The organism is Castellaniella sp. (assembly GCF_034674885.1).
Classification (GTDB): Bacteria; Pseudomonadota; Gammaproteobacteria; order Burkholderiales; family Burkholderiaceae_B; genus Castellaniella.
Genome location: NZ_JAUCDS010000018.1, coordinates 1 through 57671, shown reverse-complemented (window position 1 = coordinate 57671; position 57671 = coordinate 1). Strand labels below are relative to the sequence as shown.

General features: G+C 64.6%; 46 protein-coding genes (1 of these 46 running past the window's edge). 31 read left to right on the top strand and 15 right to left on the bottom strand.

What is annotated here, in order from left to right; genetic code table 11:
• From sdhA to VDP74_RS10860, 5 genes are all read left to right on the top strand, one after another.
• Nucleotides 1-1059: the 3' portion of a succinate dehydrogenase flavoprotein subunit gene (sdhA, locus tag VDP74_RS10880; RefSeq protein ID WP_322999654.1), read on the top strand. The gene continues 717 nt to the left of window position 1, outside the view; the window shows 1059 of its 1776 coding nt (coding positions 718-1776); its start codon lies beyond the left edge, outside the window; it ends in the stop codon at nucleotides 1057-1059.
• A 13-nt stretch (nucleotides 1060-1072) separates the two neighbouring features.
• Nucleotides 1073-1786: a succinate dehydrogenase iron-sulfur subunit gene (locus tag VDP74_RS10875; RefSeq protein WP_322999653.1), complete on the top strand. Its 714-nt coding sequence runs from the start codon at nucleotides 1073-1075 to the stop codon at nucleotides 1784-1786.
• Between the two features lie 8 nt (nucleotides 1787-1794).
• On the top strand, nucleotides 1795-2058 hold the full coding sequence (locus VDP74_RS10870) for a succinate dehydrogenase assembly factor 2 (RefSeq protein WP_322999652.1): 264 nt from the start codon (nucleotides 1795-1797) through the stop codon (nucleotides 2056-2058).
• Between the two features lie 16 nt (nucleotides 2059-2074).
• Complete coding sequence (gene gltA, locus VDP74_RS10865) at nucleotides 2075-3370, top strand: citrate synthase (RefSeq protein WP_322999651.1); 1296 nt, start codon at nucleotides 2075-2077, stop codon at nucleotides 3368-3370.
• A gap of 143 nt (nucleotides 3371-3513) precedes the next feature.
• Nucleotides 3514-4527, top strand: coding sequence for an Ldh family oxidoreductase (locus tag VDP74_RS10860; protein WP_322999650.1), 1014 nt, complete (start codon nucleotides 3514-3516; stop codon nucleotides 4525-4527).
• Between the two features lie 88 nt (nucleotides 4528-4615).
• Here VDP74_RS10860 and VDP74_RS10855 read toward each other — a convergent pair whose 3' ends face one another.
• A complete protein-coding gene (locus VDP74_RS10855; RefSeq protein ID WP_322999649.1) occupies nucleotides 4616-6910 on the bottom strand; it encodes an NADP-dependent malic enzyme in 2295 nt (764 codons plus the stop codon).
• A gap of 307 nt (nucleotides 6911-7217) precedes the next feature.
• Between VDP74_RS10855 and VDP74_RS10850 the strand changes: the two genes are divergently transcribed.
• The 5 genes from VDP74_RS10850 to VDP74_RS10830 are packed head-to-tail and all read left to right on the top strand — an operon-like array spanning nucleotide 7218 to nucleotide 15315.
• On the top strand, nucleotides 7218-10097 hold the full coding sequence (locus VDP74_RS10850; RefSeq protein ID WP_322999648.1) for a 2-oxoglutarate dehydrogenase E1 component: 2880 nt from the start codon (nucleotides 7218-7220) through the stop codon (nucleotides 10095-10097).
• A 39-nt stretch (nucleotides 10098-10136) separates the two neighbouring features.
• Nucleotides 10137-11342, top strand: coding sequence for a 2-oxoglutarate dehydrogenase complex dihydrolipoyllysine-residue succinyltransferase (gene odhB / locus VDP74_RS10845; protein WP_322999647.1), 1206 nt, complete (start codon nucleotides 10137-10139; stop codon nucleotides 11340-11342).
• A gap of 60 nt (nucleotides 11343-11402) precedes the next feature.
• Nucleotides 11403-12830 carry a dihydrolipoyl dehydrogenase gene (gene lpdA, locus VDP74_RS10840; RefSeq protein WP_322999646.1) on the top strand — a complete coding sequence of 476 codons (1428 nt, stop codon included), beginning with the start codon at nucleotides 11403-11405 and terminating at the stop codon, nucleotides 12828-12830.
• Between the two features lie 6 nt (nucleotides 12831-12836).
• Nucleotides 12837-13928: a cell division protein ZapE gene (zapE, locus tag VDP74_RS10835; protein ID WP_322999645.1), complete on the top strand. Its 1092-nt coding sequence runs from the start codon at nucleotides 12837-12839 to the stop codon at nucleotides 13926-13928.
• A gap of 37 nt (nucleotides 13929-13965) precedes the next feature.
• The gene (locus VDP74_RS10830; protein ID WP_322999644.1) at nucleotides 13966-15315 is read left to right on the top strand and encodes a tryptophan--tRNA ligase; all 1350 of its coding nucleotides are present in this window, start codon (nucleotides 13966-13968) and stop codon (nucleotides 15313-15315) included.
• A gap of 72 nt (nucleotides 15316-15387) precedes the next feature.
• On the opposite strand, the gene VDP74_RS10825 is transcribed toward VDP74_RS10830, so the two are convergent.
• The 5 genes from VDP74_RS10825 to gabT all read right to left on the bottom strand — a co-directional run bounded on the left by VDP74_RS10825 (nucleotide 15388) and on the right by gabT (nucleotide 21092).
• Nucleotides 15388-16242: an ABC transporter permease gene (locus VDP74_RS10825; RefSeq protein WP_322999643.1), complete on the bottom strand. Its 855-nt coding sequence runs from the start codon at nucleotides 16240-16242 to the stop codon at nucleotides 15388-15390.
• A 79-nt stretch (nucleotides 16243-16321) separates the two neighbouring features.
• Nucleotides 16322-17557, bottom strand: a complete 1236-nt coding sequence (locus VDP74_RS10820; RefSeq protein ID WP_322999642.1) for an ABC transporter permease — start codon at nucleotides 17555-17557, stop codon at nucleotides 16322-16324.
• Between the two features lie 58 nt (nucleotides 17558-17615).
• Nucleotides 17616-18659 (bottom strand): ABC transporter substrate-binding protein, encoded by a 1044-nt coding sequence (locus tag VDP74_RS10815; RefSeq protein WP_322999641.1) that lies wholly within the window; start codon nucleotides 18657-18659, stop codon nucleotides 17616-17618.
• Nucleotides 18660-18695: 36 nt separating this feature from the next.
• The gene (locus tag VDP74_RS10810; RefSeq protein ID WP_322999640.1) at nucleotides 18696-19787 is read right to left on the bottom strand and encodes an ABC transporter ATP-binding protein; all 1092 of its coding nucleotides are present in this window, start codon (nucleotides 19785-19787) and stop codon (nucleotides 18696-18698) included.
• Between the two features lie 36 nt (nucleotides 19788-19823).
• Nucleotides 19824-21092: a 4-aminobutyrate--2-oxoglutarate transaminase gene (gabT, locus tag VDP74_RS10805; RefSeq protein WP_322999639.1), complete on the bottom strand. Its 1269-nt coding sequence runs from the start codon at nucleotides 21090-21092 to the stop codon at nucleotides 19824-19826.
• A gap of 105 nt (nucleotides 21093-21197) precedes the next feature.
• On the opposite strand from gabT, the gene VDP74_RS10800 reads away from it, so the two are divergent.
• Both VDP74_RS10800 and VDP74_RS10795 read left to right on the top strand, forming a co-directional pair.
• Nucleotides 21198-22688 (top strand): PLP-dependent aminotransferase family protein, encoded by a 1491-nt coding sequence (locus VDP74_RS10800; protein WP_322999638.1) that lies wholly within the window; start codon nucleotides 21198-21200, stop codon nucleotides 22686-22688.
• Between the two features lie 23 nt (nucleotides 22689-22711).
• Complete coding sequence (locus VDP74_RS10795) at nucleotides 22712-24076, top strand: aspartate aminotransferase family protein (RefSeq protein WP_322999637.1); 1365 nt, start codon at nucleotides 22712-22714, stop codon at nucleotides 24074-24076.
• A gap of 23 nt (nucleotides 24077-24099) precedes the next feature.
• Here VDP74_RS10795 and VDP74_RS10790 read toward each other — a convergent pair whose 3' ends face one another.
• Nucleotides 24100-24990 carry a LysR family transcriptional regulator gene (locus VDP74_RS10790; protein WP_322999636.1) on the bottom strand — a complete coding sequence of 297 codons (891 nt, stop codon included), beginning with the start codon at nucleotides 24988-24990 and terminating at the stop codon, nucleotides 24100-24102.
• Between the two features lie 118 nt (nucleotides 24991-25108).
• On the opposite strand from VDP74_RS10790, the gene VDP74_RS10785 reads away from it, so the two are divergent.
• From VDP74_RS10785 to VDP74_RS10760, 6 genes are all read left to right on the top strand, one after another.
• A complete protein-coding gene (locus VDP74_RS10785; RefSeq protein WP_322999635.1) occupies nucleotides 25109-26296 on the top strand; it encodes an acyl-CoA dehydrogenase in 1188 nt (395 codons plus the stop codon).
• Between the two features lie 10 nt (nucleotides 26297-26306).
• Nucleotides 26307-27599, top strand: a complete 1293-nt coding sequence (locus VDP74_RS10780; protein WP_322999634.1) for a CaiB/BaiF CoA-transferase family protein — start codon at nucleotides 26307-26309, stop codon at nucleotides 27597-27599.
• A 219-nt stretch (nucleotides 27600-27818) separates the two neighbouring features.
• Nucleotides 27819-28160: a PepSY domain-containing protein gene (locus VDP74_RS10775; RefSeq protein ID WP_322999633.1), complete on the top strand. Its 342-nt coding sequence runs from the start codon at nucleotides 27819-27821 to the stop codon at nucleotides 28158-28160.
• 3 nt (nucleotides 28161-28163) lie between these two features.
• Entirely contained in the window at nucleotides 28164-28640 is a 477-nt protein-coding gene (locus tag VDP74_RS10770; protein WP_322999632.1) for a DUF2271 domain-containing protein, read from the top strand.
• 5 nt (nucleotides 28641-28645) lie between these two features.
• Entirely contained in the window at nucleotides 28646-30853 is a 2208-nt protein-coding gene (locus tag VDP74_RS10765; RefSeq protein WP_322999631.1) for a PepSY domain-containing protein, read from the top strand.
• Nucleotides 30834-31853, top strand: coding sequence for an FAD:protein FMN transferase (locus VDP74_RS10760; protein ID WP_416232978.1), 1020 nt, complete (start codon nucleotides 30834-30836; stop codon nucleotides 31851-31853). The genes VDP74_RS10765 and VDP74_RS10760 overlap by 20 nt, the downstream gene beginning before the upstream one ends.
• Here the strand turns inward: VDP74_RS10760 and VDP74_RS10755 are convergent.
• From VDP74_RS10755 to VDP74_RS10745, 3 genes are all read right to left on the bottom strand, one after another.
• Entirely contained in the window at nucleotides 31808-33244 is a 1437-nt protein-coding gene (locus tag VDP74_RS10755) for a catalase (protein ID WP_322999629.1), read from the bottom strand. The genes VDP74_RS10760 and VDP74_RS10755 overlap by 46 nt on opposite strands.
• A 238-nt stretch (nucleotides 33245-33482) precedes the next feature.
• Nucleotides 33483-33650: a hypothetical protein gene (locus VDP74_RS10750; protein WP_322999628.1), complete on the bottom strand. Its 168-nt coding sequence runs from the start codon at nucleotides 33648-33650 to the stop codon at nucleotides 33483-33485.
• Between the two features lie 170 nt (nucleotides 33651-33820).
• Nucleotides 33821-36193, bottom strand: coding sequence for a Tex family protein (locus VDP74_RS10745; RefSeq protein WP_322999627.1), 2373 nt, complete (start codon nucleotides 36191-36193; stop codon nucleotides 33821-33823).
• A 107-nt stretch (nucleotides 36194-36300) separates the two neighbouring features.
• Here VDP74_RS10745 and VDP74_RS10740 point away from each other — a divergent pair, with 107 nt between their 5' ends.
• Nucleotides 36301-38289 carry an ATP-dependent DNA helicase gene (locus VDP74_RS10740; RefSeq protein WP_322999626.1) on the top strand — a complete coding sequence of 663 codons (1989 nt, stop codon included), beginning with the start codon at nucleotides 36301-36303 and terminating at the stop codon, nucleotides 38287-38289.
• Here the strand turns inward: VDP74_RS10740 and VDP74_RS10735 are convergent.
• Nucleotides 38276-39082, bottom strand: a complete 807-nt coding sequence (locus tag VDP74_RS10735; RefSeq protein WP_322999664.1) for an outer membrane protein assembly factor BamD — start codon at nucleotides 39080-39082, stop codon at nucleotides 38276-38278. The two genes, VDP74_RS10740 and VDP74_RS10735, sit on opposite strands and share 14 nt — an antisense overlap.
• An 88-nt stretch (nucleotides 39083-39170) precedes the next feature.
• Between VDP74_RS10735 and VDP74_RS10730 the strand changes: the two genes are divergently transcribed.
• From VDP74_RS10730 to VDP74_RS10675, 12 genes are all read left to right on the top strand, one after another.
• Nucleotides 39171-40151 carry an RluA family pseudouridine synthase gene (locus VDP74_RS10730; protein WP_322999625.1) on the top strand — a complete coding sequence of 327 codons (981 nt, stop codon included), beginning with the start codon at nucleotides 39171-39173 and terminating at the stop codon, nucleotides 40149-40151.
• Nucleotides 40135-40914, top strand: a complete 780-nt coding sequence (gene pgeF / locus VDP74_RS10725) for a peptidoglycan editing factor PgeF (RefSeq protein ID WP_322999624.1) — start codon at nucleotides 40135-40137, stop codon at nucleotides 40912-40914. The genes VDP74_RS10730 and pgeF overlap by 17 nt, the downstream gene beginning before the upstream one ends.
• Nucleotides 40915-41095: 181 nt before the next feature.
• The gene (locus tag VDP74_RS10720; RefSeq protein ID WP_322999623.1) at nucleotides 41096-42685 is read left to right on the top strand and encodes a class I poly(R)-hydroxyalkanoic acid synthase; all 1590 of its coding nucleotides are present in this window, start codon (nucleotides 41096-41098) and stop codon (nucleotides 42683-42685) included.
• An 11-nt stretch (nucleotides 42686-42696) separates the two neighbouring features.
• A complete protein-coding gene (phbB, locus tag VDP74_RS10715) occupies nucleotides 42697-43434 on the top strand; it encodes an acetoacetyl-CoA reductase (RefSeq protein WP_322999622.1) in 738 nt (245 codons plus the stop codon).
• 5 nt (nucleotides 43435-43439) lie between these two features.
• Nucleotides 43440-44015, top strand: coding sequence for a polyhydroxyalkanoate synthesis repressor PhaR (gene phaR / locus VDP74_RS10710; RefSeq protein ID WP_322999621.1), 576 nt, complete (start codon nucleotides 43440-43442; stop codon nucleotides 44013-44015).
• Nucleotides 44016-44224: 209 nt separating this feature from the next.
• Nucleotides 44225-44761, top strand: a complete 537-nt coding sequence (locus VDP74_RS10705) for an iron transporter (protein ID WP_322999620.1) — start codon at nucleotides 44225-44227, stop codon at nucleotides 44759-44761.
• A gap of 1 nt (nucleotide 44762) precedes the next feature.
• Complete coding sequence (locus tag VDP74_RS10700) at nucleotides 44763-45107, top strand: cupredoxin domain-containing protein (protein WP_322999619.1); 345 nt, start codon at nucleotides 44763-44765, stop codon at nucleotides 45105-45107.
• 15 nt (nucleotides 45108-45122) lie between these two features.
• Nucleotides 45123-45974, top strand: coding sequence for an FTR1 family iron permease (locus VDP74_RS10695; protein ID WP_322999618.1), 852 nt, complete (start codon nucleotides 45123-45125; stop codon nucleotides 45972-45974).
• A gap of 78 nt (nucleotides 45975-46052) precedes the next feature.
• The gene (locus tag VDP74_RS10690) at nucleotides 46053-47480 is read left to right on the top strand and encodes a 4Fe-4S binding protein (RefSeq protein WP_322999663.1); all 1428 of its coding nucleotides are present in this window, start codon (nucleotides 46053-46055) and stop codon (nucleotides 47478-47480) included.
• 123 nt (nucleotides 47481-47603) lie between these two features.
• Entirely contained in the window at nucleotides 47604-50783 is a 3180-nt protein-coding gene (locus tag VDP74_RS10685; RefSeq protein ID WP_322999617.1) for an EAL domain-containing protein, read from the top strand.
• A 197-nt stretch (nucleotides 50784-50980) separates the two neighbouring features.
• Nucleotides 50981-53479 carry a ribonucleoside-diphosphate reductase subunit alpha gene (locus VDP74_RS10680; RefSeq protein ID WP_322999616.1) on the top strand — a complete coding sequence of 833 codons (2499 nt, stop codon included), beginning with the start codon at nucleotides 50981-50983 and terminating at the stop codon, nucleotides 53477-53479.
• A 75-nt stretch (nucleotides 53480-53554) separates the two neighbouring features.
• Nucleotides 53555-54652, top strand: coding sequence for a ribonucleotide-diphosphate reductase subunit beta (locus VDP74_RS10675; protein WP_322999615.1), 1098 nt, complete (start codon nucleotides 53555-53557; stop codon nucleotides 54650-54652).
• A gap of 34 nt (nucleotides 54653-54686) precedes the next feature.
• On the opposite strand, the gene VDP74_RS10670 is transcribed toward VDP74_RS10675, so the two are convergent.
• From VDP74_RS10670 to VDP74_RS10655, 4 genes are all read right to left on the bottom strand, one after another.
• Nucleotides 54687-55538 (bottom strand): ABC transporter permease, encoded by an 852-nt coding sequence (locus tag VDP74_RS10670; protein ID WP_322999614.1) that lies wholly within the window; start codon nucleotides 55536-55538, stop codon nucleotides 54687-54689.
• A gap of 18 nt (nucleotides 55539-55556) precedes the next feature.
• Entirely contained in the window at nucleotides 55557-56321 is a 765-nt protein-coding gene (locus VDP74_RS10665) for an ABC transporter ATP-binding protein (RefSeq protein ID WP_322999613.1), read from the bottom strand.
• Entirely contained in the window at nucleotides 56321-57394 is a 1074-nt protein-coding gene (locus tag VDP74_RS10660; protein WP_322999612.1) for an ABC transporter substrate-binding protein, read from the bottom strand. Before VDP74_RS10660 ends, VDP74_RS10665 begins: the two co-directional genes overlap by 1 nt.
• A 137-nt stretch (nucleotides 57395-57531) precedes the next feature.
• Nucleotides 57532-57660 carry an AraC family transcriptional regulator gene (locus VDP74_RS10655; protein ID WP_322999662.1) on the bottom strand — a complete coding sequence of 43 codons (129 nt, stop codon included), beginning with the start codon at nucleotides 57658-57660 and terminating at the stop codon, nucleotides 57532-57534.
• Between the last annotated feature and the right edge of the window lie 11 nt (nucleotides 57661-57671).

Below are 57671 nucleotides of genomic sequence, written 5' to 3'. Positions count from 1 at the left end.
GACATGGAATTCTGGCAGTTCCACCCCACCGGCGTGGCCGGCGCGGGCGTGCTGATCACCGAAGGGGTACGAGGCGAGGGCGGCTTCCTGCTGAACAAGGACGGCGAACGCTTCATGGAACGCTACGCGCCACAGCTGAAGGACCTGGCGCCGCGCGACTTCGTGTCCCGTTCCATGGACCAGGAAATCAAGGAAGGTCGCGGTTGCGGCGACGGCAGCCACGTGCTGCTGAAGCTCGACCACCTGGGCGCCGAAACCATCATGAAGCGCCTGCCGTCCATCCGCGAAATCGCCATCAAATTCGCCAACATCGACCCGATCAAGGACCCGATCCCCGTCGTGCCTACCATCCACTACCAGATGGGCGGCATTCCGGCGAACTACCATGGCCAGGTCATGACCCTGGTCAACGGCGAGGAAAAGGTCGTCAACGGCCTGTACGCCATCGGTGAATGCGCGGCCACGTCCGTGCACGGCGCCAACCGCCTGGGCACGAATTCGCTGCTGGATCTGGTCGTGTTCGGCCGTTCGGCGGGCAATTTCATCGTCGACCAGCATCCGGAACGCCAGCACAGCCACCAGGTCCTGCCCGATACCGACATCGAAGCCTCCATGGACCGCCTGGATCGCCTGGAAAGCCGCACCTCGGGCGAAAAGCCCCAGGACGTCGTCCACAAGATGCAGCAGGCCATGCAAAGCCATTACGGCGTGTTCCGCAAGCTCGACAAGCTGAAAGAAGGCGAACAGGTCATCAACGATCTGGTGCCCGAAGTCGAGAACATGTATTACTCCGACAAGTCCCAGGTGTTCAACACCGCGCGCCTGGAGGCCCTGGAAGTCACCAACATGATCGAGGTCGCCCGCGCGACGTCGAAATCTGCCGCCAACCGGCTGGAATCGCGCGGCGCCCATGCGCTCGAGGAATACCCGGACCGCGACGACGTCAACTGGCTCAAGCACACGCTGTGGTTCTCACCGGACAACCGTCTGGACTACAAGCCCGTGCGCATGAAGCCGCTGACCGTGGACACCATCCCGCCCAAGGCGCGTACCTTCTAATCTGGATATCGTCATGACTAAACGTATCGTGAAATTTGAGATCTACCGCTACGATCCGGACAAGGACGAGCGGCCCTACATGCAGAAACTGGAAGTCGAGCTGCAACCTTCCGACAAGATGCTGCTGGATGCCATTCTGCGCATCAAGAACGACGTCGACGACAGCCTGGCGCTGCGCCGTTCCTGCCGCGAGGGCGTGTGCGGGTCCGATGCCATGAACATCAACGGACACAACGGCCTGGCCTGCACGACCAACATGCTGGACCTGACCGAGCCCATCGTCCTGAAGCCGCTGCCCGGCCTGCCCGTGGTGCGCGACCTGATCGTGGATATGACTTTCTTCTACGATCAGTACCATTCGATCAAGCCGTACCTGATCAACGACGAACCGCCGCCTGAAAAGGAACGCCTGCAGTCCCCCGAAGAACGCGAGGAACTCAACGGCCTGTACGAATGCATCCTGTGCGGTTGCTGCTCGACGGCCTGTCCCTCTTTCTGGTGGAACCCCGATAAATTCGTCGGCCCGGCCGGCCTGCTGCAAGCCTATCGCTTCATCGCCGATTCGCGCGACCGCGCCACCGGCGAGCGCCTGGACAACCTGGAAGATCCATACCGGCTCTTCCGCTGCCACACGATCATGAATTGCACCGAAGTCTGTCCGAAGGGTCTGAATCCGTCGGCCGCCATCGGCAAGATCAAGGAAATGCTCGTCCGGCGTACGGTGTAGGCGTTCGCATGTCCAGCGATCTATCCGATCTGGACCGCGCGCGTCTGCGCTGGCGGGCCCGCCGCGGTCTGCTCGAAAACGATCTCATCATCACGCGCTTCCTGGATTCCTGCGAAGCGCAGTTGACCGAGACCGACGTCCGGGCGCTGACGCAGCTTTTTGAAATGGGCGACAACGAATTGCTCGACGTCCTGCTGGGACGCTCGGATCTGGATGGGGTGTACGACACCCCCGACATCCGGCGGCTCGTCGAGCAAATGAAAGCGCTGTAACTTAAAGGAAAATCACATGCAGCTATCCGATAAAAAAGCCACGCTATCGTTCTCCGACGGCAGCCCGTCGGTTGAATTTCCCGTGTATCAGGGCACTGTCGGCCCGAACGTCATCGACATCCGCAAGCTCTACGGCCAGACCGGGATGTTCACGTACGATCCGGGCTTCATGGCGACCGCTTCCTGCGAATCGGCCATCACCTATATCGATGGCGACAAGGGTCAACTGCTGTATCGCGGCTACCCGATCGATCAGCTGGCGCAGAAATGTGATTTCCTGACGATCTGCTATCTGATCATGAACGGCGAACTGCCCAACGATCAGCAGAAGCAGGAATTCGACAGCCTGGTCACGCACCACACCCTGGTGCACGAACAGATGCACACCTTCCTGCAGGGCTTCCGCCGCGACGCGCACCCGATGGCGGTGCTGACCGGTCTGGTGGGGGCGCTGTCGGCCTTCTATCACGACTCGACCGACATCACCAATCCGCATCATCGCGAAGTCTCCGCCATCCGCCTGATCGCCAAGATGCCGACCCTGGTCGCCATGGCGTACAAGCATTCCCTGGGCCAGCCCTTCATCTACCCGAAGAACGACCTGTCCTATACCGGCAACTTCCTGCGCATGATGTTCGCCACCCCGTGCGACGACTACCAGGTCAATGATGTGGTGGAACGCGCGCTGGACCGCATCTTCATCCTGCACGCCGATCACGAACAGAATGCGTCCACCTCTACGGTGCGGCTGTGCGGTTCGTCGGGCACCAACCCGTTTGCCGCCATTGCGGCCGGCGTGGCCTGCCTGTGGGGCCCGGCACACGGCGGCGCCAACGAAGCCTGCCTGAACATGCTGGAAAACATCCAGGCCAATGGCGGCATCGCCAAGGTCGGCGAGTTCATGGAAAAGGTCAAGGACAAGAATTCCGGTGTGCGCCTGATGGGTTTTGGCCACCGCGTCTACAAGAACTACGACCCGCGCGCCAAGATGATGCAGGAAACCTGCCGCGAAGTGCTGGACGCGCTGGGCCTGCACAACGACCCGCTGTTCAAGCTCGCCATGGAAGTCGAGCGCATCGCCCTGGAAGATCCGTACTTCGTGGAACGCAAGCTCTACCCGAACGTCGACTTCTATTCGGGTATCGTGCAACGCGCCATCGGCATCCCGACGTCGCTGTTCACGGCCATCTTCGCGCTGGCCCGCACGGTGGGCTGGATCGCCCAGTGGAATGAAATGCTGTCCGATCCCAACTACAAGATCGGCCGCCCGCGCCAGCTGTACACCGGCGCTGCGGCGCGCGACGTGAAGTAATCCTTCCACATCGCCGCAGCATGAAGACGGGCCTTCGGGCCCGTTTTTCATGCCTGGCATCCGGATATCGCCCGGGTCCCGACTTGCAACGCCAATGGCTTGTCGGTAAGGTCGGCGGGTTGACTTGCACGGAGAACGTCCCCATGACCGACATGCTGCACCTGAGCCCCGAGGCACTCGAGTCCCTGTCCATGCGCGTCTTGCGCCATCATGGGCTGGACGAGGCGCATGCCGGTGCGATCACCCGCGTGGTGATCGCCGGCCAGCGTGATGACTGCCAGTCCCATGGCGTGTACCGGATCCTGGATTGTGTTCGGACCATCCGGGCGGGCAAGGTCAACACCGCCGCGCAACCGCGCCTGGTTGACGGCGCGGGCTCCATCGTCCGGGTCGAGGCGGATTTCGGTTTTGCGCCGTTGGCGTTCGAGCGCGGGCTGGATCCGCTGACCCATCTGGCGCGCAGGCAGGGCATCGGGGCGCTGGTCATCCGGCATTGCGTGCATTTTTCGGCCTTGTGGCCGGAAATCGAGGCCCTGACCGAGCGCGGGCTGGTCGCGCTGGCCCTGACACCCAGCCATGCCTGGGTGGCGCCTGCGGGCGGCCGCCGGCCAGCGCTGGGGACCAACCCGATCGCTTTTGGCTGGCCGCGTTCGGGGCGAGACCCCTACGTCTTCGATTTCGCCACCAGCGCCATCGCCCGGGGGGATCTCGAACTGCACCGACGCAGCGGCCAACCCTTGCCGACCGGCTGCGGAGTGGACGCCGAGGGCCGGCCCTCCACCGATCCGCTGGCCGTGATGGCGGGCGCGATGCTGACCTTTGGCGGCCACAAGGGCTCGGCGCTGTCGACGATGGTGGAACTGATGGCCGGAGCCCTGATCGGGGACTGGCTCAGCAGCGAATCCCTGGACCACGACGCGGGGGCGAAGGCATCCCCATGCCATGGGGAACTGATCCTGGCATTTGATCCAGCGGTGTTCGGCGATTCCGCCGAGTCGCAGGCCCGGGCGGAAACCTTGTTCGAAGCCATTGAATCACAGGGCGCGCGCCTGCCGTCGCAGCGCCGCTATGCGGCCCGCGCGCGCAGCAGGGAACAAGGCATCGCCGTACCGCGCGCCTTGTATCAGGAAATCCAGGCGTTGGCGCCCGATGCGTGAGAGCCCGCAGGCCGGCAGGTGGATGGCGATGCCAGAATGAATATCGGCCACCCCAAGGGGTGGCCGATGCTTTGGAGAGCAGTGAGGCTCAGACCGCCTGGCCGGCCTCCTGTTGGGCGTCCACCACCGCCAGGGCCGTCATGTTGATGATACGCCGCACGGTGGAACTGGTGGTCAGGATATGCACCGGACGGGCTGCGCCCAGCAGCACCGGACCCATCGCCACGCCATGGCTGCCGGTCATCTTCAGCATGTTGTAGGTGATGTTGCCGGCGTCCAGGTTGGGCGTGATCAGCAGGTTGGCCGGCCCCTTCAGTGTCGTGTCGGGGTAGGCCTTTGTGCGGATCGATTCCGACAAGGCCGAGTCGGCGTGCATTTCGCCGTCTACTTCCAGGTGCGGGGCGCGTTCGGCGATCAGGCGGCGCGCCTCGGCCATCTTCAGCGAGGATGCCGTGGGCCGGCTGCCGAAGTTGGAATGCGAGAGCAGGGCGATTTTAGGCACGATACCGAAACGGCGGACTTCCTCGGCAGCCTGGATCGTCATGTCGGCGATCTGTTCCGCATCGGGATTTTCATTGACGTGCGTGTCGCAGATGAACAGCGTCTGCGTCGGCAGCATCAGCACGTTCATCGCCGCGTAGGTGCGTGCCGTCGGTTTCAGACCGATGACTTCCTGCACGTATTTCAGCTGGTTGTCGAAGCGGCTGGCCACCCCGCAGATCATGGCGTCGGCATCGCCGCGCTGCAGCAGCATCACGCCGATCAGGGAATTGTGCTTGCGCACCATCGCCTTGGCGATCTCGGGCGTGACGCCCTCGCGGCCGCGCAGCTTGTAGTAGGCCGTCCAGGTCTCGTTGAAGCGGTTGTCGTCTTCCGGATTGACGATCTCCACATTCTGGCCCGGCACCAGGCGCAAGCCGAATTTCTGGATGCGCATGTCGATCACCGAAGGCCGCCCCACCAGAATGGGGGTGGCGATCTGTTCGTCCAGCACCGTCTGGGCGGCGCGCAGCACGCGCTCGTCTTCGCCGTCGGCATAGATGACGCGCTTGGGCGCGGATTTTGCCTGGCGGAACAGCGGGCGCATCAGCTGGCCCGAGTGGTAGACGATGCTCATCAGGGACTGGCGGTAGGCGTCCATGTCCTCGATGGGGCGGCGGGCCACGCCGGAATCCGCGGCGGCCTGGGCGATGGCCGGGGCGATCTTGACGATCAGGCGCGGGTCGAAGGGCTTGGGAATGATGTATTCCGGGCCGAAGGACAGGTCCTGGTCGGCGTAGGCGCCGGCGACTTCGGCGCTGCTCTCGGCCTCGGCCAGTTCGGCGATGGCCTTGACGCAGGCCAGTTTCATCTCTTCATTGATGACGGTCGCGCCGCAGTCCATCGCACCCCGGAAAATGAAGGGGAAGCACAGGACGTTGTTGACCTGGTTGGGATAGTCGGAACGGCCAGTGGCGACGATGCAGTCCGGCCGTGCGGCCTTGGCGTCTTCCGGGCGGATTTCCGGGTCGGGGTTGGCCAGGGCCAGGATCAGCGGCCGGTCGGCCATGCTGCGCACCATGTCCTGGGTCAGCACGCCGGGGGCCGAGCAGCCCAGGAACACGTCGGCGCCCTTGCAGACGTCGGCCAGGGTGCGGGCGTCGGTTTGTTGCGCGTAGCGGGCCTTGTTGGGTTCCATCTTTTCGTCGCGGCCCTGCCAGATCACGCCGCGCGAGTCGACCACGTAGATGTTCTGTTGAGACACGCCGAGTTTCACCAGCAGGTCCAGGCAGGCGATGGCGGCGGCCCCGGCGCCCGAGCAGACCAGCTTGACCTGGCCGATGTCCTTGCCGACGACCTTCAGGCCGTTCAGGACGGCAGCCGAGGAAATGATGGCCGTGCCGTGCTGGTCGTCGTGGAAGACGGGGATCTTCATGCGCTCGCGCAGCTTCTTTTCAATGTAGAAGCATTCCGGCGCCTTGATGTCTTCCAGGTTGATGCCGCCCAGCGTGGGTTCCAGTGCGGCAATGATGTCCACCAGTTTGTCGGGGTCGTGTTCGTTCAGCTCGATGTCGAACACGTCGATGCCGGCGAATTTCTTGAACAGGCAGCCCTTGCCTTCCATGACGGGTTTGGCGGCCAGCGGCCCGATGTTGCCCAGACCCAGCACGGCGGTGCCGTTGGTCACGACGCCCACCAGGTTGGCGCGCGAAGTGTATTTCGCGGCGGCGGCTTCGCCTTCTGCGTGAATGGTCATGCTGGCGATGGCCACGCCCGGCGAATACGCCAGCGTCAGGTCATCCTGGTTGGCCAGGGGCTTGGTGGGGACGACGGAAATTTTTCCGGGGGTCGGGAAGGCGTGGTAATCAAGCGCCATTTTGGCGCGATCATCTTTCAAATTCATGATGACGAGTGCTCCTGCTGATTTATTGGTCTGATGTCGTCGCGATCGGCTCGGGCGAGGCCATATTCGCGCGAGTGTTTGTAAATACCAACGCCAATCTCGTGAAAAGGGGCATGGACCGGGCGTTTTGGGCTGGTCAGTTTATACCCGCGTGGCAACACGGGTATACTTTAGCCTTAATACGGCTTATGCAAGGCGTCGTACATCAGCCTTCTGCCCCTGCTATCCGCTCATCGGTCTGGCCGAGTCGCGGAAGGTTTTTCAATCTGCATCGTTCGGGTGAAACACCCGTCAGGTGAAGCGCACAATGCCCACGGAACAAGAACTCCAGTCCAATTCCTATCTTTTCGGTGCCAATGCACCCTACGTAGAAGAACTCTACGAAGACTACCTCGATAATCCGGGTTCCATTCCAGATCAGTGGCGTAGCTACTTCGATCAGTTGCAGCATCAGCCGGCGGCCGATGGCCGTGAAGCCACCCGCGATCAGGCACACGCCCCCATCGTTGCATCCTTCGCCCTGCGGGCCCGCGAAAACGCCTTTCAGGTGCGCCCGGCACAGGCCTCCGACCAGGCCCTGGCCATCGCCGGCAAACAGGTTTACGTCCAGTCCATCATTGCGGCGTATCGCTCGCTGGGTTCTCGTATTGCCCAGCTCGATCCGCTGAAGCGCCGCGACCGTCCGGCCATCCCGGAACTGGATCCCGCCTTCTACGGCCTGTCCGAAGCCGATCTGGATCAGATCTATTCGGCGACCAATACCTATTTCACCAAAGCCGACACGATGACCATGCGGGACATCCTGAAGGCTCTGCAGGACACCTATTGCCGCAACGTCGGCGTGGAATTCATGCACATCTCCGATCCGGCGGTAAAACGCTGGATCCAGGAACGCCTGGAATCCACTCTGGGCGTGCCGGAATTCACCGTCGAACAGAAACGCAACATCCTGCAGCAGGTCACCGAGGCCGAAGGCCTGGAACGCTTCCTGCACACCAAATACGTCGGCCAGAAACGCTTTTCCCTGGAAGGCGGCGAAAGCTTCATCGCCTCCATGGATGAAGTCGTCAACCACGCAGGCGAAAACGGCGTGCAGGAAATCGTCGTCGGCATGGCCCACCGGGGCCGTCTGAACCTGCTGGTCAACATCATGGGCAAAATGCCCGGCGACCTGTTTGCCGAATTCGAAGGCAAGCACACCCAGGCGCTCAGCGACGGCGACGTCAAATACCACAACGGCTTTTCCAGCGACCTGTCCACGCGCGGCGGCCCGCTGCACCTGTCCCTGGCCTTCAACCCCTCGCACCTGGAAATCGTCAACCCGGTGGTCGAGGGCAGCGTGCGCGCCCGCCAGGACCGTCGCGGCGACCCGAAGGGCGATCAGGTCCTGCCCGTGCTGGTGCACGGCGACGCGGCCTTTGCCGGCCAGGGCGTGGTCATGGAAACCCTGAACCTGGCCCAGACGCGCGGCTACGGTACCGGCGGCACGCTGCACATCGTCATCAACAACCAGATCGGCTTCACGACCTCCGACCCGCGCGACACCCGTTCCACGCTGTATTGCACGGACGTGGTCAAGATGATCGAAGCCCCGGTCTTCCACGTCAATGGCGACGACCCCGAAGCCGTAGTCTTCGCGACGAAACTGGCGCTGGATTATCGCCAACAGTTCGGCCACGACGTGGTGGTGGACATCGTCTGCTTCCGCAAACTGGGCCACAACGAACAAGACACTCCGTCCCTGACCCAGCCGCTGATGTACAAGAGCATCGGCAAGCACCCCGGCACCCGCAAACTGTATGCGGATCGCCTGGTGGCCCAGGGCATCCTGGCCGAAGGCGAACCCGACCAGATGGTCAAGGACTACCGCCAGTTGATGGAAGACGGCCAGCGCACGGTCGAACCCGTCCTGACCGACTACAAGAACAAGTACGCCACCGACTGGTCGTCGTTCCTGGGCGCCAAATGGACCGACCACGCCGATACCGGCGTGCCGCTGGCCGAACTGACCCGCATCGGCGAAAAACTGACGCAGGTGCCGGAAGGCTTCACGGTCCACCCGCTGGTCAACAAGCTCCTGAACGACCGCCTGGCCATGGCGCGCGGCGAACACCCGATCGACTGGGGCATGGGCGAGCACCTGGCGTTTGCCACCCTGGTGGCCAACGGCTATGCCATCCGCATCACCGGGCAGGATTCGGGGCGGGGTACCTTCACCCACCGCCATGCCGTTCTGCACGACCAGAAGCGCGAGCGCTGGGATGCAGGCACCTACATTCCCCTGCAGAACGTCTCCGAAGGCCAGGCGCCGTTCACCGTCATCGACTCGGTGCTGTCCGAAGCCGCTGTGCTGGGGTTCGAATATGGCTACGCGACGGCCGAACCGAACATCCTGACCATCTGGGAAGCCCAGTTCGGCGACTTCGCCAACGGCGCCCAGGTCGTCATCGACCAGTTCATCGCCTCGGGCGAGGCCAAATGGGGCCGTGCCTGCGGCCTGGTGCTGATGCTGCCGCACGGCTACGAAGGCCAGGGTCCGGAGCACTCGTCCGCCCGCATCGAGCGCTTCCTGCAACTGTGCGCCGACAACAACATGCAGGTCGTGCAGCCCACCAACGGTGCGCAGATCTTCCACGTGCTGCGCCGCCAGATGATCCGCCAGTTCCGCAAGCCGCTGGTGATCTTCACGCCCAAATCCCTGCTGCGCAACAAGGCCGCGACGTCCCAGCTGGAAGAACTGGCCACGGGCACCTTCCAGCCCGTCATCGGTGAAGTCAGCGCCGACATCGTGCCGGCCGACGTGAAACGCGTGCTGGTGTGCTCCGGCAAGGTCTACTACGATCTGGTCCATGCCCGCGACGAACAGGATCGCAAGGACGTCGCCATCCTGCGCATCGAACAGCTCTATCCCTTCGCGCACAAGGCCTTCCAGGCCGAACTGCAAAAGTACGAGAACGCCAAGGAACTGGTCTGGGTGCAGGACGAGCCCCAGAATCAGGGGCCGTGGTTCTACGTGCAGCATCATCTGTACGAGAACATGAACGACGGCCAGAAGCTGGGCTATGCCGGCCGTCCGGCCTCGGCTTCTCCGGCCGTGGGCTATCTGGCCAAACACCAGGAACAGCAGCACGCCCTGATCGAACAGGCATTCGCGCCCAAACTGAAAAGCTTCTCGCTGATCAAATAAACCGACCTATTCAAAGACAGACATACCGGAAAAATCATTATGGCCATTACCGAAGTTCTCGTTCCTCAGCTTTCCGAATCCATCTCCGAAGCCACCCTGCTGAACTGGAAAAAACAGCCGGGCGAAGCCGTCGAAGCCGATGAGATCCTGATCGAAGTCGAAACAGACAAGGTCGTGCTGGAAGTGCCGGCCCCGGCCTCGGGCGTGTTGTCCGAGATCGTCAAGGGCGATGGCAGTACCGTGACCTCGGGCGAGGTCCTCGCCCGCATCGACACTGCCGCCAAGGCCGCTGCGGCTGCGCCGAAGGCTGAAGCCGCCCCCGCTGCGGCAGCCCCTGCCGCCGCTGCAGCCGCTCCGGCACCGGCCGCAAAATCCTCGGCCGCCTCGCCGGCCGCAGGCAAGATCCTGTCCGAAAAGGGTATCGACCCCGCCACCGTGGAGGGCACCGGCCGTGCGGGCCGTGTCACCAAGGCCGACGCCCTGAACGCCTCGGCCACTGCCGCTCCGGCTACGCCGGCCGCCCCGGTGCCGGTCAGCCTGGACGGCCGCCCGGAACAGCGCGTGCCCATGAGCCGTCTGCGCGCCCGCGTGGCCGAGCGTCTGATTCAGTCGCAAACTGAAAACGCCATCCTGACGACCTTCAACGAGGTCAACATGCAGGCGATCATGGACCTGCGCAAGAAATACAAGGAAGCCTTCGAAAAGGAACACGGCGTCAAGCTGGGCTTCACGTCCTTCTTCGTCAAGGCCGCCGTCGCGGCGCTCAAGCGCTATCCGGTCGTCAACGCCTCGGTGGATGGCAAGGACATCATCTACCACGGCTACTTCGACATTGGCGTGGCTGTGGGCAGCCCGCGCGGCCTGGTGGTGCCCATCCTGCGCAATGCCGATCAGCTGTCGCTGGCCGACATCGAAAAGCAGATCGCCGACTTCGGTCGTCGCGCTCAGGACGGCAAGCTGACCCTGGACGAACTGACCGGCGGGACCTTCTCGATCTCCAACGGCGGCGTGTTCGGTTCGATGCTGTCCACACCGATCATCAACCCGCCGCAATCGGCCATCCTGGGCATCCACGCCACCAAGGACCGTCCGGTCGTGGAGAACGGCCAGATCGTGATCCGCCCGATGAACTATCTGGCCCTGTCCTACGATCACCGCATCATTGACGGCCGCGAAGCCGTGCTGGCCCTGGTCGCGATGAAAGAAGCTCTGGAAGACCCGCAGCGCCTGCTGCTGAGCGTCTGATCAGCGGTTTCGATGGTATCCATACGCACCCTTCGGGGTGCGTCGTTTTGAGAGAAAAGCATGGCAAAACAATTTGACGTAATCGTGATCGGCGCCGGCCCCGGCGGCTATATTGCCGCCATTCGTGCCGCCCAACTGGGTCTGGCCGTGGCCTGCGTGGATGCCTGGACCAACGCCGCCGGCAAGCCCGCACCGGGTGGCACCTGCACCAACGTCGGCTGCATTCCTTCCAAGGCCCTGCTGCAGTCGTCCGAACACTACGACCAGTTGAACCACCATTTTGCCGAACACGGCATCACGGCAAAGAACGTCAGCCTGGACCTGGCCACATTGGTCGGACGCAAGGACACGGTGGTCAAGCAGAACAACGATGGCATCCTGTATCTGTTCAAGAAGAACAAGGTGTCCTTCTTCCACGGTACCGGTTCGCTGGCCGCCAAGACCGACTTCGGCTGGTCGGTGAAGGTCGCCGGCAAGACCGAGGAAGACCTGGAAGGCCGCCACGTGATCGTGGCCACCGGTTCCAGCGCCCGCGAACTGCCGGGCCTGCCCTTCGACGAAGAACACGTGCTGTCCAATGACGGCGCTCTGCGCATCCCCGCCGTGCCCAAGAAACTGGGCATCATCGGCGCGGGCGTGATCGGTCTGGAAATGGGCAGCGTCTGGCGTCGCCTGGGTTCCGAGGTCACCATTCTCGAAGCCATGCCCGACTTCCTGGGCGCGGTGGACCGTGACGTCGCCAAGGAAGCCCAGAAGGCGCTGACCAAACAGGGCCTGGACATCCAGACCGGTGTGCGCATCGGCGAAGTCAAGTCCTCCGCCAAGGGCGTGAACATTCAGTACACCGATGCCGCTGGCGCCGATCAGAAACTGGCGGTGGACCGCCTGATCGTGTCGATCGGCCGCGTGCCCAACACCCAGGGCCTGGGCGCCGATGTCGTCGGCCTGAAGCTCGACGAGCGCGGCTTCGTGGTCGTGGACGAGGACTGCCGCAGCAACCTGGCCAACGTCTGGGCGGTGGGCGACGTGGTGCGCGGCCCGATGCTGGCGCACAAGGCTGAAGAAGAAGGTGTGGCCGTGGCCGAGCGCATCGCCGGCCAGCACGGGCATGTCAATTTCGACACCATCCCCTGGGTGATCTATACATCCCCGGAAGTCGCCTGGGTCGGCAAGACCGAACAGGCCCTGAAGGCCGATGGCCGCGACTACAAGGCCGGGTCCTTCCCGTTCATGGCCAATGGCCGTGCGCGGGCCCTGGGCGACACGACCGGCTTCGTCAAGATCCTGGCCGATGCCAAGACCGATGAAGTCCTGGGCGTGCACATCGTCGGCCCGATGGCCTCGGAACTGATCGCCGAAGCCGTCACCATCATGGAATTCCGCGGCGCTGCCGAAGACATCGCCCGGATCTGCCACGCGCACCCGACTTTGTCCGAAGCCGTCAAGGAAGCCGCCCTGGCGGTGGACAAGCGCACCTTGAACCTGTAGTCGCCGATGGATGTCAGCGCGTACTACGCGCAGGCCCTGAGCGAGCGGGGCTTCGTCGCCGACGAAGCCCAGCGCGCGGCGGTCGCGCGCCTGCAGCATTACTATGACGACTGGATCGAATTCAAGCATCAGCGGTCCAATCAGCTGAAGAAATTTTTCCTGCACCCGGCCGTGCCCCGTGGCGTATACCTGTGGGGTGGAGTAGGGCGTGGGAAGAGCTTCCTGATGGACGCCTTCTACCTGACGGTGCCCGTCAAGCGCAAGGTCCGCCTGCACTTCCACGAATTCATGCGGGGCGTGCACAGAGAAATCCGCGCCGTCAGCGGCGAGTCCGATCCTCTGGACCATGTCGCCCGCAATATCGCCAAGCGCTACCGCCTGATCTGCTTTGACGAGTTTCACGTCTCCGACGTGGCCGACGCGATGATCCTGTATCGCCTGCTGATGCGCCTGTTCGAATACGGCACGTCGTTTGTGATGACGTCGAACTACGAGCCCTCCACCTTGTATCCCGACGGTCTGCACCGCGACCGGATCCTGCCGGCCATCGCCCTGATCCAGGAAAAGATGGACGTTCTGAACGTGGACGCGGGGGTGGATTACCGCCGCCGCACCCTGGCGCAATTGCGCACCTATATCACGCCCATCGTCGCCGCCACGCGCGACGAGTTGCGCTCCGCCTTCGATCGCCTGGCCGACACGGCGGAACAGAAGCCGGTCTTGCTGATCGAGAACCGCGAGATCCAGGCGGTTGCCCTGGCCGGGACCGTGGTCTGGTTCGATTTCATGGCCTTGTGCGGCACCCCGCGCTCGCAGAACGACTACCTGGATCTGGCGGATCGTTTCCAGACCGTCATCGTGTCGGATGTGCCGCGCATGGCGCCGCGCCAGGCGTCCGAGGCCCGGCGCTTTACCTGGCTGGTGGATGTGCTGTACGACCACAAGGTCAAGATGATTCTGTCGGCGCAGTGTCCGGCCGATGAACTTTATACTCAGGGTCCGATGTCCAACGAGTTTTCCCGTACGGTGTCGCGGCTGATGGAGATGCAGTCGCGGGAATACCTGGCGGAAACCCGTCGTGCGGCCGTGGTGCTGTAGGGCCGGGCATCTTCTTATCCGAATATCAGGCAGATCGATGAATCCTTCCGCGAAATCCCCGGCGCAGACCCGGGTTCTGACGGGCATCACGACGTCCGGCACCCCCCATCTGGGCAATTATGCGGGCGCCATCCGCCCGGCCATCCAGTCCAGCACGGAGCCGGGGGTGGATGCGTTTTTCTTCCTGGCGGATTTCCATGCCCTGATCAAATGCGCCGACCCGGCCCGCGTGGCGCAGTCGCGCATGGAGATCGCCGCCACCTGGATCGCTGCGGGCCTGGATACGGATCGCGTGACCTTCTACCGCCAGTCGGATGTGCCGGAAATCCCGGAACTGTGCTGGATGCTGACCTGCGTGACGGCCAAGGGCCTGATGAATCGCGCGCACGCCTACAAGGCCTCGGTCGACGCCAACGCGCTCAAGGGCGTCGATCCGGACGACGGTGTCACCATGGGGCTGTTTTCCTACCCGGTGCTGATGGCAGCCGACATCCTGATGTTCAATGCCCACCGGGTGCCGGTGGGGCGTGACCAGATCCAGCACCTGGAAATGGCGCGCGACATCGCGCAGCGCTTCAATCACCAGTATGGCCGGGGCACGGATCTGTTCGTCCTGCCCGAGGTCCAGATCGACGAGGACGTCGCCACGCTGCCCGGACTGGACGGGCGCAAGATGTCCAAGAGCTACAACAACACCATTCCCCTGTTCGAAGGCGGCGCGCGGGCCCTGAAGGCCGCCGTGGCGCAGATCGTCACCGATTCGCGCCTGCCCGGCGAACCCAAGGATGCCGAGAGCTCGCACCTGTACACGCTTTACCGGGCTTTCGCCTCGACGCAGCAGGCGGCGCAATTTCGTGCGGCCCTGGAAGGCGGGCTGGGCTGGGGAGATGCCAAGCAGGCGCTGTGCGAACAGATCGAGGCCCAGATCGGTCCTATGCGGGCACAGTATGCCGACCTGATGGACCATCCCGATCGGGTCGAGGCCATTCTGCAGGCCGGGGCCGAGAAGGCGCGGCGCGTGGCCGTGCCCTTCATGGATCGCCTGCGCGAGGCCGTCGGCCTGCGTCAGCCGGCCATGGCGACCAAGGGCAAGAATGCCGCCGGAACCGGCAAGGGCTCGAAGGCCCGGTTGGTGTCGTTTCGCGATGAAGATGGTCGGTTCCGTCAGCGGCTGTTTGCAGCAGACGGGGCGGAACTGTTGCTGTCCGAGCCCTTCGCAGACCCGAAGTTGCTGAATCGGCTAAGCCGCCAATTGGCGCAGGCCGATCTGTCGGGTGTGCAGGCCGATGCCCAGGGGCTGATCAGCCTGGAAGCGGACGGGCAGTGCTGGGCGCGCTGCCCGGTGGCTGCGCTGGAACAGGTCCGGCAGGCGTTGGCGCAGATCTGATCGGATCGGCTGTGGCCCGCCGTGGTCGGGCCTACATCATTGTGCTCTTGTTAGTCGTGGAATCAGGGGGCTTCAGGCCGCCTGGCCACCGGGGGTCGCCTGCGTCATTTTCGCGGCTGCGCGCCCGCGCAGCCATTCCAGCACCAACAACAGAGCCGTGGAAAACAGGATCAGGATGGTCGCGACGGCAGCGATGATGGGGCTGATGTTTTCCCGGATGCCGGTGAACATCTGGCGTGGCAGCGTGACTTGTTCGGGGCCGGCCAGGAACAGCGTGATCACGATTTCGTCGAAGGCCGTGGCAAAGGCGAACAGCGCGCCGGCGATCACGCCGGGGGCAATGATGGGCAGCGTGACGCGAAAGAACGTGCGCACCGGCCCGGCCCCCAGGCTGTAGCTGGCGCGCAGCAGGTTGGGGTCGAAACCCTGCAGCGTGGCCGAGACCGTAGTCACGACGAAGGGCGCGCCGATGGCCGCCAGGGCCAGGATCAGGCCGATGTAGCTGTTGACCAGCCCGTAGGGGGCGAAGAACAGGTAGATGCCCAGGCCGGTGACCACCAACGGCACGATCATGGGCGAGATCAGGATCGACATCAGCAGGCCTTTGCCACGGAACTGCACCCGGTGCAGGCCGGCCGCCGCCAGCGTCCCCAGCACGGTCGCCAGCACGGTGGCGGCGGGCGCCACGATGAAGCTGTTGGTCGTGGCGCGAGCCCATTCGTCGGACTGGAACAGGGCTGTGTACCAGCGCATGGAAAAGGCGTCGATCGGGTAGAGCAACATCGACCCCTGGTTGAACGACAGGGGAACGATGACCAGGATCGGCAGCAGCAGGAACAGCAGGATCAGCGCGCACAGCAGCCGCAGCGCATAGTGCCAGATGCGTTCGGTCAGGGACAGGTAAGGCGGAAATTCCGGGTTGAACATGATCGTCCTTCAGGCCTTCAGAAAGCGAACCGCCCGTTGCCGGTTTGCGGCGGTTCCGGTGTTCGGGTCCATGGTGGGTTTAGCTCAGGGCCAGTTCCTTGCCGGAAATCCTGCGGTACATGCTGTAGAGCACAAGCGTGCCAGCCAGCAGGATCAGCCCCAGCGCGCTGGCCATGCCCCAGTTGATGGTCTGGTTGGTGAAGTAGGCCACGTAGTAGCTGATCATCTGGTCTGCAGCGCCGCCCAGCAGGGCCGGGGTGATGTAGTAGCCGATGGCGATGATGAACACCAGCAGGGATCCGGCCGCGACGCCGGGGTAGGTCTGGGGTACGTAGATGCGCCAGAACGCGGCGAAGGGGTGGCTGCCCAGCGATATGGCGGCTCGTTGGTAGGTGGCCGGCACTGATTGCATCACACTGTACAGGGGCAGCACCATGAATGGCAGCAGGATGTGGACCATGGCGATGTAGACGCCCAGGCGGTTGAACAGCAGCGGCAGCGGCTGGTCGATCAGCCCCAGCTTTTCCAGGGCGTTGTTGATCAGGCCCTCGCGCTGCAGCAGGACCACCCAGGCGGCAATGCGCACCAGCACGGAAGTCCAGAACGGAATCAGGATGCAGATCAGCACCAGGTTGGCGCGGCGCTTGGGCAGGCGTGTGATCCAGTAGGCCAGGGGGTAGCCCAGGACCAGGGTGATCAGGGTGACGACTGCGCTGATGACGAAGGTGCGCGAGAATATTTCCTGGAAGGCGGACGTGCCGGGCGGGGCCGATACGATGCTGCCCTTGGCGTCCAGTTTCAGGTCCAGCGAGGCCAGCAGGTAATAGGGTGTCCAGGATGTGTCGTTGCGGGCGATGACGGCCCAGTAGGCAGGGTCGGCCCAGCGCTGGTCCAGGTCGATCAGCCGCGCGCGGGCATCGGCGGCGTCGGCAGCCGGAAACGGCAGGCGGCGCAGCGTCTTGAAGATCAATGACCGGTAGCCCGAGATCTCATAGTTCAGCCTCCGGGCCAGTTCACCGGCGGCGGGGGTGCTTTTGGCATTGCCCAGGTCCATCGCCAGGGCCTGGAAGGCGGTGTCCGGCGGCTGGCTGCTGCCGTCCCAGTCGGCCAGGCTTTGCAGCGTGTGGGGCAGGGTGTCGATGACTTCGGGATTGTCGGCGGCCCGGGTCAGCAGGGATGCGATGGGAATGATGAAGACGACCAGCAGGAAGATGGCCAGGGGGCCGACCAGCAGCAGCGCGCGCCAGGTTTTCTTCCGCTGGGCGGCTTGCATCGAGCGCCGGATGGCGGCGGGGTCGTCGAAGGTCGTATCCATGGCAATATCCTGACGTGAAATCGTACGGGATGGCCCTCAGGCCACCCCGTACGCGGGATCAGCGGGCGGCCCAGGCCGTGAAGCGCTGCTCGAGTTCTTCACCGTGGTCGGTCCAGAATTCGAGATCGTTGAACAGGGCGTTGCGCGCATTGGCCGGCGAATTGGGCACATTGGCCAGGACGTCGGGGCTGAGCATGCCGATGGCTTGCTTGCTGACCGGGCCGTAGGCGATGTGCTGCGAGTAGGCTGCCTGGGCCTTGGGCGAACTGGCGTAGCGGACGAAGTCGATGGCCTGGTCCTTGTTGGACGAGCCGGTGGGGATCACCCAGTAGTCGAAGTCATAGACGCTCTGGTTCCAGACGACCTTCAGGGGGCGGCCTTCGCGCTGTGCCGCGTCGATGCGCCCGTTGTAGGCGGCCGACATCACCACGTCACCGGCCGACAGCATCTGCGGCGGTTGTGCGCCGGCTTCCCACCACTGGACGTAGGGCTTGATCTCGTCGAGTTTCTTGAAGGCGCGGTCCACGCCTTCCGGGGTTGCCAGGACTTTGTAGACGTCCTGTGGCGCGACGCCGTCGGCCATCAGGGCGAATTCGACGTTGTAGTGGGCGCCCTTGCGCAGGCCGCGCTTGCCGGGGAATTTCTTCACATCCCAGAAATCGGCCCAGCCGGTGGGGGCGGTCTTGAGCGTATCTGCGTTGTAGGCCAGCACGGTGGACCAGACGAAGGTGCCCACCCCGCAGTACTTCAGCGCTCCGCGCACCATGTCGCCCTTGTTCAGGACGGAGGCCCAGTCGATGTTTTCATACAGGCCTTCGTCGCAGCCGCGGCCCAGGTCGCCGGTTTCGACTTCGACGACGTCCCAGACGACGTTGTGGGACTGGACCATGGCCTTGACCTTGGCTTGTTCTCCGTTATAGGCCACGGGGATGACCTTTTTGCCGGATTCCTTTTCGAAGGGCTGGATGAATGCCGCATTCTGCGCGTCGCCGTTGGCGCCGCCGAAATTGACCACAGTCAGGTCGCGCGCCTGGGTGGGGGCCTGGAACAGCGCCAGAGGGACCGCGACGGCCAGTGCCGTCAGGAGCGGGGCTTTTTTCATGAGGTGTCTCCTGTTGTATGGATGTAGTGTGAGGCTTCAGGGGTGGAAAACACGGACGTGTCCGGGATCGATCCGCAGCGGGATACGGGCGCCCGGGGCATGTGTCCCGGCGTCCGCAGCCAGGGGCATCTTGACGAAGAAGGTATCGCTGTCGCCCAGGCGGCAGCGCAGGCGGACGTGGTCGCCGAAATAGACCTCGTCGACGGCATGGGCGTCGAAGCGGTTCGGGCCGTCGCTGCTGCCGGGCACGATGCGTTCGGGGCGCATGGCGATGACGCAGGGGCTGCCGGTCTGCAGGCCCTGGACGTTCAAGCCTCGCAACTGCGGGCCGCCGGTGACTTCGACCTCGCACCAGTCGCCGTCCTGGGCACGCACGGTACCGGGGAACTGGTTGCTGTCGCCCACGAACCCGGCCACGAAGCGGTTGCAGGGGGATTCGTACAGCGCGTCGGCGCTGCAGACCTGCTGGATGATGCCCTGGTTGAAGACCGCGATGCGGTTGCTCATGGTCAGGGCTTCGCTCTGGTCGTGGGTGACGTAGACGAAGGTGATGCCCAGTTTCCGGTGCAGTGCCTTGAGCTCGAGCTGCATGTGTTCGCGCAGCTGTTTGTCCAGGGCGCCCAGCGGTTCGTCCATCAGCACGATCTTGGGTTCGAAGACCAGGGCGCGGGCCAGCGCGATGCGCTGCTGCTGGCCGCCTGACAGCTGTGCGGGGTAGCGTTTGGCGAAATCCTGCATCTGCACCATGGACAGCGCATCGTGGATGCGTTGCGCGCGCTGGGATGCGGGGATTTTGCGGACCTTCAGAGGGTATTCCAGGTTGCGCTCCACCGTCATGTGGGGGAACAGGGCGTAGTTCTGGAACACCATGCCCAGATTGCGATGGTGCGGCGGGACGTCGTTGAGACGGCGGCCTTCCAGCAGGATGTCGCCCTGAGTGGGCGATTCGAAGCCGGCGAGCATCATCAGGCAGGTGGTCTTGCCGGAGCCCGACGGCCCCAGCAGCGACAGGAACTCGCCGGGATAGATATCGAGGTTGAGATCCCGGACGACCAGATGACTTCCATCGTAGGATTTCTGGACGCCCTGGAATCGGACCAGGGGTTCGGGAGCAGGAGCGGCGGACATCAGGGGCGGTCTCCGGGGGCAGGTGGTCGGACGATGTTAGGCCGGATCGGCCATCGCATCCATCAGGATAGCCAGACCTTCGTCGAGCAGGCCATCCGGGATTGTCAGGGGAAACAGGAAGCGGATGACGTTCCCATAGGCGCCGCAGGTCAGCAGGACCAGGCCGCGCTCCAGGGCGCGGCGCTGGATGCCGGAGGCGGTGTCCGGGTCGGGGCTGCCGTCCGGGTGGCGGAACTCGGCTGCGACCATGGCGCCCAGCCCGCGGATGTCGACGATACGGGGGTGTTGGCGTTCGGCCAATGCGTGTTTCAGGCGGCTGCCCAGCGTGTCGGCCCGGGCGATCAGGTCTTCGTCGCGGATGATGTCCAGCACTGCCAGGGCGGCGGCGATGGCCAGGGGGTTGCCGGCGTAGGTGCCGCCCAGCGACCCGCGCGGGGCGGCGTCCATCAGTTCGGCTCGCCCGCACACGCCCGACAGCGGCATGCCGCCCGCCAGGCTCTTGGCCATGGTGATCAGGTCGGGTGTCACGCCGGAATGTTCGATGGCGAACATCTTGCCGGTGCGGGCAAAGCCGGTCTGGACTTCATCGACGATCAGCAGGATGCCGTGTTCGTCGCAGCGCTGGCGCAGCGCCTGCAGCAATTCGGTGGGCGCAACGTTGAATCCGCCTTCGCCCTGGACGGGTTCGATGACGATGGCGGCCACCCGCGACGGGCTGATGTCGGCCTTGAACAACAGGTCCAGCGCCTTCAGGGAATCCCGCACGGTCACGCCGTCCAGGGCGCTGGGAAAGGGGATGTGGTAGACCTCGGCCGGCAGCGGGCCGAAGTCCTGTTTGTAGGGGGCGACCTTGCCGGTCAGGGCCATGCCCATGAAGGTCCGCCCGTGGAAGGCCCCTGAAAATGCGATGACGCCGGTGCGGCCCGTGGCGGCGCGGGCGATCTTGACGGCGTTTTCCAGCGCTTCGGCGCCGGTGGTGAAGAAGGCGGTCTTCTTGGCGTGGCTGCCGGGCGTCAGGCGGTTGATGTGCTCGGCCAGCTGGACGTACGACCCGTACGGGGCGACCTGGAATGCCGTGTGGGTGAAGGCGTCGAGCTGATCGCGGATGGCCTGGACGATGCGGGGGTGACAATGTCCGGTGTTGGCGACGGCGATACCGGCCGCGAAGTCGATGTAGCGCCGGCCTTCGACGTCCCAGAGTTCCGCGTTCAGCGCGCGCTTGGCGTAGAAATCACAGGTGATGCCGATGCCGTTGGGGATCGCTGCGTTCTTGCGCTGCTGCCAATCCTGATTCATGTCCGTCATGTGTGTCTCCAGGTAGGCGGGGTATTTCCGCACTCGTTTTTTTTCACTATACTGATCTTTTGGTTTGTCAAATAGATCCATTTAAATAAAATTAATGGGGCCAATTTGGAATCCTTTATCCTCTCTGAATGGTTGCTCCAGAACTTTGGCAACTCCGGGGATAGTCCTGCTTATCATCGTTTGTATCAGTTGATTTGTAGAGCCATTCTGGAAGGCCATCTGCCGGCCGGAGCCCGCCTGCCGTCCTCGCGCGATCTGGCCGCCGAACTGGAAATCGCGCGCAATACCGTGCTGCAGGTGTACGACCAGTTGTCCGAGGAAGGCTACGTGCATGCCGGCGTGGGCCGGGGCACCTATGTCCAGGACATCAGCCAGGATCTGGTCGACCCGCCTGCCGCCCGGGGCGATGCGACCGATTCGGCGGCGACCCATCCGGACAGCATGCACAACCTGTCGCGCCGGGGGCGCGCGCTGGTGTCGCGGCTGGGTTTTTCCAATCTGCAGGCGGGGGCTTTCATGCCGGGGATTCCCGACGTGCGCGAGTTTCCGCTGAAGACCTGGTCCAGGATCCAGAACCGGCTGTGGCGCAGCGAACCCTGGGATCTGATGCGCTACGCTCCCGCAGGCGGCTACGGCCCCGTGCGCCAGGCGATCTCGGATTACCTGGGCAGCGTGCGCGCCGTGCGCAGTTCGGCCCAGCAGGTCGTGATGACCACCGGCATTCACCAGGGCATCGACGTGGCCATCCGGCTGCTGTGTGATCCGGGCGATACGGTCTGGATCGAGGAACCTGCCTATTGGGGGGTGCGCAATCTCTTGCTGACTGCGGGGCTGCGCCTGGTGCCGATCCGCGTCGACGAGGAAGGCATCTGCCCCGGCGAGGCGGAACGCGCCCGCCCGCCGCGCCTGATCGTGGTGGCGCCGTCGCACCAGTACCCCCTGGGGATGGTGATGAGCCTGGCTCGGCGGCGCATGCTGCTGGACTATGCGCGCCAGGTGTCCTGCTGGATCGTCGAAGACGACTACGACAGCGAATTCCGTTATGGCAGGCGGCCGCTGGCGTCCCTGCAGGGCATGGACGATTCGGGCCGTGTGCTGTACGCGGGCAGCTTCAGCAAGACCCTGTGCCCCGGTCTGCGGGTCGGGTTCCTGGTGGTGCCGGAACCGCTGGCAGGGGCGGTGGCAGACGCCGTGGCCGAGTTGTACCGCGAGGGCAACATGATGAATCACGCGGTTCTGGCGGAATTCATTCGCGAGGGGCATCTGGCGCAGCACATCCGCCGTGTCCGGCGCCGCTACGAGGAACGCCGCACCTGCCTGATCGAACAGATCCGCCATCATTTCGGCAACACGCTGGAAATCGTCGGAGGCGAGGCCGGCCTGCACCTGATACTGGCCTTGCCCGAAGGCGTGGACGACACCCTGGTGGTACGCGACGCCCTGCAGCAGGGGGTGGTGACGCGCGCCCTGAGTACCTATTACCTGGGGCGGGATCATGCCCGCCCTGGTTTATTGCTGGGTTACGCCGGGGTCACCCCGGAAGAAATCCGGCCCGCCTTCGACGTGCTTGCGCGCGTGATTGGCGCTTATCTTTGACTTCGCCCAAAAGGGATCCAGCCATGAATGCATCCGATAGCCTGGCTCACAGCGATGTGGCCTATCAATTCCATTCCTACACCAACGCTCAGCGCCTGCGCGAGGAGGGCCCCTGCATCATGGAGCGCGGCGATGGGATCTACGTCCAGGATACGGACGGCAAGCAATACATCGAGGGCATGGCCGGGCTCTGGAGCGTCGCAGTGGGGTTCAGCGAACCCCGCCTGGCGCAGGCTGCCTATCGCCAGATGCAGAACCTGCCCTTCTATCACACGTTCAGCCAGAAATCGAACGTCCCGTCCATCGAACTGGCGGAAAAGCTGATCGACCTGACCGGCGGGCGCATGGCCCAGGCCTTCTTCACCAATTCCGGGTCCGAGGCCAACGACACCATCGTCAAGATGGTCTGGTACTACAACAATGCGCTGGGCCGTCCCGAGAAAAAGAAGATCATCGCCCGCGAGCGTGGCTATCACGGCGTGACCGTGGCCTCAGCCAGCCTGACGGGGCTGGCGGGCAACCACCGCAGCTTCGATCTGCCGCTGCCCCGCATCCACCACGTGCGCTGCCCGCATTGGTACCACGAGGGCCAGCCTGGCGAGACCGAGGCGCAATTCGGCGACCGCCTGGCAGCCGAACTCGAGGCGCTGATCCTGAAGGAAGGCCCGGACACGGTGGCAGCCTTCATCGGTGAACCCGTCATGGGCGCCGGCGGCGTGATCGTGCCCCCCGAAGCCTACTGGCCCAAGATGCAGGCGGTGTGCCGCAAGTACGACGTGCTGGTGATCGCCGACGAGGTCATTACCGGCTTCGGACGCACGGGCCGCCTGTTCGCTTCGGATCTGTTTGGCATCGAACCCGATTTCATGACCTTGTCCAAGCAGTTGACCTCGTCCTATCTGCCGCTGGCGGCGGTGCTGATGAACGAGAAAGTCGCCTCCGTCCTGATTCGCCACAGCGGCGAGCTGGGCAGCTTCGGGCACGGCTACACCGCCAGCGGCCATCCCGTGGCGACGGCGGTCGCGCTTGAAAACATCCGTGTCATCGAGGAACGCGGCCTGGTGGACAATGCCTTCGCAGTGGGGGCCGTGCTGCAGCGCCGGCTGCGGGAGCTGTCCGGCCATCCGCTGGTGGGCGAAGTGCGCGGCGTGGGGCTGATTGCCGCCGTCGAACTGGTTGCCGACAAGGCAGCCCGCACTCCCTTCGATCCGCTGGGCAAGGCGGGGGCGATGGTCGTGCGCCAGGCCCAGGACAATGGACTGATTCTGCGCGGCATCCAGGACAGCGTGGCCTTCTGCCCGCCCCTGATCATCACCGAGGCGCAGGTCAACACTCTGGCGGATCGTTTCGCGCAGTCCCTGGACGAAGTGACGCGCGCATTGCAATAGCGTGCGCCTGGGCCGGGCGTGTGTCAGCCCGGCCCGTCTGGCTGCGTCTGCGCCACCAGCCAGTCCCGGAACTGCGCCAGGGCGGGCAGCGTGGTCTTGCGCTCGGGCACGATCAGGTGAAAGGCCCGCTGTCCCGGGCCACTGTGCGGATTCAGGATGCGCAGGGCGCCGTCGTCCAGTTCCTGCTGGATCAGGAAGGGCGGGATCAGCGCCACCCCCAGGCCGTCTGCTGCCGCCTGGGACAGCATGGAAAACAGTTCCAGCCGCATGCCGGCCATGTCGGCGGGTGCGCTGGCGCCTGCCGAGGCGAACCAGTCGCGCCAGGCGGTTGGGCGAGTGCTTTGCTGCAGCAGGGGCAGGGCGGCGATCGCCTCTGCGTCCAGGGGGCCGTCGGCCAGCCGGGGACTGCAGACCGGCACGGGGTTTTCACGCATCAGAAAGGTGGCCTGGGTCCCAGGCCAGCCCGGATCGCCGGAATAGATGGCGGCGTCGAATTCCGTATCGTCGAATAGAAAGGGCCGGGTGCGGGTCGCCATATTCACCTGCAGCCCTGGGCCGCAGCCCTGGGGGCCGGCCAGCCGAGGCAGCAGCCAGCGGGTGGCAAAAGTCGGCACGACCGCCAGGTCGACTACGCCGCCGCCCTGATGCGCCATGATGGCCAGGGAGTCCCGTTCGATGGTATCGAGCTGGCGGCGCACCAGCCGGCCGTAGCGCTCGCCGGCATCGGTCAGTCGCACGCCGCGCCGGACCCGGTCGAACAGCGGCACGCCGACGAAGGCCTCCAGTGTGGCGATCTGGCGGCAGATGGCCCCCTGGGTCAACGAGAGTTCCTGCGCCGCATGGGTAAAGCTCTGGTGGCGGGCTGCGGCCTCGAAGGCCTGCAGCGCGGTGGTGCTGGGCAGACGTTTGCGCATGACGGTTCTGGTGTGAAGTGATAAAAAATCACAGGTTCATCAGTTTATATCGTTTGTTTCGTCATCGCGATATCGTTAGCATGCAAAATCATCACTTTGATCTTTCAGGAGCCTGAGCATGTCTTCATCCCGCCCCCAGTTCCAATGGCTTGATCCCCTGCTGCTGGATCAGCAACTGACCGACACGGAACGCATGGTGCGCGATGCTGCCCGCGCCTATGCCCAGGACCGTCTGCTGCCACGCGTGCAGGACGCTTTCCGTCATGAAAAGACGGACACCGCCATCTTCCGCGAGATGGGTGAACTGGGCCTGCTGGGGGCGACGATCCCGGAACAGTACGGCGGCGCGGGCATGAATTACGTGTGCTACGGCCTGATCGCACGCGAGGTCGAACGCGTGGATTCCGGCTATCGCTCGATGATGAGTGTGCAAAGCTCACTGGTCATGGTGCCGATCAATGCCTTTGGCACGGACGCCCAGAAGGAAAAATACCTGCCGAAACTGGCCTCCGGCGAATGGATCGGCTGTTTTGGCCTGACCGAGCCGGATCACGGCTCGGACCCGGGTTCCATGGTAACGCGCGCCAAGAAAGTGCCGGGCGGCTACAGCCTGAGCGGCGCCAAGACCTGGATCACCAACAGCCCGATCGCCGACGTATTCGTTGTCTGGGCCAAGGACGAGGCGGGCGATATTCGCGGCTTTATCCTGGAAAAGGGCTGGAAGGGCCTTTCGGCGCCGGCCATCCACGGCAAGGTCGGCCTGCGGGCTTCGATCACCGGCGAGATCGTGCTCGACGAGGTTTTCGTGCCCGAAGAAAACATCTTCCCCGATGTGCGCGGCCTGAAAGGCCCCTTCACCTGCCTGAACTCCGCCCGTTATGGCATCGCCTGGGGCGCCCTGGGCGCAGCCGAGGCCTGCTATGAAACCGCCCGCCAGTACGTGCTGGACCGCAAGCAGTTCGGCCGGCCGCTGGCGGCCAACCAGCTGATCCAGAAGAAGTTGGCCGACATGCTGACCGAGATCACGCTGGGCCTGCAGGCCGTGCTGCGGGTCGGCCACCTGAAGGACGAAGGCCACGCGCCGGTGGAAATCACCTCCATCATCAAGCGCAATTCCTGCGGCAAGGCGCTGGACATCGCCCGCACGGCCCGCGACATGCTGGGCGGAAACGGTATTTCCGACGAGTTCTGCATCGCCCGCCACCTGGTCAATCTGGAAGTGGTGAATACCTACGAAGGCACGCACGACGTGCATGCCCTGATCCTGGGGCGCGCCATCACCGGCATCGCCGCCTTTGCAAACTAGAGGCACGTCCATGGCGCAAGAGACAGTCGGCCAGGCGGCAGGCGGGCAACCGTCTGCTGCGGCGCGGCCCGACGCAAGGGCACAAGGAGCGTTGTCGCACATTCGGGTCCTGGATCTGTCGCGGGTGCTGGCCGGCCCCTGGGCGACCCAGATCCTGGGTGACCTGGGCGCCGACGTCATCAAGGTCGAACGCCCTGAGGCCGGGGACGACACGCGGGGCTGGGGGCCTCCCTGGATGCCCGATGGCGAGGGCCGGGAATCTCGCGTCGCAGCCTATTATCTGTGCGCCAATCGCAACAAGCGATCGGTCACGGTGGACATGGCCAGCCCGCAGGGCCAGGACCTGATCCGCCAGCTGGTGCGCCAGTCCGACGTGCTGGTGGAAAATTTCAAGGCGGGCGGACTGGCCCGCTACGGCCTGGATTACGACAGCCTGAAGACCATCAATCCGCGCCTGGTGTATTGCTCCATCACGGGATTCGGGCAGACCGGCCCGTATGCTGCACGCGCGGGCTACGATTTCCTGGTCCAGGGCCTGGGGGGGCTGATGAGCGTCACTGGACGCCCGGATGACCAGGCGGGCGGTGGCCCCATGAAAGTCGGGGTCGCCCTGACCGACATTCTGACGGGCCTGTATGCGGCCAATGCCATCCAGGCAGCCCTGGCCGCTCGTGAACACACCGGCCTGGGCCAGCACGTGGACATGGCTTTGCTGGACGTGCAGGTTGCCTGCCTGGCCAACCAGGCCATGAATTATCTGGCCACGGGCCGCAGCCCCGGGCGGCTGGGCAATGCGCACCCCAGCATCGTGCCGTACCAGGATTTCCCGACGGCCGATGGCTACATGATTCTGGCTATCGGCAACGACGGCCAGTTCGCACGCTTTTGCGAGGAAGCCGGTCGACCGGACCTGTCCGCCGATGCTCGCTTCGCCACCAATCGGGGTAGGGTGGAACACCGGGATGAACTGATTCCCATCCTGCGTCACCTGACCACGGCACGGACCACGGCGCAGTGGATTGCGGCGCTGGAATCCCGCGCCGTGCCCTGTGGTCCCATCAATGCGGTCGAACAGGTGTTCCAGGATCCGCAGGTGCAGGCGCGCGGCCTGCGCATCGAGATGCCGCATGCGGAAACCGGTGCCGTGCCTCTGGTGGCCAGCCCGATCCGCCTTTCGGACACGCCGGTGGACTATCGCCTGCCGCCGCCCGCGCTGGGCGAGCATACGGTCGACGTGCTGGAGGGTGTCCTGGGGCTGGCGCCTGGCGATATCCAGGCTCTTCGGGAACAGGGCGTGGTCTGAGCGTCCGGCCGGGGCCGATCGAAAGCCCTGCTCCATGGACGATCGGGTTCGAATCCGGCGGCGCCTCTGGGCGCCGTTTCCCATTCCGTTTTGACATGAGTCAAGGCTTGTGCCACCTGGTGGCGGCAGCCGGCCTCTGTTCATCTGGCGTCAAGGTTGTGGTTCTTACCATGCACTGAATGGTCGCTGTCTGGCGACCGTGAAATGGGAGAACCGATCATGCGAGTAAACCGACGATTTGGCGCCTGCCTGCTGGCGGTCTCACTGGGCGCGGCAGTCGCTCCGGCGTGGGCGGACGACGATTGTGACGTGCCCGTCAAGCGCTGGCAGAGCCGCGATGCGGTCACCCGGATGGCGCGCAGCCAGGGCTGGGAATTGGCGCGCGTCAAGATCGACGATGGCTGCTATGAGGTCCGTGGCGAGGACGCCCAGGGCCGTTCCTTCCGTGCCAAGCTCGATCCCGAGACGCTGGAAATCGTGAAGATGAAGTATCGCGATTCAGAAGACCGCAGCCGCCGCCGTTCGAAAAGGCACCCGTCAGAATTCTCACCGGAGCAATGACTCATGAAGACTGTTTCGATTGCGGCCCTGCTGGCCGCCACTACCCTGGCCGTTCCCGCCCTGGCGCAGGGCCGTTCCGTGACCTTGTCCACGACTTTGAAAAACTATGGTGGTGACGGCGCCTACCTGGCTGTCTATCTGACCGATGCCCAGGGGGCCTACGCCGGCACCCTGTGGGTGGCGGGCGGCAAGGCCAAATACTACAAGCACCTCGCAGACTGGAAGCGACTGTCGGCCGGTGAGGCCGCGCGCTTGGATGGCGTGACCGGCGCCAGTGTGGGTGCGGGCCGCACGCTGAAGGTGACTGCCGATCTGGCCGACGCACTGTTCGATGCCGGCTACGAGATCCGTGTCGACGCCGCCGTCGAGGACATGCGTGACAGCCCGTCTGAAGTCCGAGTGCCGCTGACCACGGCGGGTGCCGGCCAGATGACTGCCGGGCGCCGATTCATCCAGTCATTTGGCTATCAGACGCAGTGATCACCATGCAATGGCGGCAGATCCATCGCTGGCTGGGCCTGTGGGCCGGGGGGCTGGCCCTGTTTGCCGGGATTACCGGACTGGTCCTGGCCTTCTTTCCGGTGCGCGATGCCTGGCGAGCCAACCCGGTGGAGTCCGGCCTGTCGGTAGCGGTCCTGGCGCAGCGGGTGGCAGCCGAGGTCTCGGGGATCGAGGAAATCCGCCGCCTGCCCTCGGGAGACGTCATCGTGTATTCCTTCGATGGTGACCTGGCCCGCGCCAGCCGGGTCGATCCGGCCAGCGGCCAGGTGCTGGGCGACTACCAGGTCTCGACTGTCGAACGCTGGGTGCGCAACTTGCATCGGTCTTTCATGCTGGGCGATCCCGGCCGCCTGGGTATGGCCGGGATCGCTCTGGCAATGCTGTTGCTGACGCTGTCCGGGACCCTGATGCTGGCCCGGCGCCTGGGCGGCTGGCGTCACGTTGTGTCGGGCCGCATTCGTGGAACCCTGGCTCAACGCATCCACGGGATCAGTGGCCGCTCGTTGATGCTCGTCCTGACCCTGTCTTCGCTGACTGCGATCTACATGAGCGCGACGACCTTCAGCCTGATTCCGGCTGATGCGGGTATGGAGCCGGATATCGTGTCCGCTCCCGGCCCGCAGCCTGACTTGGCCGTGCAAGCCCTGCCGCTGCTGCAGGCGCTGTCGGCCGAAGGGCTGCGCAAGCTGAACTTCCCTGCGGCCGACGATTCAGAGGACGTCTGGGCTGTCTCCACTGATGCCGGCGATGGCTGGGTCGACCGACGCAGCGGCCATGTGCTGGCCTGGCGGCCGGCACCCTTCGCCCGTGTCCTGTCCGACTGGGTGTATGCCTTGCACACGGGCCAGGGTTTATGGGCCTGGGCGCTGGTCCTGGGCCTGGCCGGCCTGTGCATTCCGGTCTTCGGGGCCACCGGGTTTCTGATCTGGCGGCAGAGCAGGGCCCGGATGCCTCGCCTCGCGAGCAACAGTCCGGCTCGGCGGGCTGACGTGCTGGTCTTCGTGGCCAGCGAGGGCGGCACGACCTGGGGCTTTGCCAAGGCCTTGCATGACGCCCTGGCGCGCAACGGCCACGCAGTCCACACCGCGCCCCTGGAACAGTTTCAGTGCCCTGAGTCGGCCCGCCAGGTGTTCATCCTGGCGGCTTCCTACGGGGATGGCCAGGCTCCGGCGCATGCCGCCCGCGCGCTGGACCGGATCTCAGGCGTGACGGCCGGGTCCGCGCCGGTGACGGTGCTGGGCTTTGGCGATCGCCAGTTTCCAGCCTTCTGCGGCTATGCGGAAACGCTGGACCGGGCCCTGCGGGCCGCCGGCTGGCCGCAGGCCCTGCCGCTGGAATGCATACACCAGCAGTCGGTGCAACAGTTCGAGCGCTGGGGCGCGTCCCTGTCCGGTGTGCTGGGTGAGGCGCTGGCGCTGAACTATGTGCCGCGCATTCCACCGACCCATTCCCTGGAACTGGTGGAGCGGCAGGATTATGCGGGTGCAGCCAACCCGACCGCCATCCTGCGATTGCGCTGGCAGGACGGTCGCCCGATGGCGCGGCTGCTGGGCCGGGGGATGCCGCATTTCAAGGCGGGCGATCTGGTGGGCATCGTGCCGCCTGGCAGCCCGGTACCCCGCTTTTATTCTCTGGCCTCGGGTTTTCGCGACGGTTTCCTGGAGATCTGTGTGCGGCGGATGCCAGACGGGATCTGTTCCGGCTTCCTGCACGGTCTTGAGCCTGGCGACCGCGTCCAGGCTTTCATCAGGCACAACCCGGGCTTCACCCTGAGGGCCTCGCGCCGTCCTGTCGTGCTGATCGGGGCGGGCACCGGAGTCGCTCCTCTGGCTGGCTTTATCCGCGACAACACCCGCAAGACGCCCATGTTCCTGTATTTCGGGGCGCGCAATCCGGACGAGGATTTCTATTTCGGCGCCGCCATCCGTCGCTGGCTCGACGAAGGGCGGCTGTCTGCGCTGCGTACGGCATTTTCCAGAGTCCAGGGTGGTGGCGGCTACGTGCAGGACGCCTTGCGCCAGGATGCGGCGCGCCTGCGGGCGCTGGTCGCCCAAGGAGCCGTGCTGCGGGTGTGCGGCAGCAGGCCCATGGCCGCCGGAGTCGCCGAAGCGCTCAATGACATTTTGAGTCCGCTGGGACTGGATGTGCCTCGATTGAGGGAAAGGGGGCGCTATGCCGAAGACGTGTTTTGATCCGGCGGCCAGTATGGCGTCGGCCGCGTTGTCCGAGTCGACCTTGAGCGGGCCGACCATGGGCACGCGCTGGGCGGTGCGATACCAGGCGCCACCGGACTTCGACCATGGGGCGTTGTCGCGTGACCTGGCTTTGACGGTGGAGTCGGTGGATGCGCAGATGTCCCCCTGGAAGCCAGAGAGCGGCCTGATGCGTCTGAATCGGTCGGAACCTGGGCAGTGGGTGGCGCTACCGGCCGATCTTCTGGGTGTGCTGGCGCGGGCTGTGCAGATCGGCGCCTTGAGCGGCGGCGCCTACGATGCGGCCATCGGCGATCTCGTCAACGCCTGGGGGTTCGGCGCGGTCCGGGATGCACCCGACCCGGCAGCCATCCGGCGAGCCGCCGCCAGCCATCGCCCAGCCCATCTCTGGCTGGACATCGATGGAGAACGGGCCCGGGCGCGCAAGCGGATGCCCATGACGCTGGATCTGTGCGGAATCGCCAAGGGCTACGCCGTGGACCGAATGGCGCAGGTCATGGACCGGCACGGCGTTGCTCATGCCCTGGCCGGCCTGGACGGCGAGCTTCGAGCCTGCGGTGCGCGGGCTGATGGCCGGCCTTGGGCCGTGGCTCTGGAAAGTCCGCAAGAGGGGCGCCGCGCAGCGCACGGGGTGATCGAACTGGTCGACCTTTCCGTGGCGACTTCAGGCGACTATCGCCACTGGATACGGGTTGGCAGCGAGCGCCTGGCGCACACCATGGATGGCCGCCGGGCGGCGCCTGTGCGCAACCCGGTGGCATCCGTCACGGTGCTGGCGGCCAGCTGCATGGATGCCGATGCCTGGGCGACAGCCCTGTTGGTGGCCGGGCCGGGCGAGGGGCCGGCCCTGGCGCAGCGCATGGGCCTGGACGCCCTGTTCCTGTTGCGGTGCGAAGGCCGGCTGACGGAGATCGGGCTGGGTCGCTTTGCCGCTCACCCCTGCAGGGCGCGGATCGCCGCAGCCACCCCCGCGCCGTAGGCCGGGTCCGCCTGGGTGCAGTGCTCGATGTGCAGGGCCTGCACGTCAGCGCTGACGCCGGCGATGGCGCGGGCGGTATTGTCGAACAGGGCCTGTTGCTGTTCGGGCGACATCAGGCGGAACAGATTTCCTGGCTGGGAAAAATAATCCGGATCCTCGCGGTGGTTCCAGTGGTCGGCGGCGCCTTCCAGGCTGAGCGGCGGTTCACGGAATTCAGACTGCTCGGCCCACTCGCCCGCCTTGTTGGGCTGGTTGCCGGTCAGGCCGCCATGATTGCCGTCGACCCGCATGGCCCCGTCCCGGTGGTAGCTGTGGAAGGGGCAGCGCGGCGCGTTGACCGGAATCTGATGGTGGTTTACGCCCAGGCGGTAGCGTTGCGCGTCGCCGTAGGAAAACAGGCGTGCCTGCAGCATGCGGTCGGGGGAAAAGCCGATGCCGGGCACGACGTTGGCCGGGGTGAAGGCAGCCTGCTCGACTTCCGCGAAGAAGTTCTCGGGGTTGCGGTTCAGTTCCAGCACGCCGACCTCGATCAGCGGATAGTCGCCGTGCGGCCAGACCTTGGTCAGATCGAAGGGATTCAGGTGGTAGCTGCCGGCATCCTTTTCCGGCATGATCTGCACCGACAGCGTCCAGCGGGGGAAATCGCCCTGGGCGATGCTGTCATGCAGGTCGCGCTGTGAACTTTCCCGGTCGCGGCCGATCAGTTCGGCAGCCTGGGCGTCGCTCAGGTTGCGGATGCCCTGCTGGGACTGGAAGTGGAATTTCACCCAGAACCGTTCCTGATCGGCATTGATGAAGCTGAAGGTATGGCTGCCGAACAGATGCATGTGGCGGTAGTCGGACGGAATGCCCCGGTCGCTCATGACGATGGTGATCTGGTGCAGGGCTTCCGGCAGGCCGGTCCAGAATTCCCAGTTGTTCTGGGCGCTGCGCAGACCGGTGCCCGGGTCGCGTTTGACCGCGTGGTTCAGGTCCGGGAATTTCAGCGGATCCCGGAAGAAGAAGACCGGGGTGTTGTTGCCCACGAGATCCCAGTTGCCTTGTTCGGTGTAGAACTTCATCGCCACGCCGCGGATGTCGCGCTCGGCGTCCGCCGCGCCACGTTCGCCGGCAACTGTCGAGAAACGCACGAAGACCGGCGTCTGCTTGCCGATTTCTGCAAAGGCGGCGGCGCGGGTGTAGCGCGTGATGTCGTGGGTGACGGTGAACGTGCCGTAAGCGCCTGCGCCCTTGGCGTGCATGCGGCGCTCGGGGATGACTTCGCGGTCGAAATGGGCCAGTTTTTCCAGCAGCCAGACATCCTGCAGCAGGGCGGGGCCGCGCGGGCCGGCGGTCTGAATGTTCTGGTTGTCGACGACGGGGGCGCCGGCGGCGGTAGTCAGTTTTTTCATGCTTCTGCTCCTGAGGTGGATCGGATTCGAGGGAAAGGCGGGCATGCCGCGCGGTATCCATGGCTCAAGGGACAGTCTAAGCAAATTCATGTTTTTAATGAAATTGATTGTCCCTTATTCACAAATAGTCATTGGCTATGGTTCGGCGACATCGCGCCATGCGGGGCTTCGGGCGCGCCGCGATTCCCGCAGGGTGCGGCCAGCAGGGGCCGTGCCTGTTCCTGCGTGGTCTTGTGTCTTAGCCGAAGACGTCGATCGCTTTGCGGATGATGACGAACAGGGTGGCCAGGAAGCCGACGCCCAGCAACAGGATGCCGGGGTTCCGATCACGGAATCCGAAGCCGATGAAAGTCACGATGACGCCCAGGACGAAGATGACCAGTAGTGCGTTGCTGTGGAAGAACATGGTCCGCCCCATGGAGATCGATGATGGGGATCATAGGCGACCTGCGGTTCGCCCGCGTTGAGGCAGGACAAGAATCCCGCGCCCCGGGCCCCCTCGGTAGGCGTCGTCGGGCAGGCTGGAGCTCTCCGCGTAGGGCCCCCGCGCTCAGCCTGGCCTGCCCGTTCCGGTTGTCAACCCTTGCGCAGTCTCGCAAAGGCTTCGGCCATGGCGCCCTGGGGCGCGGCTGCCGGGCGATCGGGGCGTCCGCCGCGATGATTGCCCGGGCGGCTGCCGGTTCGTCCCTCGCCCGTGTCGTCGCCCCGGCCGGCAGGGCGCGGTTCCGGGTCGTCCTTGCGCATGGACAGGGCGATGCGTTTGCGGGCCACGTCGACTTCCAGCACCCGTACCTGCACGGTCTGGCCGACGCGGACCACGTCGCGCGGGTCCTTGACGAACTTGTCCGCCAGGGCGGAGACGTGCACCAGGCCGTCCTGATGCACGCCGATGTCCACGAAAGCGCCAAAGTTGGCTACGTTGCTGACCACGCCTTCCAGCGTCATGCCGGGGCTCAGGTCCTTGATGTCGTGTATGCCTTCCTTGAACTGGGCCGTCTTGAATTCCGGCCGGGGGTCGCGCCCGGGCTTTTCCAGTTCGGCAAAGATGTCGCGCACCGTGGGCAGGCCGAATCGTTCGCTGGTGAAATCCGTGGGCGACAGGCCCTTCAGGGCCTGCGGCTGGCCCATCAGTTCGGCGGCGGGGCGGCCGGCCTTCAGCACGATCTGCTCGACGACCGGGTAGGCCTCGGGGTGGACGGCAGAGGCATCCAGCGGGTTGTCGGAACCGGGCACGCGCAGGAAGCCGGCGGCCTGCTCGAAGGCCTTGTCGCCGAAACGGGGGACTTCGCGCAGTGCCTGGCGGTTGGGGAAGGCCCCGTGCGCCTCGCGCCACTGCACGATGTTGCGGGCCAGGCTGGCATTCAGGCCCGAGACCCGGGTCAGCAACGGCACCGAGGCCGTGTTCACGTCCACGCCCACGGCGTTGACGCAGTCCTCGACCACGGCGTTCAGCGAGTGTGCGAGTTCGCGCTGGTTGACGTCGTGCTGGTATTGGCCCACGCCGATGGCCTTGGGCTCGATCTTCACCAGTTCGGCCAGCGGGTCCTGCAGCCGGCGGGCGATGGATACGGCGCCGCGCAGGCTGACGTCCAGGTCCGGGAATTCCTGCGAGCCCAGTTCAGAGGCTGAATACACCGACGCGCCTGCTTCGGAGACGACCACTCGGTCGAACGCCAGTTCGGGATGGCGTTCGCGCAGGGTCGCCGCCAGCCGGTCGGTCTCGCGCGAGGCCGTGCCGTTGCCGATGGCGACCAGGGGGATCTGGTGTCGCTGGATCAGGGCGGCCAGAGTGCGCAGGCTGCCTTCCACATCGCGGCGCGGTTCGAAAGGGTAGATCGTGGCCGTATCCAGCACTTTGCCGGTGGCGTCGATAGCGGCGACCTTCACTCCTGTGCGGATGCCGGGATCCAGGCCCAGCACGGCCTTGGGGCCGGCCGGGGCGGCCAGCAGCAGGTCTTTCAAGTTGGCGGCGAAGACGCGGATGGCCTCGGTCTCGGCAGCTTCGCGCAGCCGGCCGATCAGCTCTGTTTCAAAGGCCGTCAGCAGTTTGACGCGCCAGGCCCAGCGGCAGACTTCGGCCAGCCAGTGCTGGCGCGGCGTGGCCTGGGCATCGAAGCGGGCATCGACGGACAGCAGATCGGCGATGCGCGTGACGCACGGATGCGGCGTCTGGGCTTCGCGCTCGGCGTCCAGGCCCAGGCGCAGGTCCAGGATGCCCTGCTGGCGACCGCGCAGCAACGCCAGTACCCGGTGCGAGGGCAGGGTGCGCAGCGCTTCATGGAAATCGAACCAGTCGCGGAATTTCTCGCCCTCGGTTTCCTTGCCCGATACGACCTGAGCGTAAACCAGGCCGGTCTGCCAGAGTTCGCCGCGCAGGGCCTCCAGCAGCGGCGCCTGCTCGGCAAAGCGTTCTGCCAGGATGTCGCGGGCACCATTCAGGACGGCTTTGGCGTCGGCGAAACCGGCTTCCTCATTCAGGTAGCCGGCCGCCAGTGTGTCGGGGTCGGCCGCGCGGTCGGCGAGCAGCGTGTCGGCCAGCGGCTCCAGTCCTGCTTCGCGAGCGATCTGGGCGCGTGTGCGGCGCTTGGGCTTGTAGGGGGCGTACAGGTCTTCCAGCCGTTGCTTGCTGTCGGCCGCCAGGATTTGCGCCTGCAGGGCGTCGTCCAGTTTGCCCTGTTGGGCGATGGAGTCCAGGATGGCGACGCGCCGGCCTTCCAGTTCCCGGATGTAAAGCAGCCGGACTTCCAGCTGGCGCAGCACTGTATCGTCCAGTCCGCCGGTCACTTCCTTGCGGTAGCGGGCGATGAAGGGCACGGTGGCCCCGGTATCCAGCAGATCCACGGCGGCGGCGACCTGGGCGGGGCGGGCGTCGAGTTCGGCGCACAGCAGGTGCAGGACGCGCGCAGGATCGACCTGGTGGGAAGGAGAAGCGGAAGCGGCAGTGGACATGCGGACGTCCTAAAATACGAAGTTCAAGCGGCGCATTTTGCCATAGCCCACCCCCCGTCCGGAAATGTCTGGCGTATCATCCCCCGATTCATCCCGTCCTCTTTCCCATGCTCAGTGACGATCTGAACGCCGTGTTCGGCCCCGAAGGGCCTCTGGCTCGCGAGCTGCAGGGCTATGTACCGCGCGCGGCCCAGCAGGCGCTGTCGGCCGCCATCCAGGATACGGTGGCAGCCGGTGGCGTGCTGGTGGCCGAAGCCGGGACGGGGACCGGCAAGACCTGGGCCTATCTGGTGCCGGCCTTTCTGTCGGGCGACAAGGTCCTGATCTCCACCGGCACCCGCACGCTGCAGGATCAGCTCTTTCGGCGCGACATTCCGCGCCTGCGCCAGGCGCTGGCGATGTCCGTGGACGTGGCCTTGCTCAAGGGCCGCAGCAACTATGTGTGCCACTACCACCTGGAACGCCTGGAACAGGATGATCGGGGCCTGAAATCCCGCGACGAGATCGCCCAGCTGCGGCAGATCCGCCAGTTCACGCAGATCAGCACCACCGGGGACAAGGCCGATCTGCCGGCCGTGCCGGAAACCGCCGACATCTGGAATCGGGTTACATCCACCCGCGAGAATTGTCTGGGGCAGGACTGCCCCTTTGTGCGTGATTGCTTCTTGCTGAAGGCGCGGCGCCATGCCCAGGAAGCGGACGTCGTCGTGGTCAACCACGCGCTGTTCATGGCGGACCTGGCCCTGCGCGAGGAAGGCATTCCGGACCTGCTGCCCGAAACCCGGCTGGTGGTGTTCGACGAGGCCCATCAGTTGCCCGAGACGGCCACCCGCTTCCTGGGCCAGAGCGTGTCTCTGCATCAGATACTGGATCTGGCGCGCCAGGCCGAGGCCGCTGGTCTGGCGCAGGCGCGCGAAGCCGTGCGCTGGACCGAGCATTGCCAGGCCCTGGAATCCGCCGCCCGCGAATTGCGGCTGGTGAGCGCGCCGGTGGGGCGGATGCCCGGCGGGCGGGCGACCTTCGATCAGATCCCGGAACCGGAAGTCTTCGATGCCGCGCTGGACCGGCTGGGCCAGGCGCTGGATACTCTGGCCGAGGCCCTGGGCACCCAGGAAGAACGTCACCCGGACCTGGCGGCGGCGGCACGTACCGCCCGCACGCTGCGGGCCCGCCTGCTGCAATGGGCGCAGCCCGCCCGTGGACAACCGGAACCGGCCGATCAGGCGGCAGTGCGCTGGCTGGAACACAGCACCCATTCCGTGCGCCTGCACCGCGCACCGCTGTCGGTGGCGCGCATCTTTTCCGGCTTTCGCCGTCCCGAACAGGCCTGGGTGCTGACATCCGCGACCCTGTCGGTGCGTGGCGATTTCGCGCATTTCCAGCATCAGTTGGGGTTGGGGGATGCCCAGACTGCCAGTTGGGCCTCGCCCTTCGATTATCCGGCGCAGGGGCTGCTGTATGTGCCGCAGGGCCTGCCCTGGCCCAACGACCCAGGGTTCACCGATGCCTTCGCCCAGGCGCTGCTGCCGCTGGTGGACGCGTGCACGGGCGGTGTGCTGGTGTTGTGCACGACTCTCAGGGCCGTGGACCGCGTGGCTGATCAGCTATTGCGCGGCCTGCTGTCCTCGGACCGGCCTGTGATGCGCCAGGGCGAGGCCACGCGCGGCGTCTTGCTGGATCGCTTCCGATCTGCGGGCAATGCCGTGCTGGTGGGCAGCACCAGTTTCTGGGAAGGCATCGATGTGCCCGGCGACGCCTTGACGCTGGTGGCGATCGACAAACTGCCTTTCGCGCCACCCGACGATCCGGTGCTGGAAGCCCGGCTGAATGCCTGCCGCGCAGAAGGCGGCAATCCGTTCATGGAATATCAGCTGCCGCAGGCGGCGCTGCTGCTCAAACAGGGGGCGGGCCGCCTGATCCGATCGGAACAGGACTGGGGTGTGCTGGTGGTGGGGGACGGCCGGCTGGTGGACAAACCCTATGGCCGCCTGTTGTGGCAGGGACTGCCGCCGTTTGCGCGTACGCGCGATGCGGCGGTGGCGGAAGGCTTCCTGGCCCATCCGCCCGTCGCCGCCGATTCGTCTACAGCCAGTTGATCGGGTTCCAGGCGCTCTTGGGTTCGTCCAGGCCCTGTTTGTAGTATTTGCTGTTGGGGAAGTTCTTGTCCAGCACGCGTTTGGCATCTTCAGCCAGCTCGGGCAGGTCCAGTTTCTGGTAGCTGAGCATCATCACGTACAGCGCCTTTTCCACGATGGGGACGCCTTCGAAGTCCGTGACCACGGTCTGCGCCCGATTGGCTGCCGCGACGTAGGCGCCGCGTTCGTAGTAGTACTGGGCGATGTGGACCTCGTTTTCAGCGATGGTATTGACCAGCCAGGCGACGCGCTTGCGGGCATCGGGCGTGTAGCGGCTATCGGGGTAGCGCTTGATCAGCTCGTTGAAGGCTTCGTAGGATTCGCGCAGGCCCTTCGGGTCGCGTTCGCTGGGGTCCTGGCGAGTGATGTTCGACAGAATTGCGCTGGGTGGCGTGAATGTGATCATGCCTTTCAGGTACAGCATGTAGTCCGAGCCCGGGTGGTTCGGGTACTGCTGCAGGAAGCGGTCGATGGCGGCCTTGGCCTGTTCGGGTTCCTCGTCCTTCCAGTTGACGTAGGCCTGATCGATCAGGGACTGCTGGGCGTAGATGCCAAATGGGTAGCGGGCTTCCAGGGATTCCAGGTTTTTCCGGGCTTCCGTCCAATTGCCCGAACCCATGTCGGAGCGGGCCTGGCTGTACAGGCGCTCGGCGCTCCAGCCGGCGGTGGGGTCGACCTTGCCCGACGTGGAACTGCACCCGGCCACGACTGCCAGACAGAGGCCGGCCAGGGCCAGCCGGGCGAGGGACGGCAGGGATTTCAGGAAAACAGGTGCTTGCACGGCCACGGGGCATCCTTGATCAAGGTGTTAGCATTGTCGGCAGATTATATGATTTGTCGCCATGTCTGACACAGAGATTGCTACCGAAGACGCCAGTCCCGATGAACCCGTGCTGTTCGAGCTGCCGCTGCGGGCCCTGCCGGACCGCCTGGACAAGGTTCTGGCCCGTCTCCTGCCCCAGCATTCCCGCAGCCGTTTGCAGACCTGGATCGAGGACGGCTGCGTGCAGGTGGACGGGACCGTGGGCAAGATCCGCACCCGCGTCGGGCCGGGCGCCCGGATTCAGGTCTGGCCGCAGCAGGCGCCCGAAGACCTGGCTTTCGTGCCCGAACCGGTGGATTTCGAAGTCGTAGCAGACAGCCCCGACTGGATCGTGGTCAACAAGCCCGCTGGCTTGGTCACGCACCCGGGGGCGGGCAATTGGCACGGCACCCTGTTGAATGGCTTGCTGCACCGCTATCCCGAACTGCTGCACGTCGCGCGTGCAGGCATTGTCCATCGGTTGGACAAGGACACTTCCGGCCTGCTGGTCGTGGCTCGCACGGAAGTTGCGCAGACCGCGCTGGTGCGTCAGTTGCAGGCGCGGACCGTCAAACGTGAATATTGCGCCTTGGTGCACGGCCTCCTGGAGGGACAGGGCACGGTCGATGCCGCCATCGGTCGCGACGCCCGAGTGCCGGTGCGCATGAGCGCCGAACGGCCCATCGCGGCCAAGCCCGCCGTGACGCACTATGCCGCGCAACGCGCGGGACATTGCGGCGATCAGGCCGTGTCCGAAGTCCTGTGCCGCCTGGAGACCGGCCGCACTCACCAGATCCGCGTTCATATGGCCCTGCTGAAGCATCCCTTGCTGGGCGACGCGTTGTATGGCGGGCGCTCGACGGCAGGGGCCGCGCGGCAGATGCTGCACGCTCGCGCCCTCAGCTTCCAGGACCCGGTCACCGGGACGCAGCCGGCGTTCACAGCCGATCTGCCCGAGGATTTCCGCGCTGTGCAGGCACAGGTGAACTGGGACGGGGGGCCGCATGACGAGCGTGCTTGAATGGACGGCAGGCCTGCAGGGCGTGACCGGAACGCCCTGGCCGGGCGTGCGCTACGTCAGCACCTGGCGCAGCGGCGGTGTCAGCGCGGCTCCGTGGGACAGTCTGAACCTGGGCCTGCACGTGCAGGACGAGCCGGCCGCAGTGAGGGAGAACCGCGCACGGGTCCGGGCCGGCTTGCCGGCAGAGCCTCTGTGGCTGGATCAGGTCCATGGCACGGGGGTATGGGACGACACGGTCCAGGATCTGCTCGTCTCGCCGGAAGACGCGCCGCCTTGCGCGGATGCCGCCGTCACCCTGATCCGGGGCCGGCCGCTGGCGATCATGACGGCCGACTGTCTGCCGGTGGTGCTGGCCGATCAGGCCGGCACCGTGCTGGGGGCGGCGCATGCCGGTTGGCGGGGCCTGGCGGCCGGCGTCCTGGAAAACACCTTGTCCGCCATGCGGCGTCGTGTGCCAGGGGCATCGGCCTGGCGCGCCTGGATCGGCCCTGCGATCGGGCCGGATGCGTTCGAAGTAGGGGACGAAGTCCGGCGCGCGTTCACCGATGCGGATCCGGGTGCGGCGGTCTGCTTCGCGCCCTCGGTGCGGCCCGGTCGCTGGATGGCGGACCTGGCCGGCCTGGCGGCGCGCCGGCTGGCGCGCGCCGGCGTCGGTCAGGTCGAATGCAGCGGGGAATGCACTTACCGCCAGGCCGATCGATATTTCTCCTATCGACGTCAGGCGCGCACGGGCCGGCAGGTTACGCTGGCATGGCTGGTATGATCTTCAGACGGCGATGGACAAGCGTCTGCCGGGCTCGCATCGGGGCAGGGCACTAGCGACTTACCCGAATTGACGCCCGCAGCCAGCATGGCAGAATGGACAACACTTGAGGTTGTGGGGCCGCATCAGGTTCCACCAGGGCGGGGGAGCAGTGGGCAATACGAATTCATCTCAGCGGTCGATGCCGCTTGGTGCCTCGTCCGACCGCCTGGCAGCCATTCAGGCCGATTTTCTGCAGGCCTGGCAAGTCTTGCTGGATCAGGCGCGACTCGGCACGCTGGCACCGTTGACCGATCGTCGCTTCGCATCGGAAGCCTGGTCGAACAACCCCCACGCCCTTTTTTCAGCCCATGCCTACCTGATCATGGCCCGTGCCCTGCAAGATATGGCGCTGGCCGCTGAACTGGGCGACGAGGCCCGGGAAAGGCTGCAGTTTTCCGTCATGCAATGGGTCGAGGCCGCCGCGCCTTCCAATTTCCTGGCCAGCAATCCCGACGCGATCCAGGCCCTGCTGCGCAGCGGGGGCGATACGCTGCAGCACGGCCTGTCCAATCTGTTGCACGATCTGCGCCACCGCCGCATCACCCAGACCGACGCATCCGCGTTCGCGCCGGGGGACAACCTCGCAGTCACGCCGGGTGCCGTGGTGTATGAAAACCCGCTGATGCAGCTCATCCAGTACCAGCCGCAGGGCACGCAGGTGCATCAGCGACCGCTGCTGATGGTGCCGCCTTGCATCAACAAATACTACATTCTGGATCTGCAGCCCGCGAATTCCCTGGTCGCGCACGCCCTGCAGGCGGGGTTCCAGGTCTACATGATTTCCTGGCGCAATCCACGCGCCGGCGACGACGACGGCATCGACACCCGGACCTGGGACGACTACATCCAGGACGGCGTGTTGCAAGCCATCGACGTTGTCCAGACGATCAGCCGCCAGCCGCAGATCAACGCCCTGGGTTTCTGCGTCGGGGGCACATTGCTGTCCACTGCGTTGGCCGTCGCCCGGGCACGGGGCCAGGACCCCGTGGCGTCCCTCACGCTGCTGACCACCTTGCTGGATTTTCGCGATACCGGGATTCTGGGTGTCTTCGTGGACGAATGGCATGCCCGCACGCGCGAACAGCTGCTCGGTCGGGGCGGCCTGATGACTGCCGGTGAACTGTCCACCACTTTTTCCTTTCTGCGTCCGTCGGAACTGGTCTGGAACTACGTCGAGTCGAATTACTTGATGGGGAAATCCCCCCGGGCCTTCGACCTGTTGTCCTGGAATGCCGACGGCACCAATCTGCCGGGGCCGTTCTTTGCCTGGTACTTCCGCAATACCTATCTGGAAAATCGCCTGAAGACCGGCAAGTTGCACGTCTGCGGACAGGCGGTGGACCTGCGCGCCCTGGACATGCCCGCCTATCTGTATGCCTCGCGCGACGACCACATCGTCCCCTGGGGGTCGGCCTATGCGTCCACGCTGCTGCTGCGTGGGCCGCTGCGCTTCGTGCTGGGCGAATCCGGCCATATCGCCGGGGTGATCAACCCGCCCGAACGCGGCCGGCGAGGCTACTGGTCCCGCGATGCCGATGCCTTGCCCAGCGATCCATCCGAATGGTTGGCGCATGCCTCGCATGCCAAAGGCAGCTGGTGGCCCGACTGGCTGGCGTGGCTGGCCGATCACGCCGGGCCGATGCGGCAGGCCTCCCGATCCCTGGGCAATCGAAAATACCCCGTCATAGAACCCGCTCCCGGGCGCTATGTGAAAGTAAAAGCTGACTGAAGGAGAATCCTATGAGTGGAAAACTGGCTTACGTCACCGGTGGCATGGGTGGCATCGGCACCTCGATCTGCCAGCGTCTGGCCAAAGAAGGCTTTACTGTGGTGGCGGGTTGCGGCCCCAGCCGCGATTACACCAAATGGCTCAACGAACAGGCGGCCCTGGGGTACAAATTCAATGCGTCGGTGGGCAATGTGTCCGATTGGGATTCCACCGTGCAGGCCTTCGTCAAAATCAAGGAACAATTCGGCCCCGTCGACGTCCTGGTCAATAACGCCGGCATCACGCGCGATGGCGTGTTTCGCAAGATGAACCAGGACGACTGGCGCGCCGTCATCGACACCAATCTGAACAGCCTGTTCAACGTCACCAAACAGGTGATCGACGACATGGTCGACCGGCAATGGGGGCGCATCATCAACATCAGTTCCGTCAATGGCCAGAAGGGCCAGTTCGGGCAGACCAACTATTCCACAGCCAAGGCCGGCATTCATGGCTTCACCATGGCGCTTGCCCAGGAAGTCGCCAGCAAGGGCGTCACCGTCAACACGATATCGCCGGGCTACATCGGCACCGACATGGTCCGTGCCATCCGCCCCGACGTGCTGGAAAAGATCGTGGCCACGATTCCGGTAAAACGGCTGGGCACCCCGGAAGAAATCGGCTCGATCGTTGCGTGGCTGTCCTCCGATGATGCAGGCTTTGCCACCGGGGCGGATTTTTCGCTCAATGGCGGCTTGCACATGGGTTGAATCAAATGCCGCAGCCCACTTCCGCCCAGTCCGAACGACTGATCAAAAAATACCCCAACCGCCGGCTCTATGACACCCAGTCCAGCGCCTACATCACCTTGGCGGACATCAAGCAGCTCGTGCTCGAGAACGCCGTCTTTCGCATCGTGGATGCGAAAAGCGGCGAAGACCTGACTCGCAGCATTCTGCTGCAGATCATCCTCGAGGAAGAGTCCGGCGGGGTGCCGATGTTCTCGGCCAACGCCCTGGCTCAGATCATCCGGTTCTATGGGCATGCCATGCAAGGCGTCATGGGCACGTTCCTGGAAAAGAACATCCAGGTGCTCATGGACATCCAGGATCGCATGGCCGAACAGTCGCAGGGTCTGTACCAGCAGCACTTCGGCCCTGAGGCCTGGGCGCAGCTGATGAACATGCAGACACCGGCTTTGCAGAACATGATGAATAACTACATCGAGCAAAGCCGCCACGTATTCCTGCAGATGCAGGACCAGATGCAGGACCAGACCCGCAATCTGTTCACCGGGTTTCCGTTTCCTGGGCAGCCGGAATCCGGCAAGTCCAACAAGAAAAAGCGCTGATCCTCGTCCGGCCCTGCGGTTTGCGCAGCGATCGTTCAATGCCGGCGCCACAGGCGCCGGCATTGCTTCTGCTTCGGTGCGGATCGCGTGCGCCTGGCTGGCGTTTGGCATGGACAGCCGTTGCAGCGCTGTTTGTTCAGCTCTGCGTCAGGTAGGCTCTGATGTTAAATTAACGAGAATCATTCTTCTTATCATGACGGAGAGCCTTTATGGTGAACAAATTGTTGATTGCTGTGGCGGGCCTGAGCCTGGCGTCTTCCGCGCTGGCGGCTGAATATCCCATCGGCGAGCCCAAGGACATCCATGGTCTGGAAGTGGCCGCAGTCTATCTGCAGCCGGTCGTCATGGAACCCGAAGGCATGATGCGCGCCGCCAAGGACTCGGACATCCACCTGGAAGCCGACATCCACGCCACGGCCGACAACAAGAACGGCTTGCCCGAAGGCGCCTGGGCGCCGTACCTGAACATCCAGTACGTGCTGCAGAAGCAGGGCAGCGACAAGGTCCTGAAGGGCGACCTGATGCCGATGGTGGCCAACGACGGTCCCCACTATGGAGACAACGTCAAGCTGGAAGGTCCGGGCAAATACCAGCTGACGTTCGTCGTCGGTTCTCCGGAAACTGCGCCGAACAACCACTTCGGCCGCCACGTGGATAAGGAAACCGGGGTGGCGCCGTGGTTCGAGACTTTCGAGGTGAAATACGATTTCGTGTTTGCCGGCACGGGCAAGAAGGGCGGGTACTGAGATGCGCCCCTGGCTGGCCGTTCTGATGGTGGCGCTGGCTGGCTGGCTGGCGCCAGTGGCGGCGGCACGGGCCGACATGCCGGTCTACACCCTGACCTTCAAGGCCGACGGCACGTTCGAGCCTGCCCGCCTGGAGGTGCCGGCTGGGCGTTTCAAGATCGTGCTGGTCAACGAAAGCACCGAGGCCGTCGAATTCGAGAGCCTGCCCCTGCGCAAGGAAAAGGTGCTGGGGCCGGGGGTGACCTCCTTCGTGGTGCTGTCCCTGTCCCGGCCAGGGGAATATCCCTTCTTTGACGATTTTCATCCCCAGGTGAAGGGCACGCTGGTCGTGCTGCCCAAGCCCTGATTTCGGAAGCGCTCCATGGAACAAGTCGCCTTCATCGTCTGGCGTGAAAGTGTCGAGGCCCTGCTGGTCGTGGGTATTCTGTACACCTGGCTGAAAGCCTCGCCCGAGGGGCGGCGTGGTCTGCCTTGGCTGTGGGGCGGTGTGGCAACCGGGGTCTTGCTGGCCGGGGCCCTGGCTCTGGTGCTGCTGGGGGTGGCGTCGTGGTTGTCGGACACGGGCCAGGAATGGTTTCAGGCGCTGATGGCACTGGCTGCCTGCGTGCTGGTGGTGCAGATGGTGGTCTGGATGCGCCGCCACGGGCGCGGCCTGCGTCGGGAACTGGAAAGCGGCGCATCCGCGCAGGTCGGCTCGGACCACTGGTGGGGGCTGCTGGTGCTGGTCATGATCGCCGTGGCTCGCGAAGGCAGCGAAACCGTGGTGTTCCTGTATGGAACGGTGCTGTCCTCGCAGCAGGATGGCCAACTGTGGTCCATGGTCCTGGCGGGTGTGGGCGGTTTCGCCGTGGCGCTGCTGACTTTCTGGCTGCTGCAGCTGGGTGGCCGGGTCATCACCTGGCGGCGGTTTTTCAAGCTCACCGAAATTCTCTTGCTGCTGCTGGCCGGCGCCTTGCTGGTGTCCGCCACCGATCGGCTGATCTCCCTGGATGTGCTGCCCGCGCTGGTGGATCCGATCTGGGACAGCAGCGGACTGCTGGGGACCGAAGGCGGCCTGGGCAAGATCCTGGCGGACTTCGCCGGATATCGGGCCTATCCCGCCTTGTCGCAGGTACTGATCTGGGGAGGCTACTGGCTGGTGGTGATCGGCCTGCTGCGCCGGACTTCGGCACAGCCTCCCGTTCAGCGGGCGCAGGCACCCGCATCGATCTGAAACCGCAGTCGCGCAGCGCATCCTCGGCATGCGTTCGCGTCCGGTGCGGCCGGCAGGTGTAATCAGGACATGGGCATGATGCAGTCAGTTTCTCGTGGGCAAGGATTCCGGGCGCAGGTGGCGCGGGCTGGTGATTTCCTGCGTGACCACCAGCGCGCCATCCGCGCCATCCAATGGGTGATTGTCGGCGTGTACGTGGCGCTGCTGGCAATTCCTGCGGTGTTGCCCCTGCCTGATCGCAGCGCGTCCGTCTTCAATAATCTGACTGTGGTCGCCCAGTTTGCGTTCTGGGGCATCTGGTGGCCGTTCGTCCTGGTCTCGATTCCCCTGTTCGGCCGTGCCTGGTGCGGGCTTTTCTGTCCGGAGGGCGCGCTGACGGAGTGGGCCAGCCGCCACGGGCGAGGCGGGGCGATTCCGCGCTGGATGCGCTGGGGCGGCTGGCCGTTCGTGGCCTTCAGCCTGACCACGATCTACGGCCAGTTGGTCAGCGTCTATCAATATCCCTGGGCCGTGGCGGCGGTGCTGGGCGGCTCCACGATCGCGGCCATGATCGTGGGCTGGCTGTATGGGCGCAACAAGCGCGTCTGGTGCAAATACCTGTGCCCGGTCAACGGAGTGTTCAATCTGCTGGCCAAGCTGGCTCCCTGGTACTACCGGGTGGATGCGCAGGCCTGGCGGGCGCCGGTGCGGCGCGTCGAATCCATCAATTGCGCGCCGCTGCTGCCGCTGCGCAATATGCAGGGCGCCGCCGACTGTCATATGTGTGGCCGTTGCAGCGATTACCGAGGTGCCATCACCCTGTCGCCGCGTTCTCCGGAGGCGGAAATCGTCCAGGTGGCCGAAGGCAGCGGCTGGCAGACCATGCTGATCGTCTTCGGTTTGATGGGCCTGGCCGTGGGCGCGTTCCTCTGGAGCGCCAGCCCCTGGTTCGTTACGATCAAGCAGGCCATGGCGACCTGGCTGGTGAACCGGGACCTGTACTGGCCCCTGGCCGACAATGCCCCGTGGTTCATCCTCACGCACTATCCCCAGGTCAATGACAGTTTCAGCTGGCTGGACGGTACGGTCATCCTGCTGTTCATCTTCGCGGCTGCCGCCGTGGTGGGCGGTGCGGCGTTCAGTGGCCTGTGGCTGGCCGATCATGTGCTGCCGGCCTCATCGCGCCCCGGGGTGCGCGATGAGGCCGGCCGGCTGCTGCGCAGCCGTCTGGCGGGGGTGCACAAGCTCGCGCAGGGCCTGATACCGGCCGCCGGAGTCGGAGTATTTCTGGGCCTGTCGGCCACGACGCTGACTCTGCTGCAACACGAAGGGCTGGCGACCGCGTGGGCGAACCCGGTCCGCTTCACCCTGCTGGCGCTGGCCCTGGCCTGGAGCCTGCGTTTCCAGTGGCGTCTGGCCGGCTTGCGCACCGACAGCGCCTGGCGCCGGGGCGCGGCGGTTGGCGCTGTGGCCGTGGGGCTGCTGCCTTTCATCTGGGCCTGGCTGCTGTTTTTTGTAGTGTGGTGAAATCGATGTGCGCCGGATGTCGCCTTTCGTGAAATTTCGCTATGCTATATACCGGTGTCTGTTGCGGGCGCCATCCGCACGGCGCCCGGGGCATAGGGCGTTTCCTGGCCTGGAGCTCTACGCATGTCGGCAGCCCGATCCCGTCTGGCGTTCAAGCAGTGGTGGCCTGGCCTGGTCGTGGCGCTGCTGGGGGCTGCCCTGACGATCGGCCTGGTGCGCCACCAGCAGCAGGCCGTTCGCACCGTCGTCCAGATCCGCTTCTCTGAAGAGGTCCGATCCTCTACCGACGCACTGGCTCAACGCATTGTCGCCATCCGCGAGATCGTGGCCGGCTTGCGCGACCTGTTTCTGATCGATCCGGACCTGGATCGCAGCCAGTTCGAACGTGTCGTGGCCGGGCATGACGTGCGCGCGCACTATCCGGAATTGATCAATCTGTCCTTCGTGCGCTGGGTCCAGGCGGCCGACCTGCCCGCCTACCAGGCACGCCTGGGAGACTCCGCCGCTATCCATCCCTTGCACAGACAGGCGGATTACTACGTCGTGGAATACCTCTGGCCCCTGGAAGGCAATCGGGGCGTCGAGGGCCTGGAAATCTCCTCTCAGCCGGCCAATCTGGCGGCCCTGCTGGCGGGCAGGGCGACCGGCCTGCCGACGGCCTCCGCGCCATTTATGCTGTTCCAGGGCGCGCAGGATCGGGTCGGGTTCCTGTTGCGCTACCCGATCTTTCGTCATGCCGCTGGCGCGAGTCATCAGGCGGACTTCATCGGTTCGGTGGCCGCCGTCCTTAGACCCAGGCAGATGCTCGATGCCGTCAGGGCGTCGGGTTTTCTGCGCGGCATGTCCCTGCGCCTGACGGACATCGGGCCCCAGGGGGCGCCGCTGCCCGTGAAACCGTCGGATGCCGGCCAGGGCGGGGCGGTTCTGGGGCTGTCGCTGGCGCCGGCCGCACAGGCGCTGCCTGACCCCTGGCGGGAAACCCGTGTCCTGGATGTTCTGGACCGGCGCTGGCAACTGGATTTCACCCAGGCGCAGGTTCTGGCCTCGGACGAAGAGCTCCGCCTGCCCTGGTGGATGGGGCTGGCGGGCGGAGCCCTGTCGCTGTTGCTGGCAGGCCTGACCTGCGTGCTGTGCGGGCTGCGTCAGCGCGCCATATCCCAGGTGGCCAGCACGAGCGCCGCCCTGCAGCACAGCGAAGAGCGCTTCCGGGCCGTCTTCAATCAGGCCGCCGTCGGCATGTCCCTGAGCGACATGGTGACGGGCAGGCTGGTGCGGGTGAATCGGAAATATGCCGCCATCCTGGGCTACACCGAAGAAGAACTGCTGCAAAGCGACGTCTACTCTTTGAGTCATCCGGCGGATCTGCCGGCCGATCTGGCGCAGATGGCCCGGGTGCGATCCGGCGAGATCCAGGAATTCCAGATGGAAAAGCGCGTGATGCACAAGGACGGCCACGCTGTCTGGGTGCTGCTGACCGTATCGCCGATCCGTCAGCCCGGGGCCGCCCCGGATTACCACGTCGCCGTGATACAGGACGTGACGGAGCGCCGGCACATGCAAGACGCCCTGCAGGACAGCGAACGGCGCTTGCGCAGCCTGCTGGATCACTTGCCGGTGGGGGTCTGCCTGGCCGAACGGGGCCAGCGCATCGTCTTTCGCAACCAGCAGTTCCTGCAGATCTGCGGTCATGCCGAAGACAGCATGCCGGACGTTCGCTCTTGGTGGGCCCTGGCGATTCCCGACCTTTCCACGCGCCGGACGCTGCGCCGCGCCTGGGAACACCAGTGGCGCCAGGTGTCGGAGGGCGGTGAATCCCGGGCCAGGCTGGAATGCCGGATCTGCCGCCGGGATGGCCAGTGGCGCACGGTGGAATTGTCCGGGCTGCAGCTGGGCACGGATTATCTGGTCACGCTGGAAGACCTGACGGATCGCAAGGCGGCAGAAGATGAAATCCGCTACCTGGCCTACAACGACCCCCTGACCGGGCTGCCCAATCGTCGCCTGCTGCTGGACCGGCTGCAACAGGCCCTGGCAGCCAGCGCGCGCCGGCTCCGTTGCGGTGCCTTGCTGATGCTGGATCTGGACCATTTCAAGACCATCAACGAGACCCGGGGCCACGATGCAGGCGACGAACTGCTGCGGCAGGTGGCGAACCGCCTGCGAGAGCACCTGCAGGATTCCCATACCATTGCCCGGCACGGGGATGACGAGTTCGTCATTGTCCTGGAGGACCTGTCGGATCAACCTGAAGAAGCGGCCGCCCAGGCCGAGGACCTGGGCCGTCAGGTCCTGAAGGTCCTGAGAATCCCCTATCTGCTGAACGGAGAATCCTGCCACTCCAGCGTCAGCATGGGGGCCAGCCTGTTCCAGGGACAGGAAGCCGCCGCCGACGAACACCTGCGGCGGGCGGACCTGGCCATGTACCAGGCCAAGGCCGCCGGGCGCGATACCCTGCAGTTCTACGATCCGCACATGCAGGCCATCGTGCACGAGCGGGTGGCGCTGGAACTGGATATGCGGGTGGGATTGGATCGTGATCAGTTCGAGTTGTTCTATCAGCCTCAAGTCGATCAGGACGGCGTCATCGGCTGCGAGGCCCTGCTGCGCTGGAAGCACCCGCGCGATGGCTATGTGTCGCCGGCGTCGTTCATTCCGCTGGCCGAAGACAGCGGTTTGATCCTTCCCCTGGGGGACTGGGTTCTGCACGCGGCCTGCCGCCAGCTGGCCGCCTGGGCGGATCGCCCCAGTCTGGCCGCGATCCGCGTGGCAGTGAACGTCAGCCCCCGGCAGTTCCGCCAGCCGGATTTCGTCGAACAGGTCCTGGCGGCGCTGGCTGGGGCGGGCGCAGATCCCCGTGGGCTGGAACTGGAACTGACCGAGGGCCTGTTGCTGCAGAACATCGAGGACACGGTCCGGAAGATGGCGCGTCTGAAGGACTACGGGGTGGGGTTCTCGCTGGACGATTTCGGCACCGGTTATTCATCGCTGGCCTACCTGAAGCGCCTGCCCCTGGACCAGCTGAAGATCGACCAGAGCTTCGTGCGCGATGTGCTGACCGATCCGAATGACGCCGCCATTGCCCGGACCATCGTGGCCCTGGGGGTGAGTCTGGGCCTGCGCGTCATCGCCGAGGGGGTGGAGACCGAGGCGCAGCGCGCGTTCCTGCAACGCCACCATTGCCATGCCTGGCAGGGGTATCTCTTCAGTCCGCCGGTGCCGGTGGCTGATTTTGAGGCCCTGGTGGAGCAGGGCGGGGCGGCCCTCTTTGCCCGGATTCGCGGTGCGGCTCCGGATACAACTTGAAATCAAATATTCACGGCGCGCGCAGGCCCCGTCCACCCTTGTTTTCCGCCGTTTCCACCGTTTCCGGAGATCGGCTGGGTGGTTTTTGAATCACTATATGTAGTATATTTCCCTGGTCGAATGCACAATATTTGGTGTAATAATACGATTCGACATCGCATTTTTCCTTATCGGCCCACCAAAAGAAGACTACTGACATGATCAAGACCGTTATCAAGCGTGATGGACGCAAAGAGCCTTTCATCCCGTCCAAGCTCAACGGCTGGGGAGAATGGGGTGCCACCACCCTGGGCGACGGCGTGGACTGGCCGTCCGTGGTGTTGGAAACCGTCACGAACATGCCCGAGGAATGCTCCTCGGAATTCCTGCAGATGCAGCTCATCCGGCATTGCCTGGATGCCGATACCTGGTCTTATAACCGCATGGCGGGCCGCCTGTATGCGGCGCTGGCCCAGAAGGAACTGAAAGACGTCTGCGATGGCGCATTTCCCACGGTGCTGACGCTGCACCGGCGCCTGGAAGGCCTGGGCTACATGGAACGCCTGGACTATTCCGAAGAAGAATACTTCCAGGTCGAGGGCATGATCGACCACACCCGGGACTTCGAATACGCCCACTACCAGATTCACACCCATCGTTCGAAATATGCGATTTCCGATCGGGTCAAGGGCATCCACTACGAAACGCCGCAGTTCGTCTACATGCGCATGGCCATGGCCCTGGCCGTGGATCAGCCCCGCGAACGGCGCATGCGCGACGTCGCGAAATTCTACGAACACCTGTCCAAGAACCGCATCAACGCGCCCACGCCCAATCACATCAACCTGGGCACGCCCCTGCGCGGCTATGCCAGCTGCTGCCTGTACGCGTCCGGCGACTCGGCCCGCTCGATCGCCGTGGGCAATCACATCGCCAACACCATGACCTACATGAGTGCAGGCATCGGTTCCTACCTGCAGACCCGGTCGGTGAACGACCCGGTGCGCGGCGGCGTGATCCGCCACCAGGGGAAACTGCCCTACCTGCGCGCGGTGGTGGCCGAAATCAAGGCGAACCTGCAAAACGGCCGGGGCGGCGCCTGCACCAGCTATTTCTCGATCTTCGATCCGGAAATCGACACCCTGCTGCGCCTGAAGAACCCCATGTCCACCGAAGACCGCAAGATCCGCGGCATGGATTATTCCTGGGGTGGCAACCGCTTCTTTGCCCGCAAGGTCGCTCGCAACGAGAGCATCTTCCTGTTCAACTGCCATACGGCGCCCGACCTCTACGAGGCTCTGTACAGCGACGATGAGGCCCGTTTCGAAACCCTGTACGAGCAATACGAACAGGATGTCACCTTCAAGAAGCAGACCGTCAACGCGCGTGAATTGCTGATCACCGCCATCAACGAATGGAACGAGACCGGGCGCGTCTACGAGCACAACATCTACGAGATGAATCGCCATACGCCGTTCACCGGCACGATTTACAGCTCGAATCTATGCTCTGAGATCGCGCTGCCCACGGCGCCCTACAACCACATCACCGAGCTCTACCAGACGACCGATGTCTCTTTCGTGGAATTCGAGGACGCCGCCGGCAAGCTGCAGACGCTGCAGCCGGGCACGGGCGCGGTCGACACCGCTCGGGGCATGGTCTACCTGGAAGACCTGGTGGCGGGCGACGTGCTGGCCGATGGCCGGCAGATCGCCCGCATCGTGCGGTATTCCTCGCCCGAAGTCGCCACCTGCAACCTGGCTGGCATCGTCGTGTCGAACATCGAATCCGACGAACAATACGAGGATGTCGCCTACTATGCCTTGCTGATGATCGACAAGTGCATCCACCTGGCCGACTACGAACTGCCCCATGTGGGCGTGACCTCAAAGGCCCGCCTGAACGCCGGGGTCGGCATGCTGGGCGTGGCGCACCTGATGGCCAGGAACCACAAGCGCTACACCGAAGACAGCGGAAAACAGTTCATCCACTGGGTGGCCGAGCGTCATTACTACCACCTGGTGCGGGCCAGCCTGCGCCTGGGCAAGGAACTGGGCAACGCCCCCTGGATGCACAAGACCAAGTGGCCGCAGGGCTGGCTGCCCATCGACACCTACAACCCCAATGTGGACAAGGTCGCCGATTTCCAGAATCGCTACGACTGGGAAGCCCTGCGGGCGGACATCGTCGCCAATGGCGGGATCCGCAATTCGGTGGTGGCGGCGCACATGCCGACGGAAACCTCGGCGAATTCGTCCGGCACCACCAATGGCGTCTATCCCATCCGCGAACTGACGATGATCAAGACCGACAACCAGCGGGTCAACTACTGGGCGGCGCCCGAAGGCGATGCGCTGGGCCAGTGGTATGAATCCGCCTGGGAAGTCCCTGCCCAGGACATGACCGATATCTATGCCATCATCCAGAAATGGACGGATCAGGGGATTTCGGCCGACTTCTACCGCAAGGTCATCGGCGACGCCAGCATCGAGTCCACCGAAATGATCCAGAACTATCTGTATCGCGTGAAGATGGGCCTGAAGTCCAAGTACTACATGAACCAGAAGACCTCGGCAGGCATGAAGAAGGTCGCCGATTTCTCCGCAGCCCAGGGTTTTGTGAAGCTCGACACGGCCGGGGTCCAGCTGTCGGCTGCGCCGCAACCCGTCAGTACTCTGGACGAAGATCCCATGTGCCAGGGCGGCTGCACGCTGTAAATTCATTTGCGCGCGGCACGCCGCACCTTTCGGGGCGGCGTGCCGCGCGCCTGTCATCCATCGGAAAGAAGCATCATGTCTGACAACGTATTCAACTATCAGAAACAGGACTACGCCAAGCCGCTGTTGTTCCTGGGCGAAAAACAAGGCCTGTTCGACACCATCAATCGTCACTATCCGGATATCTGGGCGTTGTACAAGACCCAGAAGTCCCTGGACTGGGACGAGAACGAGTTCGATTATTCGTCCTGCAATGCCGACTTCAAGAGCTGCCCGCGCGCGACCTACGACATGATGGTCAAGACCCTGGCCTGGCAATGGGAAGCCGACAGCGTGGCGTCTCGCTCCATTGCGCCGGTGCTGGCACCGTTCATTACTTCGTCCGAGCTGTGGGCTGCCTGGCAACGTATTTCCGACAACGAGGTCGTGCACGCGGCGACCTATTCTGAAATCGTGCGCAATTCCTTCGACGATCCCTCGGCCATCATCGACGAGATTCTCAGCGTGGAACAGGCGCACGAACGGCTGTCGCGTGTCGTCAAGGCCTTTGGCGACGGCTACGAGGCTTCCCATCAATACGCGCTGGGCAATCTGGCCAACGATCAGGACACCTACAACACGGTGTTCATGATGGTGGTGGCGCTGTTCTGCATGGAACGCATCCAGTTCATGGCGTCCTTTGCCGTGACCTTTGCCATCTGCGACACCGGCATGTTCCAGCCCATCGGCAAGGCCATCCAGAAGATCGCCCAGGACGAACTGGAGATCCACGCCGAGCTGGATCGCGCCGTGCTGCGCAACGAACTGCGCACCGAAAGGGGGCGCAAGGCCTTTGAGCAGTGCCACTTCGAAATCGAAGCCCTGATCGCTGAAGTCGTAGACAGCGAACTGGACTGGATCCATTACCTGTTCTCGGAAGGCCGCGAGCTGGTCGGCATGAATGCCGACCGCCTGGCAGCCTGGACGCTGTACTGCGCCAAGGACGTCTACAACACCCTGGGCATCAATACCGACCGCTACGAATTCCCGCTGTCCAACCCGCTGAAGTACATGGAAAAGTGGTTGAACATCAGCAAGACCCAGGCGTCGCCCCAGGAACAGGACATCGCTGCCTACAAGGTCGGTGTCATGCGCCGCACCGACGAAGGCGTGGTGTTCGACGACGAGTTCTGACGCACGCTGCCCGCCCGGCAGGGCGGGCGGTCATTCATTCATGATCGGAATCGATGGGCTTCCAGCGGTTGGCCCATTGATCCACGCTGTTGACCAGCATGTTCAGCGCGCCTGCGATGATGGCCAGCACCACCAGGGCTGCGAAGACGCCGCTGGTGTTGAACTGGGCCGATGCGTCGTTGATCAGAAAGCCCAATCCACGATTCGAGGCCACCAGTTCGCCGATCACCGCGCCGATCAGGGCGTAGGGGATGGACATCCGCAAGCCGGTGAGCAGGCCCGCCACGGATCCGGGCAGGGTGACTTTAAGCGCCACGTCCCGCCTGCTGCCGCCCATCATGCGCACGGCGTTCTTCAGGCCCTCGTCCACGTTCTGGACGCCTGCGGCAGTGCTCAGAAACACCAGGAAGAAGACCGAGATCGCTGCCAGCAGGACCTTCATGCCGAGGTCGATGCCGAACCAGATGATGAATAGCGGGGCGACGGCGACCTTGGGCACGGAATACAGCGCCAGCATGTAGGGGATCAGCACATCCCACAACGGCTTGATGGTGGCGATCAGATAGGCCAGGGCGGCCCCGGAGGCCGCGCCCAGCAAAAAGCCCAGCACGACTTCCTGCAGCGTGATCCAGGTGTTGCGCCAGAGCGTGCCATCGACAGTCCATTGGATCAGCATGGTGGCGACGCCCTGAGGCGAACCGAAGAACTGCGGGTCCAGCACGCGGCCCGACAGAGCGGCCCAGATGCCCAGAAAGAGGATCAGCACCAGCAGCCGGGCCGCCAGGATCAGCGAGCGGCGACGGTTGCGTTGCCACCAGCTGCGATTCAGCGGAATCAGCAGGGGGCCGGAGCGGCTGGTGTCGGGAGGGTTGTCAGGATTGGGCATCTGGGATCTCTCGACGTGTCAGGGATTGGCTTGTCTGAGGGCGCGCGTCAGCGCCCGATAGAGATTCAGGTAGTCGGGGTGCAGGCGGATCTCGTCGGCGTCCCGGGGCCGGGGCAGATCGATGGTGGTATCCAGCATGATGGCGCCCAGCGGTCCCAGCACCACGACCCGATCGGCCAGCATCAGGGCTTCTTCGATGTCGTGGGTGACGAAGACGACAGTGCGCCCGCTGTCGGCCCACAGTTCCAGCAATTGTTGTTGCAGGTCGCCGCGCAACTGGGCGTCCAGCGCACCAAAGGGTTCGTCCAGCAGCAGGGTTTCCGGGTTGCCGCACAGCATGCGCGCCAGGCTGACACGGCGACGCATGCCGCCGGAGAGTTCGCGCGGATAGTGGCGCTCGAAGCCCGACAGCCCGACCTGGTCGATCAGGCGCTGGGCGGCGGTTGCGCGCGCCTGGGGGGCGACGCCCTGGATTTCCAGCGGCATTTCGATGTTTCGGAGCACGGTACGCCAGGGCATCAGCGTGTCCTGCTGGGTCAGGTAGCCGACCGCGCCCAGAGGGCCGGCGATTGCGCGCCCCCGGTAGGTGAGCGTGCCGGCCGTGGGTGTGGCCAGGCCTGCCATCAGGTTCAGCAAGGTGGATTTTCCGCAGCCGCTGCGTCCCAGCAGCACCAGGAAGCTGCCGGCCTCGACCGTCAGGTTGGCGCCTCGCAGCGCGACCAGTTCCTGGTCGTCCTTTCTGAAGTGCTTGTGGACGTCCTGAACAAGATACGCCGCAGCCATCAGTGGGCGCCGCCCAGCGCAGATTGGATCCATTGGGCCGGAACCATGGTGGCGTAGTCGGGCGCCTCGGTGATCAGGCCGGAGTCCAGGTTGAACTTGACCTCCCGGTCGTATTCCCCCTGGCTGATGGCCGGGGTGGGCGGAATTTCGCTGCGCAGGATGGACAGCAGCCTGTCGATGGTGGCGTCGTTCATGGTGGGACGGTAGGTCTTGAACAGGGCGCGAACGGCGGCGGGGTCTGCCTGGTGGATGAACTGTTCGGCGTCGGCGATGCCGCGCACGAAGGCCGCAACCGACGGGCCTTTGGCATCCAGGACCGACTGGGTGGTGAACACCACGCCGTGCACCACGGTCTTCAGCTGCGGGATGTCTCCCCGCGCCGGTGAAATGTAGATGTGGCCGATCTGCGTGGCCTCGGCCTGCTGCCCCACCGGCTGTGGGAAGGACAGGGCATCGACCCGTCCGGTCTTCAGTGCGCCCAGGGCTCCGGTCATGTTGGACCCCAGGGATACCAGCGTGACGTCCGTGGCCGATTTCATGCCGGCAGTGCCCAGCAGGAAATTCACCAGGGCCTGGGTGCCGCTGCCGGGACCGGTGATGCCGATCTTCTTGCCTTTGAGCGCCTGGATCTTGTCGGCCAGCGCGGCGGTCGCCGGCGGGCCGGAAAACGACGGCCCTGTGATGATGTCCACATAATAGGTGTTGACCAGTTGGGCGATCATCCGCGTGCCTTTGTTGGCGCGGTACAGGTTCAGCGGATCGGTACCATTGCCGCCTGCCACGTCGATGCTGCCCGACTGCAGGGCGGCTGCGAGCTTGGCCCCGGTGCCCAGCAACGGAATGTCGCCGACCTGCAGGTCGTGTTGCTTGAAAAAGCCCTGTTGTTTCGCCACGTAGATCGGGAAGAACGCGATGGAGTCGCTGATCTGGCCGACCTTGAGCGTCATCGACTGCGCCGGAGCCGGCGCCGGCAGCAGCAACATCCATGTCGCCGCGAACACCACCAGGAAGCTATGCAGGCGAGACAGGGCGGATCTGGAGAAAGCACATGGGGTGCTGGGTCGCTGCGGCATGATGAGGGCTCCTCGGGATTCGGGTGACCGTCGCGCGGGAGGGCCGGCGGCGCATGCATCCGTTGTAGTACAGATGCAATGGCCTTGTCCATGCATTGCTCGGGCAGCTGGATGGGCGCTCTGGACGCTCGGCGGCCTTACGCGCCGTGCGCGTCGGGGTTGGCCTGCAGGCTGCGCAGCGAGAATTCCCGGGGAGTCTGGCCGGTGTGTTCGCGAAAGGCTGCGATGAAGGACGACAGGCTGTCGTAGCCGCAGGCCAGCGCCACGTCGGTGATGC

Excerpts from the sequence above, each read along its gene's own strand:
- lpdA (WP_322999646.1), top strand. The coding sequence starts at position 11,403 with ATGGCAAAACAATTTGACGTAATCGTGATCGGCGCCGGCCCCGGCGGC.
- VDP74_RS10780 (WP_322999634.1), top strand. The coding sequence starts at position 26,307 with ATGGCGCAAGAGACAGTCGGCCAGGCGGCAGGCGGGCAACCGTCTGCT.
- VDP74_RS10720 (WP_322999623.1), top strand. The coding sequence starts at position 41,096 with ATGCCGCTTGGTGCCTCGTCCGACCGCCTGGCAGCCATTCAGGCCGAT.
- VDP74_RS10810 (WP_322999640.1), bottom strand. The coding sequence starts at position 19,787 with ATGTCCGCCGCTCCTGCTCCCGAACCCCTGGTCCGATTCCAGGGCGTC.
- VDP74_RS10750 (WP_322999628.1), bottom strand. The coding sequence starts at position 33,650 with ATGTTCTTCCACAGCAACGCACTACTGGTCATCTTCGTCCTGGGCGTC.
- VDP74_RS10670 (WP_322999614.1), bottom strand. The coding sequence starts at position 55,538 with ATGCCCAATCCTGACAACCCTCCCGACACCAGCCGCTCCGGCCCCCTG.
- VDP74_RS10850 (WP_322999648.1), top strand. The coding sequence starts at position 7,218 with ATGCCCACGGAACAAGAACTCCAGTCCAATTCCTATCTTTTCGGTGCC.
- VDP74_RS10690 (WP_322999663.1), top strand. The coding sequence starts at position 46,053 with ATGCAGTCAGTTTCTCGTGGGCAAGGATTCCGGGCGCAGGTGGCGCGG.
- VDP74_RS10660 (WP_322999612.1), bottom strand. The coding sequence starts at position 57,394 with ATGCCGCAGCGACCCAGCACCCCATGTGCTTTCTCCAGATCCGCCCTG.
- VDP74_RS10825 (WP_322999643.1), bottom strand. The coding sequence starts at position 16,242 with ATGTTCAACCCGGAATTTCCGCCTTACCTGTCCCTGACCGAACGCATC.
- pgeF (WP_322999624.1), top strand. The coding sequence starts at position 40,135 with ATGACGAGCGTGCTTGAATGGACGGCAGGCCTGCAGGGCGTGACCGGA.
- VDP74_RS10815 (WP_322999641.1), bottom strand. The coding sequence starts at position 18,659 with ATGAAAAAAGCCCCGCTCCTGACGGCACTGGCCGTCGCGGTCCCTCTG.
- VDP74_RS10745 (WP_322999627.1), bottom strand. The coding sequence starts at position 36,193 with ATGTCCACTGCCGCTTCCGCTTCTCCTTCCCACCAGGTCGATCCTGCG.
- odhB (WP_322999647.1), top strand. The coding sequence starts at position 10,137 with ATGGCCATTACCGAAGTTCTCGTTCCTCAGCTTTCCGAATCCATCTCC.
- VDP74_RS10775 (WP_322999633.1), top strand. The coding sequence starts at position 27,819 with ATGCGAGTAAACCGACGATTTGGCGCCTGCCTGCTGGCGGTCTCACTG.
- VDP74_RS10790 (WP_322999636.1), bottom strand. The coding sequence starts at position 24,990 with ATGCGCAAACGTCTGCCCAGCACCACCGCGCTGCAGGCCTTCGAGGCC.
- VDP74_RS10820 (WP_322999642.1), bottom strand. The coding sequence starts at position 17,557 with ATGGATACGACCTTCGACGACCCCGCCGCCATCCGGCGCTCGATGCAA.
- VDP74_RS10700 (WP_322999619.1), top strand. The coding sequence starts at position 44,763 with ATGCGCCCCTGGCTGGCCGTTCTGATGGTGGCGCTGGCTGGCTGGCTG.
- VDP74_RS10665 (WP_322999613.1), bottom strand. The coding sequence starts at position 56,321 with ATGGCTGCGGCGTATCTTGTTCAGGACGTCCACAAGCACTTCAGAAAG.
- gabT (WP_322999639.1), bottom strand. The coding sequence starts at position 21,092 with ATGACGGACATGAATCAGGATTGGCAGCAGCGCAAGAACGCAGCGATC.
- VDP74_RS10830 (WP_322999644.1), top strand. The coding sequence starts at position 13,966 with ATGAATCCTTCCGCGAAATCCCCGGCGCAGACCCGGGTTCTGACGGGC.
- phaR (WP_322999621.1), top strand. The coding sequence starts at position 43,440 with ATGCCGCAGCCCACTTCCGCCCAGTCCGAACGACTGATCAAAAAATAC.
- VDP74_RS10705 (WP_322999620.1), top strand. The coding sequence starts at position 44,225 with ATGGTGAACAAATTGTTGATTGCTGTGGCGGGCCTGAGCCTGGCGTCT.
- VDP74_RS10860 (WP_322999650.1), top strand. The coding sequence starts at position 3,514 with ATGACCGACATGCTGCACCTGAGCCCCGAGGCACTCGAGTCCCTGTCC.
- phbB (WP_322999622.1), top strand. The coding sequence starts at position 42,697 with ATGAGTGGAAAACTGGCTTACGTCACCGGTGGCATGGGTGGCATCGGC.
- VDP74_RS10685 (WP_322999617.1), top strand. The coding sequence starts at position 47,604 with ATGTCGGCAGCCCGATCCCGTCTGGCGTTCAAGCAGTGGTGGCCTGGC.
- VDP74_RS10740 (WP_322999626.1), top strand. The coding sequence starts at position 36,301 with ATGCTCAGTGACGATCTGAACGCCGTGTTCGGCCCCGAAGGGCCTCTG.
- VDP74_RS10785 (WP_322999635.1), top strand. The coding sequence starts at position 25,109 with ATGTCTTCATCCCGCCCCCAGTTCCAATGGCTTGATCCCCTGCTGCTG.
- VDP74_RS10730 (WP_322999625.1), top strand. The coding sequence starts at position 39,171 with ATGTCTGACACAGAGATTGCTACCGAAGACGCCAGTCCCGATGAACCC.
- VDP74_RS10795 (WP_322999637.1), top strand. The coding sequence starts at position 22,712 with ATGAATGCATCCGATAGCCTGGCTCACAGCGATGTGGCCTATCAATTC.
- VDP74_RS10675 (WP_322999615.1), top strand. The coding sequence starts at position 53,555 with ATGTCTGACAACGTATTCAACTATCAGAAACAGGACTACGCCAAGCCG.
- VDP74_RS10875 (WP_322999653.1), top strand. The coding sequence starts at position 1,073 with ATGACTAAACGTATCGTGAAATTTGAGATCTACCGCTACGATCCGGAC.
- VDP74_RS10765 (WP_322999631.1), top strand. The coding sequence starts at position 28,646 with ATGCAATGGCGGCAGATCCATCGCTGGCTGGGCCTGTGGGCCGGGGGG.
- VDP74_RS10855 (WP_322999649.1), bottom strand. The coding sequence starts at position 6,910 with ATGAATTTGAAAGATGATCGCGCCAAAATGGCGCTTGATTACCACGCC.
- VDP74_RS10755 (WP_322999629.1), bottom strand. The coding sequence starts at position 33,244 with ATGAAAAAACTGACTACCGCCGCCGGCGCCCCCGTCGTCGACAACCAG.
- VDP74_RS10760 (WP_416232978.1), top strand. The coding sequence starts at position 30,834 with ATGCCGAAGACGTGTTTTGATCCGGCGGCCAGTATGGCGTCGGCCGCG.
- gltA (WP_322999651.1), top strand. The coding sequence starts at position 2,075 with ATGCAGCTATCCGATAAAAAAGCCACGCTATCGTTCTCCGACGGCAGC.
- VDP74_RS10680 (WP_322999616.1), top strand. The coding sequence starts at position 50,981 with ATGATCAAGACCGTTATCAAGCGTGATGGACGCAAAGAGCCTTTCATC.
- VDP74_RS10695 (WP_322999618.1), top strand. The coding sequence starts at position 45,123 with ATGGAACAAGTCGCCTTCATCGTCTGGCGTGAAAGTGTCGAGGCCCTG.
- zapE (WP_322999645.1), top strand. The coding sequence starts at position 12,837 with ATGGATGTCAGCGCGTACTACGCGCAGGCCCTGAGCGAGCGGGGCTTC.
- VDP74_RS10770 (WP_322999632.1), top strand. The coding sequence starts at position 28,164 with ATGAAGACTGTTTCGATTGCGGCCCTGCTGGCCGCCACTACCCTGGCC.
- VDP74_RS10870 (WP_322999652.1), top strand. The coding sequence starts at position 1,795 with ATGTCCAGCGATCTATCCGATCTGGACCGCGCGCGTCTGCGCTGGCGG.